31 protein-coding genes, 1 pseudogene and 1 riboswitch (1 of these 33 running past the window's edge) are annotated in these 43,177 nt (G+C 37.7%); of the genes and pseudogenes, 20 read left to right on the top strand and 12 right to left on the bottom strand.

The annotated features are described in order from the left end of the window. The 9 genes and pseudogenes from ACFFHK_RS06430 to fruA form a co-directional block, all read left to right on the top strand. Positions 1-555, top strand: the 3' portion of a protein-coding gene (locus ACFFHK_RS06430; RefSeq protein WP_382370706.1) for an OmpA family protein. It extends 300 nt beyond the left edge of the window; 555 of the gene's 855 nt are visible here — the last part of the coding sequence; its start codon lies off the left edge, out of view; the stop codon is at positions 553-555. An 88-nt stretch (positions 556-643) separates the two neighbouring features. Further along, the gene (locus ACFFHK_RS06435) at positions 644-9,496 is read left to right on the top strand and encodes an Ig-like domain-containing protein (protein ID WP_382370708.1); all 8,853 of its coding nucleotides are present in this window, start codon (positions 644-646) and stop codon (positions 9,494-9,496) included. A 238-nt stretch (positions 9,497-9,734) separates the two neighbouring features. Continuing rightward, a pseudogene (locus ACFFHK_RS06440) lies at positions 9,735-9,932 on the top strand (IS481 family transposase); the annotation flags it as partial. 281 nt (positions 9,933-10,213) lie between these two features. Further along, positions 10,214-11,467, top strand: coding sequence for a TolC family protein (locus ACFFHK_RS06445; RefSeq protein ID WP_382370710.1), 1,254 nt, complete (start codon positions 10,214-10,216; stop codon positions 11,465-11,467). 15 nt (positions 11,468-11,482) lie between these two features. Further along, positions 11,483-13,642, top strand: coding sequence for a type I secretion system permease/ATPase (locus ACFFHK_RS06450; protein ID WP_382370712.1), 2,160 nt, complete (start codon positions 11,483-11,485; stop codon positions 13,640-13,642). Positions 13,643-13,735: 93 nt separating this feature from the next. Then, positions 13,736-14,968 (top strand): beta-barrel domain-containing protein, encoded by a 1,233-nt coding sequence (locus ACFFHK_RS06455; RefSeq protein ID WP_382370769.1) that lies wholly within the window; start codon positions 13,736-13,738, stop codon positions 14,966-14,968. Positions 14,969-15,219: 251 nt separating this feature from the next. After that, the gene (gene fruB, locus ACFFHK_RS06460) at positions 15,220-16,383 is read left to right on the top strand and encodes a fused PTS fructose transporter subunit IIA/HPr protein (RefSeq protein WP_382370714.1); all 1,164 of its coding nucleotides are present in this window, start codon (positions 15,220-15,222) and stop codon (positions 16,381-16,383) included. Position 16,384: 1 nt separating this feature from the next. Further along, the gene (fruK, locus tag ACFFHK_RS06465; protein WP_382370716.1) at positions 16,385-17,323 is read left to right on the top strand and encodes a 1-phosphofructokinase; all 939 of its coding nucleotides are present in this window, start codon (positions 16,385-16,387) and stop codon (positions 17,321-17,323) included. Between the two features lie 3 nt (positions 17,324-17,326). Continuing rightward, the gene (gene fruA, locus ACFFHK_RS06470) at positions 17,327-19,015 is read left to right on the top strand and encodes a PTS fructose transporter subunit IIBC (RefSeq protein WP_382370718.1); all 1,689 of its coding nucleotides are present in this window, start codon (positions 17,327-17,329) and stop codon (positions 19,013-19,015) included. A 50-nt stretch (positions 19,016-19,065) separates the two neighbouring features. On the opposite strand, the gene ACFFHK_RS06475 is transcribed toward fruA, so the two are convergent. Next, positions 19,066-19,932: a LysR family transcriptional regulator gene (locus tag ACFFHK_RS06475; protein WP_382370720.1), complete on the bottom strand. Its 867-nt coding sequence runs from the start codon at positions 19,930-19,932 to the stop codon at positions 19,066-19,068. 130 nt (positions 19,933-20,062) lie between these two features. On the opposite strand from ACFFHK_RS06475, the gene ACFFHK_RS06480 reads away from it, so the two are divergent. After that, the gene (locus ACFFHK_RS06480) at positions 20,063-20,653 is read left to right on the top strand and encodes an FMN-dependent NADH-azoreductase (protein ID WP_382370722.1); all 591 of its coding nucleotides are present in this window, start codon (positions 20,063-20,065) and stop codon (positions 20,651-20,653) included. Positions 20,654-20,721: 68 nt separating this feature from the next. On the opposite strand, the gene ACFFHK_RS06485 is transcribed toward ACFFHK_RS06480, so the two are convergent. Further along, positions 20,722-21,003 carry a hypothetical protein gene (locus tag ACFFHK_RS06485; protein WP_382370724.1) on the bottom strand — a complete coding sequence of 94 codons (282 nt, stop codon included), beginning with the start codon at positions 21,001-21,003 and terminating at the stop codon, positions 20,722-20,724. A 203-nt stretch (positions 21,004-21,206) separates the two neighbouring features. Between ACFFHK_RS06485 and asnB the strand changes: the two genes are divergently transcribed. Then, complete coding sequence (asnB, locus tag ACFFHK_RS06490; protein ID WP_382370726.1) at positions 21,207-22,790, top strand: asparagine synthase B; 1,584 nt, start codon at positions 21,207-21,209, stop codon at positions 22,788-22,790. Between the two features lie 66 nt (positions 22,791-22,856). Here asnB and ACFFHK_RS06495 read toward each other — a convergent pair whose 3' ends face one another. Together ACFFHK_RS06495 and metL are read right to left on the bottom strand one after the other, a co-directional pair. Then, positions 22,857-24,233 (bottom strand): alanine/glycine:cation symporter family protein, encoded by a 1,377-nt coding sequence (locus ACFFHK_RS06495; RefSeq protein WP_382370728.1) that lies wholly within the window; start codon positions 24,231-24,233, stop codon positions 22,857-22,859. 95 nt (positions 24,234-24,328) lie between these two features. Next, positions 24,329-24,428, bottom strand: a riboswitch (glycine riboswitch). Positions 24,429-24,599: 171 nt separating this feature from the next. Continuing rightward, positions 24,600-27,026, bottom strand: a complete 2,427-nt coding sequence (gene metL / locus ACFFHK_RS06500; protein WP_382370730.1) for a bifunctional aspartate kinase/homoserine dehydrogenase II — start codon at positions 27,024-27,026, stop codon at positions 24,600-24,602. Between the two features lie 181 nt (positions 27,027-27,207). Between metL and metJ the strand changes: the two genes are divergently transcribed. Further along, entirely contained in the window at positions 27,208-27,525 is a 318-nt protein-coding gene (gene metJ, locus ACFFHK_RS06505) for a met regulon transcriptional regulator MetJ (protein ID WP_382370732.1), read from the top strand. Between the two features lie 131 nt (positions 27,526-27,656). Here metJ and fdhD read toward each other — a convergent pair whose 3' ends face one another. After that, positions 27,657-28,445 (bottom strand): formate dehydrogenase accessory sulfurtransferase FdhD, encoded by a 789-nt coding sequence (gene fdhD / locus ACFFHK_RS06510; RefSeq protein ID WP_382370734.1) that lies wholly within the window; start codon positions 28,443-28,445, stop codon positions 27,657-27,659. 215 nt (positions 28,446-28,660) lie between these two features. Between fdhD and fdnG the strand changes: the two genes are divergently transcribed. Genes fdnG through fdhE form a run of 4 tightly spaced genes read left to right on the top strand, consistent with a single transcriptional unit; the run spans position 28,661 to position 34,218 of the window. Next, positions 28,661-31,717, top strand: a complete 3,057-nt coding sequence (gene fdnG / locus ACFFHK_RS06515) for a formate dehydrogenase-N subunit alpha (RefSeq protein ID WP_382370736.1) — start codon at positions 28,661-28,663, stop codon at positions 31,715-31,717. After that, on the top strand, positions 31,718-32,632 hold the full coding sequence (gene fdxH, locus ACFFHK_RS06520; RefSeq protein ID WP_382370738.1) for a formate dehydrogenase subunit beta: 915 nt from the start codon (positions 31,718-31,720) through the stop codon (positions 32,630-32,632). Beyond that, positions 32,629-33,291, top strand: a complete 663-nt coding sequence (locus tag ACFFHK_RS06525; RefSeq protein ID WP_382370771.1) for a formate dehydrogenase subunit gamma — start codon at positions 32,629-32,631, stop codon at positions 33,289-33,291. Before fdxH ends, ACFFHK_RS06525 begins: the two co-directional genes overlap by 4 nt. 3 nt (positions 33,292-33,294) lie before the next feature. Next, entirely contained in the window at positions 33,295-34,218 is a 924-nt protein-coding gene (gene fdhE / locus ACFFHK_RS06530; RefSeq protein WP_382370740.1) for a formate dehydrogenase accessory protein FdhE, read from the top strand. A 36-nt stretch (positions 34,219-34,254) separates the two neighbouring features. Here fdhE and ACFFHK_RS06535 read toward each other — a convergent pair whose 3' ends face one another. From ACFFHK_RS06535 to ppdD, 7 genes are all read right to left on the bottom strand, one after another. Further along, positions 34,255-34,521: a GNAT family N-acetyltransferase gene (locus ACFFHK_RS06535; protein ID WP_382370742.1), complete on the bottom strand. Its 267-nt coding sequence runs from the start codon at positions 34,519-34,521 to the stop codon at positions 34,255-34,257. Beyond that, complete coding sequence (gene yacG / locus ACFFHK_RS06540; RefSeq protein WP_382370744.1) at positions 34,518-34,730, bottom strand: DNA gyrase inhibitor YacG; 213 nt, start codon at positions 34,728-34,730, stop codon at positions 34,518-34,520. The genes ACFFHK_RS06535 and yacG overlap by 4 nt, the downstream gene beginning before the upstream one ends. Positions 34,731-34,741: 11 nt before the next feature. Continuing rightward, a complete protein-coding gene (gene coaE, locus ACFFHK_RS06545; protein ID WP_382370746.1) occupies positions 34,742-35,350 on the bottom strand; it encodes a dephospho-CoA kinase in 609 nt (202 codons plus the stop codon). Positions 35,351-35,446: 96 nt separating this feature from the next. Continuing rightward, on the bottom strand, positions 35,447-36,064 hold the full coding sequence (locus ACFFHK_RS06550; RefSeq protein ID WP_382370748.1) for a prepilin peptidase: 618 nt from the start codon (positions 36,062-36,064) through the stop codon (positions 35,447-35,449). Beyond that, the gene (locus ACFFHK_RS06555; RefSeq protein ID WP_382370750.1) at positions 36,061-37,263 is read right to left on the bottom strand and encodes a type II secretion system F family protein; all 1,203 of its coding nucleotides are present in this window, start codon (positions 37,261-37,263) and stop codon (positions 36,061-36,063) included. The genes ACFFHK_RS06550 and ACFFHK_RS06555 overlap by 4 nt, the downstream gene beginning before the upstream one ends. Further along, the gene (locus ACFFHK_RS06560; RefSeq protein ID WP_382370752.1) at positions 37,250-38,665 is read right to left on the bottom strand and encodes a GspE/PulE family protein; all 1,416 of its coding nucleotides are present in this window, start codon (positions 38,663-38,665) and stop codon (positions 37,250-37,252) included. The genes ACFFHK_RS06555 and ACFFHK_RS06560 overlap by 14 nt, the downstream gene beginning before the upstream one ends. After that, positions 38,665-39,132 (bottom strand): prepilin peptidase-dependent pilin, encoded by a 468-nt coding sequence (ppdD, locus tag ACFFHK_RS06565; RefSeq protein WP_382370754.1) that lies wholly within the window; start codon positions 39,130-39,132, stop codon positions 38,665-38,667. Before ppdD ends, ACFFHK_RS06560 begins: the two co-directional genes overlap by 1 nt. 107 nt (positions 39,133-39,239) lie before the next feature. On the opposite strand from ppdD, the gene ampD reads away from it, so the two are divergent. The 4 genes from ampD to ACFFHK_RS06585 all read left to right on the top strand — a co-directional run. After that, on the top strand, positions 39,240-39,815 hold the full coding sequence (gene ampD / locus ACFFHK_RS06570) for a 1,6-anhydro-N-acetylmuramyl-L-alanine amidase AmpD (RefSeq protein ID WP_382370756.1): 576 nt from the start codon (positions 39,240-39,242) through the stop codon (positions 39,813-39,815). A 56-nt stretch (positions 39,816-39,871) separates the two neighbouring features. Further along, complete coding sequence (locus tag ACFFHK_RS06575) at positions 39,872-41,263, top strand: chloride channel protein (RefSeq protein WP_382370758.1); 1,392 nt, start codon at positions 39,872-39,874, stop codon at positions 41,261-41,263. Further along, positions 41,250-42,230, top strand: coding sequence for a tRNA dihydrouridine(20/20a) synthase DusA (gene dusA / locus ACFFHK_RS06580; RefSeq protein WP_382370760.1), 981 nt, complete (start codon positions 41,250-41,252; stop codon positions 42,228-42,230). Before ACFFHK_RS06575 ends, dusA begins: the two co-directional genes overlap by 14 nt. 166 nt (positions 42,231-42,396) lie before the next feature. Continuing rightward, the coding region (locus ACFFHK_RS06585; protein WP_382370761.1) for a thiamine pyrophosphate-binding protein at positions 42,397-43,177 on the top strand (781 nt) is incomplete at its 3' end.

The raw sequence follows: 43,177 nt of genomic DNA on the forward strand, positions 1-43,177 counted from the left end.
TATCGCAATAAAGCTAACTTAGGAGCTTACTATAGTTTACCTCAAGGGAAAATCAGCTTTTTCAAAGTAATAAATATAAATGGCAAACCGAGCCTAACTCCAGTAGAAGAGAGCTTAGCTAAACAAGAGTTAGAAAGCATGCCTCGCCAATCGCATACATTATCTCGAGTAGATTATACAAATTGTTCAGTAACTAAACATTATGATTTACAAGCATCAACGTTATTTCCATTTAATAAAGTGGATTATCAATCTATGCTAACGGTTGGAAAACAAGAATTAAGTAAAATTGCTATGGATATTCAACAATATGGATTAGATATCAAGAAAATAGAAATAATAGGGTATAGCGATCCTATGGGAAGTGAAAAATATAATAAGAAACTTTCCTTACAACGTGCCAATACAGTTAAACAAGTTTTTGTGGATAATGGTATTGCAGAAGCATTAATTAGTGTTGAAGGCAAAGGTTCTGAAAATTTACTTGTTTCTAATTGTCAAATTCAATCCAATAACAAAATACAACAACAATTATGTAATCAACCTAACCGCTGAGTAGAAGTTGTATTACACACTAATCGTAATAAGTAGCCTTAATAGTATTAAAATATTGAAAAAAAACATAAGTAGTTAGGATATAGAAATGTCAAAAACAATCATTTTAAATATTAATAACAGCAAAGAAACCATTCAGACCTTAAAATTAGAAAAAGGTCAATTAATTAAAATCAAAGCACAAGCTAAAGTACATTATCAATTCACTGATGAAGAAACACAATTTGCCCCAGAAAATATTATGACGAAGCGAGTTGGTGATGACTTAGTTATTGCATTTGAAGGGAGTGATATTGAGCAACCAGACTTGATAATTGAAGATTATTATAATCAAGAAAATAATGATTGCTTATTGGTTGGTCAATATGAAAATGGTCAAATTTATCCTTATGTTCCTGAAAGTACATTACAAACAGATGCCGTTACATTATTAGCCGATGGGAATAGTGCAGGACAAGCATTGGGAGGAGATCCAATTAGTAATCTATGGGCATTTTCACCTTGGTGGTTATTAGCTTTATTGCCTCTCGCCGCAGGGATACAAGTTAATCATAGCGATTCAGGGGTTGCGATTAATGTTACGGTTGTTGTTCCTAATCCAACTAAAAATAATACTCCTGAAATTACGGGAGAAACGAATGCACCTGAAGGTTCAACAGTTACTATTACCATAACGGATAGTGAAGGTAATACCCAAACAGTAACCACTACTGTTAATCCTGATGGCTCTTATAGTGTAGAAGTACCAAAAGAATTACCAGAGGGTAACTATAATGTTACCGTTGAGGTTACAGATCCAGCTGGTAACACTGGAAAAAATGATGGTAATGGTGAAATAGATCTCACGCCACCAACAGTTGATGCCACTGAAATCGCTAATGATAAACAAGTAGGGCAAGATACAGGGGACACTGATAACTATTCTTATGTGAACAAACAAGAGAAAGCAAACGGGTTTACAATCAGTGGTAACACGGCGGAAGATACTAAAACCGTTGTAGTTGAAATCTTAAAAGAAGATGGAACGACAACAGGTACAAGCTATACTGCCACTGTTGATAATGGAACTTGGACAGCCAATGTGCCAGCGAATGCGAGTTGGACAGATAATGACGGCACATATCAAGTTAAAGTAACTGCAACCGATAAAGCAGGTAATACCAATACCGATATTGATTTAACGGTTGTTGATACAACGCCTCCTACCGTTACTGTTGATGCACCCGATATCACAGGTAATAAAACCCCTACGATTAAAGGTAATGTAACGGACGTGCCAGAGGGAACAACGGTCACCGTGATTGTTACAGATAAAGATGGTCATATTCAAACTGTAACGACTAAAACAGATGAAAATGGCGACTATAGTATTAAAGTACCTAATCCACTACCTGAAGGCAACTATGATGTGGAGGTTGAAGTAGAAGATCCGGCAGGTAATAAAGGTGTGGATAAAGACGGCAATAAACCGCAAGATAAAGGTAATGAAGTTGTAAAAACGAATGTTACGCTTGATCCAATTACACCAGATGATGTTATCAATAAAGAAGAATCTCAACAAGATATTCCAATCTCAGGTAAAGTAACAGGTGAATTTACTGAGGGTGATAAAGTAACGGTAACGGTGAATAATAAACCATTTACAACTACAGTCGAGAAAGACGGTAGCTTTACTGTTAATGTGCCAGGTAAAGATTTAGCTGAGGCAGACCAACCTAAAGTTACTGCTACAGTAGAGGTAACAGATAAAACAGGTACGAAAATTCCAGTAGAAACCGATCGTGACTATTCTGTAGATACGACGCCACCAGACATAACGGTTAATGTACCTTCAACAACCAAGGATACAACGCCAGAAATTACTGGTACAACAGACGCACCAGCGGGATCAACTGTAACTGTAACGATCACAGATAAAGATAATAATACTCAAACAGTAACGACTACGGTTAACCCTGATGGCTCTTATAGTGTAGAAGTGCCAAATGAATTACCAGAGGGTAACTATAATGTTACCGTTGAGGTTACAGATCCAGCCGGTAACACTGGAACAAATAATGGTAATGGTGAAATAGATCTCACCCCACCAGACATAACGGTTAATGTACCTTCAACAACCAAGGATACAACGCCAGAAATTACTGGTAAAACAGATGCACCAGCGGGATCAACTATAACTGTAACGATTACAGATAAAGATAATAATCCTCAAACAGTAACAACCACAGTTAACCCTGATGGCTCTTATAGTGTAGAAGTGCCAAATGAATTACCAGAGGGCAACTATAATGTTACCGTTGAGGTTACAGATCCAGCCGGTAACACAGGAACAAATAAGGGTAATGGTGAAATAGATCTCACCCCACCAGACATAACGGTTAATGTACCTTCAACAACTAAGGATACAACGCCAGAAATTACTGGTAAAACAGATGCACCAGCGGGATCAACTATAACTGTAACGATTACAGATAAAGATAATAATCCTCAAACAGTAACGACCACAGTTAACCCTGATGGCTCTTATAGTGTAGAAGTGCCAAATGAATTACCAGAGGGCAACTATAATGTTACCGTTGAGGTTACAGATCCAGCCGGTAACACAGGAACAGATAATGGTAATGGTGAAATCGATCTCACGCCACCAACAGTTGATGCCACTGAAATTGCTAATGATAAACAAGAAGGGAAAGATACAGGGAACACCGATAACTATTCATATGTGAACCGTACTGAAAAAGCAACAGGGTTTGAAATTAAAGGCTCTACTGATGCTACAGATGTATCGAGTGTTATTGTTGAAATTCGCACACAGAATGGGGATAAAATCGGTGATGATGGCGTAACCTATACGGCAACAGTTGAAAATGGAACTTGGACTGCCAATGTGCCAGCTGATGAAGACTGGGTAAAAGATGGTACATACCAAGTTAAAGTAACCGCAACTGATAAGGCAGGTAATACCAATACCGATATTGACTTAACAGTGGTAGATCTCACCCCACCAAATAGTGATACTACTCAAGTAACCATTACCACAGTAGGCGGTGATGATGTCATCAACAAAGAAGAGGCAGATTCACCAGAAGTGCCAGTGGTTGGTAAAGTAACAGGTGAGTTTAAAGAGGGCGATACAGTAACAGTTACGGTTAATGGCAATCCATATACAGGTACAGTCGATAAAGACGGTAACTTTACTATTAATGTTCCAGGTAAAGAATTGGTAGAAGATAATGATAAGACCATTGAAATAAGCATTACGACGACCGATGATGCAGGAAATACGGCTACTGTAGAAGGCACACCGAAAACTTATACAGTTGATACCAGTGTAACGATTGATATCAATCATATTGCAGGTGAATACCAAGGTTCTGAAGATAAAGATGGTTATGCCACAATCAATATCAAAGATAAAACAGAGGGTTTCAAGGTATCAGGTACAACAGATGCTGAAGATGGTCAAAAAGTAACAGTTACTGTAAAAGATTCTGCTGGCTCAACTGTGGCAACTTACACAGAGGCAGCTACAGTGGCTGGAGGAAGTTGGTCAATGCAAGTTCCAGCTAATGAGGATTGGATTACAGACAAAACCGTTTACACCTTTACAGCGAAAATAACAGACAAAGCAGGGAATACAACGGAAGATCCAGATAAGACAGCAGAAACTGACTTAACGGCACCAAGTAATGATACGACCACCATTACTTTAAACCCTATTACACCAGATAATATTATTAATCAGGAAGAGTCAGGTAAAGAGATCCCAGTATCAGGAAAAGTAACAGGTGAGTTTAATAAGGGCGATACGGTAACTGTAACGGTTAATAACAACCCATATACAGGTAAAGTAGATGAAGAGGGTAACTTTAGTATCAAGGTTCCAGGTCAAGAGTTATCAGGCGCAGAGCCACCGAAAGTAACAGCGACAATTGAAGTTACAGACAAAGCAGGTAATCCGGGTAAAGCGACAACAGAAAAAGATTATGACGTGGATATTACACCTCCTACAGTTGATGTAACTCATATTGCTGGAGATGAGCAAGTAGGAGCGGATAGCGGTAATGAAGATAACTATTCATATGTGAACAGTACTGAAAAAGCAACTGGGTTTGAAATTAAAGGCTCTACTGATGCTACAGATGTATCGAGTGTTATTGTTGAAATTCGCACACAGAATGGCGATAAAATCGGTGATGGCGTAACCTATACGGCAACAGTTGAAAATGGAACTTGGACAGCCAATGTGCCAGCTGATGCAGATTGGGTAAAAGATGGTACATACCAAGTTATCGCAACAGCAACTGATAAGGTAGGTAATACCAATACCGATATTGATTTAACAGTGGTAGATCTCACTCCACCAAATAGTGATACTACTCAAGTAACCATTACCACAGTAGGCTATGATGATGTCATCAACAAAGAAGAGGCAGATTCACCAGAAGTGCCAGTGGTTGGTAAAGTAACAGGTGAATTTACTGAGGGTGATACAGTAACAGTAACGGTTAATAACAATCCATATACAGGTAAAGTCGATAAAGACGGTAACTTTACAATTAAAGTACCAGGTTCAGCGTTAGAGAATGACAGCGATAAACAAATTGAAGTGGAAGTTGAAGCTAGCGATAAAGCAGGTAATAAAGGTAAAGTACCAGGTTCGCCAAAAACCTATACGGTTGATAAAGACGTATCGATAGATATTAATCACATTGCCGGAGAAGACCAGAGCGGTGCAGATGCTGATGGTTATGCAACGATTAATAAGACTGATAAAGATAACGGCTTTAAAGTATCAGGAACAACGGATGCAGAACAAGGTCGAACTGTTACAGTAACCGTTTCAAACGGCACAAACGGGGTGGCAAGTTACACAGCGACAGTTGAAGAGGGTGGTAAATGGTCAGTGAATGTTCCAGCTAATGAAACTTGGATTACTGATAAAACAGTTTATACCTTTACAGCTAAAGTAACGGATAAAGCGGGTAATACAGCAGAAGATCCTGATAAAACAGCAGAAACTAATTTAACCCTACCAAATGTAACCGTAACAGTGAATAAAATTACGGATGATAATGTGGTAAATAAAACTGAAAGTGAAGATAACATTACGATTACAGGTAAAGTCACTAGTCCAGATGTGAAAGTTGGGGACAAAGTGGTGGTAACTGTTGACGGTAATAAACATGAAACCAGCGTTAAGAAGGTTACTGATGGTCAAGGAGAGTTTGAGGTTACGGTATCAGGTAGTGAGCTGAAAAATGCTTCTACACCAAAAGTTACAGCGACAGCAACGGTAACCAATACAGCGGGTAATGAAGGCACAGGTAGCGGAGAACAATCTTATACCGTGGATACAACGGCAACGATTGATATTACTCATATTGCAGGTGAAGACCAAGGTTCTGAGGATAAAGATGGTTATGCCACAATCAATATCAAAGATAAAGCAGATGGTTTTAAAGTATCGGGTACAACAGATGCTGAAGATGGTCAAAAAGTAACAGTTACTGTACAAGATTCTGGTGGCTTAACTGTGGCAACTTACACGGATATAGCTACAGTGTCAGGAGGAAGTTGGTCAATGCAAGTTCCAGCTGGCCAAGAATGGATCAAAGATCAAGCGGTCTATACCTTTACAGCGACTGTAACAGATACAGCAGGTAACACAGCAGAAGATTCAGATAGCACTGCGGCAACAGATTTAACGCCTCCAACAGTGAGCGTAATGGTTGATAATGTTACTGAAGATAATGTTGTGAATAAAACGGAAAGTAGCGGTAAAGTTACCATTACAGGTAAAGTAAATAGTCCTGATGTTAAAGTGGGCGATGATGTTACAGTAACCGTTAACGGTAAAGGATACCCAGCTAAGGTTACTAGCGTAAGCAATAACGAGGGTAACTTCAGTGTTGAAGTCGATGGTAGCGAATTGGCTAGTGCAAACCCTCAAACGGTAACAGCAACGGCAACCGTTACTGATCCATCAGGTAACCCTGCAACAGGTACAGGAACGAAAAATTATACTGTTGATACCACAGCTCCAGTGATTGATATTAATCAGATTGCAGGAGAACGCCAATCTGGTGATGATCAAGGCGATGATGATAGTTATGCTTATATTAACAGCTCAGATAAAGCTAGTGGCTTTACTATCTCAGGAACGACTGATGCTGAAAATGATCAGACAGTGAGTATCAAGGTGTATAACACAGATGATGCTAGCAACCCTGTTGCAACCTATGAAGCAAAAGTAGCTAATGGAGCTTGGACTGCCAATGTGCCAGCTAATGAGGCATGGATTGAAGATGGCAAAACCTACAACTTTACTGCGACAGTAAGTGATAAAGCTGGTAATGAAGGGCGTGATACGGATAAAGTAAACGCAGATCTCACTAAACCAGCGATTGATGTCAACCATATTGCTGGTGATGATCAGCCTAGTACAGGCGATACAGGAAATACTGATAAATATTCCTATGTGAATAAAGCAGAAAAAGAAGCTGGCTTTACCATTAAAGGCTCTACTGAAACTGGTGTTGAAAACGTTATCATTGAGATTTTGAAAGAAAATGGTGGGCAAATTGGTAATGGCGTAAGTTATACTGCCCCTGTGAACAACGGTACTTGGACTGTCGATGTTCCAGCCAATGCAACTTGGGCAACGGATGGTACATATCAAGTTAAAGCAACCGCGACAGATAAAGCAGGTAATACCAATACTGATATTGACTTAACCGTAGTAGATACCACGGCACCAACTATTAGTATTACTGTACCAGCAACGAGCAAAACACCAAAACCAACCATTACAGGAACAGTAACAGGTGTTGAGCCAGGAACAGAGGTTACCGTAACCATTACTTATAATGGTGGTTCTACACAGACTGTAACGGCGACAACAGATAGTGAAGGCAATTATAGCGTTGTGCCTGATAGCAACTTACCATCTGGAGATTACACAGCAACTGCTAAAGTAAAAGATCCGGCAGGTAATGAAGCAAATAGTAATAGTGGTACAGGTAATGTTGATTTAACGGCTAAAATTGATATTACTGAAATTGCTGGCGAAACCCAATCAGAAGCTGCATTTACTGATAATAGCGATACAAACCAATATGCTTCTATCAGTGATTCAGACAATGCAAATGGTTTTGCTGTAAAAGGTAAAACTGATGTTGGAGCAGGTCAAACAGTAACCTTAGAAGTTATTGAACAAGCGAAGAGTGGATTATCAGTTCAGGCTGATGGAACTTATGCCCCAACACGTGTTGTGAAAACTTACACTACAACAACAGATACTAATGGTGATTGGACAATCAATCTTGATAAAAACTTTGGTTTCTCTCAAGGTAGAACATATCAATTCAAAGCAACGGTTACTAGTGAATATGGAGCAACAGCTACGGATATAGATGTGGTAACAACAGCTATGACAGCTACGGTTGATATCACAACAATTAACGGTTATTCTCAAAATCCTATAGGCACTGATGCAAATGATTATGCAATTATTGATAATAATGCTAAATATGAAGGCTTGACAATATCAGGAACCTCAACCAATGCAGCGGGGCGTTATGTGTCTATTAGTATTGATGGTAAAACCTTTGGTACCTACGGAATCAGTAATGTTATTCAAAATGATGGAAATTGGACGATTACCATTCCAGGGATTAAAGATTTAACAGGGCGTAACTCCCTTGATGAATTGGATATCGGTATAGCCCATAATGTAACAGCAACAATTGTTGATTTGAAAAATAATGGAGTAGCAATTACAGATACAGATAAAACAAGGCCTGTTGAACCAATTATTCGTTTAATCCGTTTATCAACTAACCTTAATGAAAGCGGAGGCCCAAATAATAAAGGAGGGTATTCTCACGGGAATGATAATGCTTATCCTGGAGATAGTAATGTATATAATGGGCAACTGCAAACTTATCAAGCAGGTAGTGCTAATAAAGCCAGTAATAATGATGATGTGATTTATGTAGAAAAAACTACAGATAATGGTAAAAGCAATGATCCCAATTTTATTACAATAAGTTTAGGTAGTGGTAATGACTATTTCTCGACAGCAGCATTTGTGCCTGTTGACGTGAAATTCTTCGATGCAGGTAAATCCGATCTTACGGGTGAGGTAGGAGTTGTTATCAACGGAGGCAGTGGAAATGATGTTATTGATGTTTATAACAAAAATACGGCTAATATGAAAAATACTTATGTAGGTATGGGGCCTGGCAATGACATTATTACTGCTTATAACCAAGGTTTAACCACTGAGAATTATATTGATATGGCTGATGGCAACGATGCTATTTATACCACTCGTATAGGTAATTCTAATAGAATTCATATGGGGGCAGGAGATGATTTACTCGTTATTTATGGTGACCTTAAAGCAAACCCGAGTTCTACCCAACTAGATACTAGCTTATCCTCTGCTTCAAATACAATTATTGACTTTGGATCTGGTACGGATGTATTACGTATTGCTTCAAACTCAACCTTTTCAGATGGAGGTTCAGCAGTAATTGCTATGCAAAATCTTAAAAATTTAGAATTTTTAAATTTAAATGGTACAGCTAATCAGGTATCTTTTTATAACTATCTTAACCAAAATAAAGGATCGCAGGATTTAGTGATTTATGGTACAGATGGTGCAAAATACCTAAATTCAGATGGGGCATTGGTTCAATCAAGTAATCAGATTTTGGGCTTAGATAAATCAACTAAGAGTAGCACGACCACAACCTTTACTTTGCCAGAGAACGGAAAAGTATTGATGAAAGATTTGATATTCGATACAGACAATAACAATGAGTTATTGGGAGTAAAAGAGACGACTATAACTCAAGTAGATGCTTATCGATATCAAACTATTGATGGTGTAACTGTGTATGTAGATAAAAACTTAATTGGTATTATTGCATAAGTTTAAACCCTCCGTTAGGAGGGTTTTTTATTTGAATGTAATTTATATTGTAGTAAATAATTTTGATCTGATTAAAAGCTCTGAATATTTACTGAGTAACGTTAGGATAGTTGATAACATAAAGGAGTTATAATTGATGATAATTTATCATTGCCTAATTTAATCTTATGACAGGAGATTGTTCACAATGCCAAGAGGAGTTAAATTAGGCAATAATAAAAAATAAGTTGAGATGGTTTGTGACGAAATCGACACAGCACATCTTGGTTATTTGGGGTCACAAGATACATTTTATGTTGGGAATATCAAAGGCGTGGGGAGAATTTACCAACAAATCTTTATTGACACTTATAGTAAAGTGGCGTTTGCCAAATTATATACAATAAAAACCGCTATGAAGAACACCAATAGCACATTACTTGATGGAAAGTGTATTTAGGCGGAAAAGAATTTAAACTCAAATTAATCTGACAGGCACGGTAATTTAAAACGGAGGACTGTCAGCTGTCAGATTAGTCTTGATCTTCTACAATTAAAACCCATCCTTTTCCAATATAGCTTCTTCCACAATGTTAAAATTTTGCAAAAAATAGAAATTACCTATTTTATCAATAGCTATTATCATAAGAATTTCTGTAATTTTTACTATATAGTTAAGAATTTATTTTTATTAAGATGCTATAAAAATTAATATAAATACCTAAGTGGAGCATATATATGAAAAAACGGTTCTTAATTCATTCATTGATTAGCTGTATATTTTCTTTAGCTAGTACAAATAATATTTATGCAAATGATCAATTTACATTAAAACAAATTTTAAATAATGCTTTTGCTACCGATCCAGAATTACTTGAAGCAAAAACAAATACAATGGTAGCTCATAATCAGACTGAACAAGCTATTTCAGGTCATTATCCAACACTCTCAGTATTTGGACGACAATCATTAGAAGAGTACTCTCGAAATAATAATACTGATCAGCCAAAGTTTACACCTGGCGTTTCAGCTTCAATGAATATCTATTCATTTGGGGCTGTTGAGAAGAAAATTTCAGCCTCAGTCGCAAATGAAGAATCTTTGCACTATAAATATGACGAAACAAGAGAAAATCTAGCTTATCGTATTACAGAACTCTATTTATTAGCATTAAGATATAACGATACTTTAGCAGCTCAGTCTCAAGGATTAGCTCGTTTACAAACTATTATTCAAGAAATTGGTGCTATTGCTGATAATGATGATGGCAGACGTTCTGAATTTGTTCAAGCACAAGCACGTTTATTTGCTGTTAAGCAGCAGATGAATACCACTGAGCGAGATCTTCAAGATACCTTAAGTCAATTACAGCGCTATTCTGGTATTAAGCTCAGTCGAACCAGTTTACAAGATCCTTTTCATTCAATGACAACAACTATACTAAAAAAGCATTTTTCACAATCTCAACGTTTACATCCTTCTTATAAAACAGCAGATGCTAACATAAAAACAGCTTATGCGACTTTAGAAGCCGAAAAAGCAAGTCGTTATCCAAAATTAGACTTAGTTGGACAAGTGACAAAAGATGATCGCCAAGTTTATTTAACTATTTCTTGGGATATGTTTAATCGGGCCAACACTTACAGTGTGCAGGAAAAAGCACAATTATTAAATGCAGAAAAAAATCGTTTAAACAAGACTATTTTAGATCTACAAGAGAAAACAAGAAATGCGTTAATTAATTTAGATGAATATAGTAAACAAATTAAAACACTTTCTAATCAAGTTAATTCTCTTTATGAAGTCACTCAATTTTATAAATTACAATTTTCTATTGCGAAACGTTCTTTACTTGATCTGTTAAATGCAGAAAATGAATTATTAAATGCTGAACTCAGTAAAGTCATTACTGAATATCAATTCCGTCATTCTTATTTAGATTATCTCTATTCACAAGGAATGACTTTCCATTGGGCAGCAAATTTAAACTAATTTTTAGATCATATTATGAAACTTATTATTGAAAACCTTGCTTTAATGACTCAATTACTTGGCTCTCCATTATCTGTGCCAACTCTAGCAACGCATTCTATCCGCCGTACAGGTAATAGTATTGATTTTTCTGTACTTTGCGAATATTTACGTAGTGAAGGATTCGATAATCATTTATCACAACGTGCATTACACGAAATTCCTTCTCTTGCTTTGCCTGTATTGGCATTACTACATAATGAAGAAGCAGTAGTTATTACAAATATTACACAAGATGAAAAAGGGAAAAGAGTTTATTCAATTACACAACTAGATAATCTCACTTCACAACTTAGCGAAGCGGAGTTAATAGAAAAATATCTTGGGTATTGTTGGTTTATGAAACCGCGTTTAGCTAAAGATATTCGTTCTGAATTACCTGAATATGCCTTACCTAAAACTTGGTTTTTTAAAATTATTTGGCGTTTTAAGAAATATTATTACCAAGTTATCTTGGCAACTTTCATTATTAATTCATTAGCACTAATTAGTTCACTTTATGTAATGAATGTTTATGATCGCGTAATTCCGAACCAAGCTTATGAGACACTTTGGGTATTAAGTATTGGAGTAGTGATTGCAATCTTCTTTGAGTTTATGGCAAAAATGATCCGTGGACATTTAACTGATATTGCGGGGAAAAAAGCCGACTTAATTATTAGTTCTATGTTATTTCGACGTGTGATGGCATTACGTTTACAAGATCGTCCTGCTTCATCTGGCTCATATGCAAATAATTTGCGTGATTTTGAATCAGTGCGTGAGTTTTTAACGAGTGCAAGTTTACTAACTATTGTTGATTTACCATTTCTGATTTTATTTATTGGTGTAATCGCACTTATTGGCGGAAAGCTTGCTTTAGTACCAGCAATTATTATTCCTACTGTGATCATTATTGGCATTTTTGCACAATTTCCTTTAGCAAAAGCAATTAATGAGTCCATGCGTGAATCTTCTCAACGCCAAGGTTTGGTCGTCGAGGCGATTGAAGGGATAGAAACAATTAAAAATAATAATGCGATGTCATGGGCACAAAAGCGTTGGGATTACTATACAGCCAAAAGTTCTTATTCTTCGATCAAGGTAAAAGATACTAGTAACTTTGTAATCAATATAATGATCGCATTACAACAACTTAATACAGTTATTCTTGTAATTGTCGGAACTTATTTAATTCATAGTGATGATACGACTTCTCGAATCACAATGGGGGCATTAATTGCTTCTGTCATTTTATCGGGACGTGCTTTAGCACCATTAGGTCAAATCGCAGGATTAGCTACCCGTTTTCAACAAGCTTGGACAGCTTTAAAAGGAGTAGATAGTATTGTTTCGAAACCTATCGATAAATCTACCGATCGGGATTACATTAGTTTGAAACAAGTCTCAGGACACTTACAGTTTAAAAATGTAAGTTTTAAATATCAACAAGACAGTCAATTAGCATTAGATGATTTTAATTTAACAATTCGTCCAGGAGAAAAAGTCGCCATTCTGGGGAAAATTGGAAGTGGTAAATCTACTGCATTAAAACTCGGTGTAGGGTTATATGTACCAACGACAGGAAATATCACGTTAGACGGCATCAATCTACAACAGCTCGATCCCTATTTTTTACGCAATCAGGTTTTATTATTAGAACAAAATCCTCGTCTATTTTTAGGAACTTTAAGAGAAAATCTGGATATTGGCAGAATGGATTCTTTTCCATCTGATCAAATATTATTACAGTCTTTAAAACGCTTTGGCTTATTGGAGCTTATCCAATCTCATCCTCGTGGTTTAGATATGCAATTGGGAGAAAACGGTATGGGGTTATCTGGTGGGCAAAAACAAGCCGTTGCTTTAGCTAGAATGACCTTAAAAGATCCTAAGGTTGTTTTACTTGATGAACCAACTACTGGATTAGACCAATTCCACGAACAACAAGCATTAATTGGATTGGCACAATGGTTACAGAATAGAACCTTAGTTGTAATTACTCATCGACCACAAGTCTTACAGTTAGTTGATAGGATTGTTGTGGTAGATAACGGAAAAGTAATTATGGATGGACCAAAAGAGGCAGTCCTGAAAAAACTTTCTGCCTCACCAGCACAAAATACATCTACAACACAACAAGAAAATCAAGCATAGTGTGAGATTAAAGTGATGACACAAGAACAACAAAATAAAGAGCACAGCACTTCAACAACTGAAGTGGTAAATCCTACACAAGCCTCTACCACAATGTCAGTAAAAAACTCAGGTGAACAAGTGTCTAATAAAGATCTTCACCTTTTAAATGATTTACACGCAGCATTGCAAGAGGAAAAACATACAGGTTTATTTGCAATGATTTGGTTATTAGCCGCATTTTTAGTTGTTTTTTTGACTTGGTCTTATTTTAGTAAGATTGAAGAAGTCACTCGTGGACAAGGGACAATTATTCCAAATAGCCGTGAGCAAATTATTCAAAGTTTAGATCCTGGTATATTGAACCAAATGTTGGTAAAAGAAGGCGATTTAGTCGAAAAAGGGCAAGTTTTGCTAAAATTAGACGATACTCGTACTTCTGCTATTTTACGTGAAACACAAGCCAAAGTAGATAACTTAGAAGCAATTGCAATTCGGTTAAAAGCAGAAATTTCTGGTAAACCATTAGTTTTTCCCGATACTATTCCTGCTGAAATGCATGAACGTGAAAAAGGGGTTTATCAAGCAAAAAAAGATGCTCTAAATGAAGCATTAAGAACTCTTCGTGAAAGTAAAGCATTACTTGATTCAGAAATAGCATTAACTGAACCTATGGTAGTTAAAGGAGCAGTGTCACAAGTTGAATTGCTTCGTATGAAACGATCTGCAAACGATATGGCATTACAAATTTCAGAGCGTGAACATAAATATATTACTGATGCGAGTAATGAATTAGTTCGTATTCAGGGAGATCTTGATCAAGCAAAAGAAAATCTCGCTGCACGAGCGGATCCTGTAGAACGTTCTTTATTACGTGCACCGATGAAAGGAATTGTGAAAAATATCCGTGTAAATACGATTGGTGGCGTGATTTCTGCTGGTCAGGATATTATGGAAATTGTTCCTGTAGAGGATAATTTATTGGTTGAGGCCTATATTAATCCTAAAGATGTTGCTTATATTCGCCCTGGTATGAAAGCTGTCGTAAAATTAAGTGCTTATGACTATGCTATCTATGGCGGGTTAGATGGGGTAGTAACGTTACTAAGTCCAAGTACACTACAAGACAAACGTCAAGCAAGCGACTTAAATTTAAATCCAAATAACTCGTTTTATCGCGTATTGATTCGTACTTCAGGTAGTCATTTAACTGATAAAAATGGGAATGAATTACCTGTATTGCCAGGTATGATTGCAACTGTAGATATTAAAACAGGAGAAAAAACTGTCTTCCAATATCTTATCAAACCAATTACACGGATGAAGCAAGCTTTACAAGAAAGATAAATTATTATTTATCTCGTCTAATAAACCCACCTACAATGAAATATAATAGGTTTGCTAATAGTCAGAGGGAGCATTTGCTCCCTTTATACTACTTATTTAGAATAAATAATGGTATATCTAAAACGATTTAGCTAAAACCTCCTCTTTAATCAAAAAACTGATTTTTTCCTCAAGATTCCTATTACTCCCCCAATAAATTGGGTTAAAATTAGTCGATTTTTTTATGACTGACAACAATCTAAGGAGTCCTCGTGTTTAATTTAATCGAAAACGACATCCATCTAGGTGAAAAAGCTGATGACAAGCAACAAGCCATCACAGCAGTAGCTCAAGCATTTATTAACAAGGGTTTAGTTGAAGAAGGCTACCTACAAGGTATGCTTGCTCGTGAACAACAAACATCAACTTTTTTGGGTAATGGTATCGCTATTCCTCATGGAACGTTGGATACTCGTCACCTAGTCAAACAAACTGGAGTACAAATTTTCCAATTTCCAAATGGCGTTAGATGGAGTGACGACAACATTGCATATTTAGTCATTGGAATCGCGGCAAAATCAGATGAACATCTTGCTATTTTACGTCAATTAACTCATTTACTTGGTGATGAAGATATTGCTGAAAAATTAGCAAAAACGACTGATCCACAATTATTTATTAATTTATTTAATGCCAGTATCGTTGATTCCACTTTAATTTCATTAAATGTTGATACTAATAGTCTATTAACATTGACTGCAATTAACGCCGCAAAATTACAAGAAGCTGCTGCAGTTGATAGTCAATTTGTAAGTGAAGTCATTATTTCTGCTGCATTACCAATCGGTAATGGCATTTGGGTAAATGATAGTGCTTCAGGTAATAAGAAAAATGCAATTGCTGTTGCTCGTCCACAAAAAGCCTTTCAACATAACAATAAACAAATTGCTGCATTAGTCACTGTCGCAAGTGTTGATCAAAAAGTTGATGAGTTATTAGTTAATTTACTCGATCCTCAATGTCAACAAGCATTGTTAAATGGCAATGTTGAACAAGTAAAAGCGGCATTGCAAGGACAAGTCGTTGAAGTTACAACTAGCAGTGAAAACAAAACTGATGTGTCTGCTGAAAATACTAAAACAGCTACTCACGCAGCAGCAGGTCAATTAGAGGCAACTTTTATCGTCAAGAATGAACATGGTTTACACGCTCGCCCATCTGCGGTCTTAATTAATGAAGTGAAAAAATATAAATCTACTATTCAAGTGAAAAACCTTGATCGTGATACCTCATTTGTCAGTGCAAAAAGTTTGATGAAAGTTGTTGGCTTAGGTACCACTAAAGGTCAACGCCTCTGTTTCGTTGCTGAAGGTGAAGATGCTGAACAAGCATTAAAAGGTATTGGTGAAGCCATTAATGCGGGCTTAGGAGAATAATATGCCAGGTATTGCGACTATTACACTCAATACAGCATTTGACCTTGTTGGACGATTACCAAGAATCCAACTCGGTGAGGTAAATACTGTTGAAACCTTAGGTATTTACCCTGCGGGTAAAGGGATTAACGTTGCCAAAGTGCTGCATGATTTAGATCTACCTGTTACCGTAAGTGGTTTTTTAGGGCAAGATAATCAAGGCGATTTTATTCAGTTATTCCAACAACTTGGCTTAGAAGATCGCTTTCAACGTGTTGCTGGTAAAACTCGAATTAATGTCAAAATTACCGAAACTGAAGCGGATGTTACCGATTTAAATTTCTTAGGTTATCAAGTTTCTACTGAAGCATGGCAGCAATTTGTTCAAGACTCTCTCGCTTGGGCAAAGGATTACGATCTGGTTGCAGTTTGTGGCAGTTTACCCAAAGGTGTGGACGTTGAAGCCTTTAAAGAATGGTTACTTGTATTAGGACAAAAAACTAAAGTGGTATTAGACAGCAGTAATGCAGCACTTACCGCTGGTTTAAAAGCCTCTCCTTGGTTAGTCAAACCAAACCATCGAGAATTAGAAGCCTGGATCGGTAAGCCATTGAATTCGCTTGCAGATATTATTACTGCTGCGAAACAGCTACATGCACAAGGCATTGCGAATGTCATTATCTCTATGGGAGCAGAAGGTTCTCTTTGGATTAGCGATAAAGGCGTATTACAAGCACAACCACCTAAATGTACCAATGTTGTCAGTACAGTAGGTGCAGGCGACTCTATGGTGGCAGGACTTATCTATGGTACGCAACAACAATTATCCCAAGAAGAAACTTTGTGCTTCGCCTCTGCTGTATCAGCGATGGCAGTATCCCAAAGTAATGTTGGTGTTGCCGATAAACAAGCATTAAACCAATTACTTGACCAAGTTAAGATTAGCAAAATTGAGGAATAATTTATGAATATCGCTCTACTTTCTCAAGAAAAACGTGGCAATGCGACGTTATTCTTATTAAAACAAATGTTGGCAAAAATTGCTGCCCAACAAAATCATCAAGTTGTAACCCAATTACAAGATGCTGAACTTGTGATTGTCTTAGGGCAACAAATCAATAACACCCCAGTATTATCAGGTAAAAAAGTTTATCTCACTACATTTGAACAAGCATTCAATGCACCTGAAACTACTTTCCAACAAGCATTTGCTACTGCTACTACTTATCAAGCAACTGATGAAATCGTATCAGAAGCACCTGTTGCACAAGATCGTCCATTAAATATTGTTGCAATTACTGCTTGCCCAACAGGTGTAGCACATACTTTTATGGCAGCAGAAGCGATTTCTACTTACTGCCAACAAAAAGGTTGGAATGTGAAAGTGGAAACCCGTGGTCAAGTTGGTGCAAGTAACCTTATTTCGGCTGAAGATGTTGCTGCTGCAGATCTTGCTTTTATTGCTACAGATATTGATGTTGATCTCAGTAAATTCGATGGCAAATTGATGTATCATACTTCAACTGGTTTAGCATTAAAGAAAACCGCACAAGAATTTGATAAAGCATTCAAAGAAGCGAAAACCTATCATTACAAAAAAGAAGCGGTTGCCGAAAAAGCAGATAATAAAGAGAAAGGTGAGAAAAAAGGCATTTATAGTCATTTAATGACGGGCGTTTCTCATATGTTGCCAATGGTGGTTGCTGGTGGTTTGATCATTGCATTATCTTTCGTATTCGGAATTGAAGCCTTTAAACAAGAAGGAACTTTAGCGTCAGCATTAATGAAAATTGGTGGTGGTAGTGCCTTTGCTTTAATGATTCCAATTCTATCTGGATATATCGCTTACTCTATTGCAGACCGCCCTGGATTAACTCCAGGCCTTGTGGGTGGTATGTTAGCGAGTTCTTTAGGTGCTGGTTTTATCGGTGGTATTATTTCTGGTTTCTTAGCTGGTTATATTGCAAAAGCAATTAATGAGCATGTGAAATTACCGCAAACTATGAATGCCCTAAAACCAATCTTAATTATTCCATTCCTTTCAACACTCGCTGTCGGTTTAATTATGATCTATATCGTTGGTGGTCCTGTTGCTTGGGTAATGAACGGTATGACTGAATTCTTAAAAGGAATGCAATCAGGCAGTGCTATCTTACTTGGTATTCTCCTCGGTGCAATGATGTGCTTTGATATGGGTGGTCCAGTGAATAAAGCTGCTTATACATTCGGTGTAGGTTTATTAGCTTCCTCTTCTTATTTACCAATGGCAGCAGTTATGGCGGCGGGTATGGTGCCTGCTTTAGGTATGGGTATCGCAACCTTTATTGCACGTAAAAAATTCACTGCCAATGAGTTAGAAGGTGGTAAAGCCTCTTTTGTACTTGGTCTATGTTTTATCTCTGAGGGAGCAATTCCGTTCGCGGCACGCGATCCAATGCGTGTTATTCCAAGTTGTATGTTAGGTGGTGCAATTACTGGTGCATTATCAATGTTGTTTGGCGTGCAGCTTATGGCACCGCACGGTGGCATTTTCGTATTAGCAATTCCAGGTGCTATTCAACCAGTCTTACTCTATCTTGTTGCTATCGCAGCTGGTAGTTTAGTTACTGGCGTCTTGTATGCTGCAATTAAACCAAAAGCATTAACAGCGTAACCTATATTAGGTGCTCATGAAAAAGGCACTGATAGTGCCTTTTTTTCGAATTAAAATTGGTATTCTGGCTCATTTTTGCATTGCGGAAAATTCTCTGCCATAAAATCGATAAAACTACGCACTTTCGCACTCATAAATTCTCGATTCATATAAACTGCATATAAGGTATGTTTACGGTTTGCTGGATGAGGAATAATCTGTAATGTTCCTTGTTGTAATGCCTCTTCGCATAAATAACCAGGTAAATACGCTACCCCTTGTCCAGCCAAGGCAAGCTGATAAAGCATTAACGTATTATCACTGGCAATCGTATCCGTAAATGGGTGATGAAGAGGGGTATAGGTTGGCACTAATCCTTTATGCTGTTCCCATAGCTGATCTGACTGTTTAGCAAATTGAGTTAAATATTGTGGACTGGCTACCCAATGAAAGGCGATGGTCGCAATAGGTTTGGCAATCAAATTTTCTGATAAATGGGTGGTTACGCGTAATGCTAAATCAAAACCTTGTCCAACTAAATCTACACGATGATTGTCTAAGGAGAGCTGTAAGTTTACTTTCGGATAACGTCGTCGATACTCGACTAATAATTCTGCAAAGGAGCGTGTTGCAAACCATACAGGCATGGTTACTTTGAGTGTACCTTGTGGGTGAATGGTACCTTGACTCACAATCTGCTTAGCTTCCTCTAAGTCGTCCAACGCAATCACACAACGTTGATAATACTGTTCTCCCATCTCTGTCAAACTGAGCTTTCGGCTGGTGCGATGTAAAAGTTTTGCTTGTAAATAGTGCTCAAGATGTGATAAGTGTTTACTCACCATGGAGGTCGATAGATCCATTTTCTCAGCGGCTTTACTAAAACTACCACTTTCCACGATTTGGCGAAAAATGCGCATACTCTGTAAGGTATCCATAATTATTTCCTATTAAGAAAAAATACTTTTCTATAAACGATATAGTTTTCCAATCTTGAAATAAATATACTTGGTTACCTTTTAATTAACAAAATAAAAAATTAACTTATTATCAAGTTTAAGGAATTTTATGAGTAATGTTTTCGTTTTACGTACTTCTGTAAATGGACAAAATAGCTTTTCTAATCAACTTATTGATCAGTTCATTGCCAAAACCAAAGCAAAATGGTCTGAAGTTCAAATTGTTGAGCGTGATTTAGAGGTTAATCCAGTACCGCTGCTAAATAGCGAAACTGTGGCAGCTTTGCGTGCTGGTGTTACTGATACTGAAGCGCAACGTAATGCTATTGCACTATCAGAACAATTAATCGCTGAATTAAGAAATGCAGATTATATTGTCTTAGGTTTACCACGTTATAACTTTACTACGCCTGCAACATTCAGAACTTATATTGATTATATTGCTCGCCCTCGCGTTACTTTCCAATATGACGAAAATGGTCCAAAAGGATTATTACCAAATGTTCCAGTATTTGCTTTCGTTACGAGTGGTGGTGAGTATGTAGGGACCGAATTTGATACGTTAAGCCCTTGGGTAAAACAAACTCTTGGTTTTGTTGGCTTATCAAATGTTGAGTTTATTTATGCGGAGGGTTTAGCTTATAAAGCTGAAGACGCCATCTCAGCAGCTTCTGCACGAATTGATGAAATTTTAAAATAACGTTTAAATACCTCAAAAAATTTTAATGTATTTTTGATATTCCATACACAAATGGAATATCAAAATGCCTAATTCTTCCACCAAAGTAGTGCGCCAATCACAATAGCAAAAATAATAAACCATATAATCTGTACTTTTGCATTTTGTTTGTTCATAGCTTTTCGATGAGCAATGTCTTGTGTTAAACGTTGTTGATAAACTTGTTTAGCTGCTTCGTCATGTAACGCTGTTTGACAAAAAGGGCAATGGGTTAATTCTTCATTGACTTTTTTCTCACAATTTGGACAAGAAAGCATATTTTTTCCTTTGTTGAATGAGATGACGTGGACGTAACTATAACGAAAACTCATGTAATCACCAATGAAAAATGATCTATTTTATGGGAATAAACTTAATAAAATTCAAGAAATGGCTGTTAATTTTAAATAAAATCTATATAAATAATTTTTATTATAAAAAATTTCTTATTTTTTATTAAAAATGGTAGATAAAAAATATTTTTTATCTATACTAGCGAGAAATAATTCAATTTATAACAAAAGAGGTTTTTTGTATGTGTGGATTTGTATTTTCAGCTTCAGCACAGCCATCAGAAGCGTTTAAACGTAGTTTCGATCATATTTTTCATCGTGGACCAGATCATCAAGCTGTCATTTATGCAGCGGGAGCAACTTGGGGCTTCCATCGTTTATCAATTATGGATTTGAGCTCACAAGGTAACCAACCGTTCCAATATGAGGGAATTTCGCTTATTTGTAATGGTGAAGTGTACAATTACGCAGAATTAAAACAACTTTTATCCTCAAGCTATCCTTTCCATTCAGGTAGTGATTGCGAAGTATTAATTCCGTTATATCAACGAGTTGGAGTTGATGTAATGATGAAAATGTTAGATGCCGAATTTGCATTAGTTTTAAAGGATAGTAATACTGGAACATTAATTGCAGGTCGCGATCCGATAGGAATCCGCCCAATGTTTTATGGTTATGATAAAGAAACGGGAGAGATTGCTTTTGCTTCAGAAGCGAAAGGATTGATTGATTGGTGTCGTGATATTCACCCATTCCCACCAGGGCATTACTATCTCAATGGTGAGTTTATTTGTTATAACGATATTGCTGATCCTAAAGTTGTGCTTGATCAAGATTTAGATACCATTACCAGCACATTGCGTAGCAAATTAGAAAAGGCAGTGATTAAACGTTTACACTCTGATGCGCCATTAGGTTTCTTGCTAAGTGGTGGTTTAGATTCTTCATTAGTTTGTGCGATTGCGCAAAAACATTTAAATAAGCCGATTAAAACCTTTGCTGTAGGAATGGATACTGATCCAATCGATCTCAAATATGCGAAAGAGGTGGCGGATTACCTTGGTTCAGAGCATACGGAAGTGATTATGACCAAAGAACAAGTTCTCGCAGCACTAGAAGATGTGATTTGGCATTTAGAAACATGGGATATTACTACTATTCGAGCCAGTATTGGTATGTACTTAATTTGTAAATATATTCACGAGCAGACAGATCTAAAAGTCCTGTTGACGGGTGAAGTGAGCGATGAAATTTTTGGTTATAAATATACGGATTTTGCACCAAATGCGGCGGCATTCCAAAAAGAGGCACAAAAACGTATCCGTGAACTCTATATGTATGATGTATTACGTGCTGACCGTTGTTTAGCAGCTAACTCATTAGAAGCCCGCGTACCATTTGGGGATATTGATTTTGTTGATTATGCAATGAGCATCAATCCTGAAAAGAAAATGAATGTTTATAACAAAGGTAAGTATTTATTACGCCGTGCTTTTGAGGGAACAGAGTATTTACCAGATAGCATTCTTTATCGTGAAAAAGCTGCATTTAGTGATGCTGTTGGGCATTCAATGGTTGATCATTTAAAAGCCTATGCAGAAAGTAAATATAGTGATGAAGATTTAGCAAAAGCCGCAGAAAAATACCCTTTTGCTACGCCATTTACTAAAGAATCTTTACTTTATCGTGATATTTTTGAGAAGTTTTACCCAGGACAAAGTCATTGGATTAAAGATTTCTGGATGCCAAACAAGGAATGGGAAGGCTGTAATGTCAACGATCCTAGTGCACGTGTTCTAGGTAACTATGGGGATAGTGGTAAATAAAAATTTTTAGGATAAAAAAATGCGTGGTTTCTCCCACGCATTTTTAAATTTAATGTTAATTTTCCCTTAAATTTTGCTCAGCACACTTTCATCACGATCTTTTTTGGATATACGTAAACGTGCGAAATAATCTTTTGTTTCAGCAACGACCACTTTACGCAAACAAATTAACGCAATCAAATTAGGTATTGCCATTAGACCATTAACAATATCAGCTAAGCTCCAAATAATATCTAATTTAATAAAGGCGCCACCAGCAATTAATAAAATAAAGCAGGTACGGAATACTTTAATGCCTTTAATGCCTGCTAAATAGACAAAACAGCGCTCTCCGTAATAACACCACCCAAGAATAGTCGTAAAGGCAAAGAAGAGTAACCCAATCGTTACAATCGTTGCCCCAATGCTATGACCTAGACCATGTGCAAAGGCTAAATTTGTTACTGCAGCCCCTTCATTTGGTGATTGCCATACCCCAGTTACAACAATCACTAATCCAGTCATTGTGCAAACAATAATCGTATCAAAGAAGGTGCCTGTCATAGAGATTAACCCTTGGCGAACAGGTTCTTCGGTTTGTGCTGCTGCAGCTGCAATCGGAGCGCTACCTAAACCTGATTCATTAGAAAAAATACCGCGCGCCATGCCTGATTGAATCGCTTTTAGTACCGTAAACCCCATTACACCGCCTAACGCAGCTTCAGGATTAAATGCACTGTGCAGAATTAATGCCAATGCATCAGGAATTATTTGCCAATTTAAGATTAAAATAATGATAGAAGTACCAACATATAGTACAGCCATAAATGGCACAATTAATGACGAAACAACAGCAATGCGGTTTACACCACCAAGAATAATCATGGCAACCAATACTGTCATAATGACAGCAGTAATTACAGTTGATATGCCAAAAGTATCGTTCATTGCGTGGGTAATTGCATTAATTTGTGGAAAAGTCCCAATACCAAACAAAGCTACTAATACACCAAAAATCGCGAATAATTTTGCTAACCATCTGATCCCTAAGCCGCGTTCAATGTAGTACATTGGACCACCAGCCATAAATCCATTTTTGTCTTTTGTACGATATTTCACCGCCAATAAACATTCTGCATACTTGGTTGACATGCCAAAAAACGCCACAATCCACATCCAGAAAATAGCACCTGGTCCACCAGCTTGGATAGCTGTTGCTACACCAACAATATTCCCTGTTCCAATCGTTGCGGATAATGCAGTACATAATGCTGCAAATGCGGATACATCACCTTCACCTGAATTCCCTTTTTGAAAAAGATATTTTAATGCTCGAGGTAATGCCAAAATTTGTAAAAAACCTAAGCGAAAACTGAAATAGATGCCTATACCACCCAACAAAATAAGTAACGGCGGTCCCCAAATAAAACCGTCTATTACAGCTAATATCTGATTAAAACTCATGACTTCCTCGTAAATAACAATACTAAATACAAGGCGTAGAAAAGAATAGAAGAAAAATATCGTAAAAATACGATAAATATGAAATGAAAAATTTCTTTCCTGCCCCTGTCCTTTTGCCTGAGCGTTTCAAAAGTCAGTTGACTTTTTTGCGCCTTCGGCGTCCGTGTTAAAACGGATCTCTCCAAGGGTTCGTCCAGTAACAGTCCATGCTGTAAACAGCGCCTGAAAGAGTTTACCTCGTCGGCGTAGAGTCAATTCTCTACTCTCCAGCTACCTTCGTCCGAACTCGTTTCCAAACTTGAGTTGAAAACGAGCGGAATTTTAACAAGTTCTCTATACCAGCTCAAGCTGATCTAGCTTATCTTCTTATAATAATTTCACTAATCGATTTAAATCCGCTTGGATTGCACCCGCTGTCATTTTTACCCCAGCACTTGGTCCGTGAATTACCAATGGATTATCGCGATACCATAGACTTTTAATTAGGAAAAGATTTTCGCCTGGCAACACTCGACTAATAGGATCATCTTGTCCACAAATTTCTAAACCAATTTTGGATTGCCCATTTGCCAAGAAACGTACTACATAACGCAATGTGCCATTTTCCTCTTTTGCATCATGGTAATATTCCTGAATTAAAGGATCAATTTCATGTAATTGTTCAAAAAATTCTGTTAACGGTAGCGTTAACATTGATTGGGGGAGAAAAGAATCAACTTTGATTGCACTACGATCTAAATCATATCCAGCTGTTCTGGCAACAATCAGTAATTTGCGCAATGCATCTAAACCACACAGATCTTCTCGTGGATCTCGTTCAGTCATTCCTTGTTGCCACGCTTGTTCAAGTAACATTGAGAAAGGCGTTGTGCCATCATATTGATAAAACAACCAAGCTAGCGTACTCGAAAATGTCCCCTCGATTGATAAAATCGTATCACCACTTTCGACTAAATCATGCACAATATTATTAATAGGTAAGCCACCACCAACCGTGGCGTTATATAACCAATGACTTCCTGATTGTAGAAATGCTGCTTCAATTTGGTGATAAGTATCAAGATCAAATGCAGCGGCACGTTTATTTGCGCTAATTACATGGAAGCCATACTTAGCATAATCTGCATAATGTGCTGCTACTTCATCACTATTAGTAAAATCTAAGATGATTAGCTCATCAAAAGGGTGTAAGCTCAGCCATTGTAACAGTTCTTCGGACACAAGCTCTCGACCATGTTGTGCAAACTGATTATCCCAATGATTTTCCTTGATATGTGGTAATAATCCTTGATAATCGAGCCATGCTTTTTGACTAGAAATAATACCAATGAGTGAAAAATCAAAATGACTACGGGCTGCAATTTTTTCTTGTTCTTGACGGAAAAGGTTCACCCACGTTTTTGCAACTTCACCTTTGCCCAATACAACTAATCCAACTGTTTTATGTGCTCTGAAAAGATCATCATGTACATTACGCAATAATTCTCTTGAAACGGCTTGGCGTAAAATAGCTACAACGCTGATATTACTGTCAGATTGACATATAAATTCTACTGGCTGTGTTTTCAACATTTGTGAAAAACGCAACATTTGTAATGAATTTTGGCAAACACCAGCCCCAACAATACCCAATAAAGCTAAATCATAGCGAATTGAAATTGAATCAGTTATCAAGGGTAATTGTTTAAATTGCATAAATACGGTATCAATATATTCATTGGTATAAACCAAACGTAATGTGCGCGTGCTTTCAACAAATTGTTCAACTAATGCTTCTAATTGATGTTCCTGTAGCCATGAATGGAAACGTTGCAGCCAACTATGTAATAGTTGATTTTGTGGAATGATAAGTTCAATCCAGCCAATTTGATTATGAAAAGTAACTATCTTCCCTTGTGCAGAAGAAGAATAAATATGTTCAACACGAGTTGTCCCATCATTTGGTTTTAAACTGCTATGTAATTGTAATTTCAACTGAAATTCTTTCACAGGCTCTAAAGTACGGCTATGTAATACAGGCGCCCCTAATCTTGCCAACTCATTAGCTTCATCTAAACGTACTAACGGTAGCAAAGTCGCATTTTTTACATAACGTGGATCTGCAGAATAAATGCCTGCTACATCACTCCAGATGGTTACATGATGAATGTCTGCGAGCCCAGCAATTTGCGTAGCTGAATAATCTGAACCATTGCGTCCTAATAAGACTGTTTCGCCCTCTGAGTTTCGGCTAATAAAACCAGTAATAATCAAGCGTTTATCAGGGTATGCTGACAAAATAGGCTGTAAACGTCGTTTACTTGGTGCGACACGTACTTTAGGTAACACTGTACGTTCAGCTATCATAAAATCTCGTGCGTCAACAAAGACAGCAGAGATCCCTTGCTGATTTAAATACGCGGCGATTAAACGCGTAGCCCAAATTTCTCCATGCCCAACAACTTCGGCATAAATTGCCTCACTAAATGGTTTATCCAACAATGCAGATAAATAAAAAACATCATCGGTAAAAGATTGCACAACATCTTCTGGATCATTTAATAAGGCATTCACTAATGAGAGATATTGATGGCGTAGGTTTTGTAAAATTCGGTTAGCACTTACTGTATCAGTATGAGATGCCTCAACCCATTCAATCAATAAATTTGTTGTTTTACCTATCGCCGAGATCACAATTATATCGGTTTCTTTACTAAAGTTTCGGATAATCGAAGCAACACCTCTAATACAATCTGCATTCGCTAAACTGCTTCCACCAAACTTATGAACTTGATAACGTGAAACCATCTGCATCTCAGACCTCCTTTCAATGGCGATATATAAAACGCTGCATATTTTAACATAATCCAAGCATAACTCAGCACAACAAATTTATAGCAATCAAGCAATCTAGATGTCTTTAAGGCTAGATTGTCATCATGTCTAATTTTGATTAAAATACTACAACTTGTGTGGAATTTAGAGGATATTTATCATGGCAGATTGGGACGGCAAATATATTAGTCCGTATGCAGAACACGGCAAAAAAAGCGAACAAGTCAAAAAAATTACAGTATCTATTCCAATTAAAGTATTGGAAATCTTAACGAATGAACGTACTCGCCGCCAAATTCGTAACCTTCGCCATGCCACTAATAGTGAATTACTTTGTGAGGCCTTTTTACACGCTTTTACAGGTCAACCTCTACCAACAGATAAAGATCTCTTAAAAGAACGGCATGATGAAATTCCAGAAGATGCCAAAATTCTCATGCGAGAAAAAGGAATTGATCCTGATACTTGGGAATATTAATTTTCGTTATAATCTGTTGGAATAGTGATTCAGAACACTTTAATATTATTTATCATTTTTTCTTAAAACTCATTTTATTCATCGTCAGAAAAGGGAAGCTCTTACTTTGTAAAGATAATTTAATCTTCCTCTCAGGTATAACGAGTAATTCTTCCTTTACGGGCAAAGCCAAACAGCGTGAAATGATGTTGTTCCGCCATTTCAACTGCGAGAGCTGTTGGTGCGGAAATTGCAATAAGCATCTCAATACCACAAGCTAAACATTTTTGTACCATTTCATAACTAGCACGACTACTGACAAAAACAAATCCTTGTGGGCGTTGGTGTGTGGCGTGCCAGCCTAATACCTTATCTAATGCAACATGGCGTCCCACATCTTCACGTAATGCTAGCATTTCACCTGTTGGTGTAAAAAATGCGGCGGCGTGAGTCGCTCCAGTTTCTTTTGCTAATAACTGATTTTGTTCTATTTGTGTTAAACAAGGATCGATTAATGCAGGATTGAGAGTGAAAGTAGGTATTATTTTAGAATATTGACGTTGAATTTGTTGTAACTGTTCTACGCCACAAATTCCGCAACCTGTTCTACCAATAAGATTACGGCGATGTTCTTTTAATGCGACAAATTGGCGAGTAGATAATTCAATTTGTACTTCTATTCCATTACAATTTTCTTCAAGATCAATACCATAAATTTGTTTGGTGTCTGTGATTATCCCTTCCGTTAGCGAAAAGCCGATCGCAAACTCTTCTAAATCTTGTGGCGTACACATCATCACACTATGTGAAATCCCGTTGTAAACCAATGCAACAGGCATTTCAACGGCTAAATGATCTATTTTTTCGTTAGCAATAAAATCAGACGAAAGTGAAGTGTTACTTTTTTGATATAAAACACATTTCTTTTTTATGAATTGCATCAAATTTTCCTCAAAATACCTATAATAAGTAGGTGTTTATTTTGACTTGCAGGAATATGCTTGCGATGGTAATCCTGAGTGATCAGTCGAAGTGAAGATTGATTATAGTATAAATAAGGAGTAACCTACACCTCGAAAATGTAAGGATTACATTTTAGTTACATAAAGAACACAAATCTATTAACTCTCTACTTATTATCCAACAAGGAGTATCTATGCAGGTCACAAGAAGAAAATTCTTTAAGATCTGTGCAGGTGGAATGGCAGGAACATCTGCTGCTATGCTCGGATTTGCGCCTGAAACGGCGTTAGCATCTCCTCGTGAGTATAAATTATTACACACGACAGAAACGAGAAATACCTGTACTTACTGTGCTGTTGGCTGTGGAATGTTACTCTATTCCATCGGCGATAAAGCGAAAAACGCTAAAGGTAAATTATTTCATATTGAAGGCGATCCTGATCACCCAGTAAGTCGAGGCGCACTTTGCCCAAAAGGCGCTGGTGCATTGGATTATGTTAATAGTCCAAACCGTTTACACTACCCAGAATATCGTGCACCTGGTTCAAAAGAGTGGCAGCGAATTTCTTGGCACGAAGCGATAACACGTATTGCACGGTTAATTAAAAACGATCGTGATGCTAATTTTGTGGAAACCAATGCTGAGGGAACACCAGTTAACCGTTGGTTAACAACAGGAATGTTAGCTGCATCGGCAGCAAGTAATGAAACTGGCATTTTGACTCAAAAATGGGCAAGAATGTTAGGTATGCTTTCAGTTGACAACCAAGCGAGTATCTGACACGGACCAACGGTAGCAAGTCTTGCTCCATCATTTGGTCGCGGTGCGATGACCAACCACTGGGTTGATATTAAAAATGCTGATCTCGTTATCGTTATGGGCGGTAATGCCGCAGAGGCACACCCTGTTGGTTTTCGTTGGGCGATTGAAGCGAAGAAAAATAATGGTGCGAAAATTATGGTGGTAGATCCACGTTTCCATCGTACCGCTGCTGTCGCTGATATTTATATGCCGATTCGTTCAGGTACAGATATTGCGTTCCTTTCAGGGGTAATTAATTACCTATTAACGAACGATAAGATTCAACACGAATATGTAAAACATTACACAAATGCAAGTTTCTTGGTAAATGAAGGCTTCAATTTTGAAGAGGGATTATTTACAGGATATGACCCAGAAAAACGTCAATATGATAAGTCTACTTGGTCTTATCAATTAGACGAAGAGGGTTTTGCAAAACGTGATTTAACTATGCAAGACCCACGTTGTGTAATTAACTTATTGAAAAAGCACGTTTCACGTTATACACCAGAAATGGTTGAGCGTATTTGTGGAACAAAACAAAAAGATTTCTTAATCTTCTGTGAAGAAATTGCGAAAACCTCAGATCCTGCCAAAGCAGCGACATTTTTGTACGCATTAGGTTGGACACAGCATACTGTGGGTTCACAAAATATCCGTACAATGGCAATAATCCAATTATTATTAGGGAATATTGGTGTTGCTGGTGGGGGCGTTAATGCGTTACGTGGACATTCCAATGTACAAGGTATTACAGACCTTGGGTTATTTCCGCATATGCTCCCAGGTTATATGGGATTACCAACGGATAAAGATGTGTCTTTAGAAGCTTATCTCAATCGCATAACACCAAAACAAACGCAAAAAGGACAAGTAAACTATTGGGGGAATACACCAAAATTCTTTATTAGTATGCTAAAAACGTTCTTTGGTGATAATGCTACAGCAGAAAACCAATTTGGTTATCATTTCTTACCGAAGATGGATCAAAAATACGATCACTTCCGTTTCATCGATATGATGTATTCAGGCAAAGTGAACGGTTATCTCTGCCAAGGCTTTAACCCAGTTGCATCATATCCAGATAAAAACAAAGTCATTAGTGCATTAAGTAAGTTAAAATTCTTAGTTATTATGGATCCATTAGCCACAGACACCTCAAACTTCTGGCAAAATTATGGTGAATATAATGATGTGAAAACAGAAGATATTCAAACGGAGGTTTTCCGCTTACCGACGACCTGTTTTGTGGAAGAAGATGGTTCGATCGCTAACTCAGGGCGCTGGTTACAATGGCACTGGAAAGGTGCAGACGCACCAGCAGAAGCCAAGCCAGATATTGCTATTCTTTCTGAAATTCGTGAGGAATTATTAGCACTTTACGAAAAAGAAGGCGGGCGTGGAATTGAACAACTTAAAGCAATGAGTTGGAATTATCTCAACCCAGCAGAACCAACTGCAGAAGAATTAGCGAAAGAAAATAATGGTTACGCTTTAGAAGATCTGAAAGATGCAAATGGCACGGTGTTAGTGAAGAAAGGGGAATTATTACCGAGTTTTGCTTTTCTTCGTGATGATGGTACAACTTCATCTGCTAACTGGATTTATGCAGGTCAGTGGACTGAAAAAGGTAATATAATGGCTCGCCGTGATAGCTCAGATCCATCAGGGTTAGGTAATACGTTAAACTGGGCATACGCATGGCCACTTAACCGTCGTATTATCTATAACCGCGCTTCTGCTGATGTTCAAGGTAACCCTTGGAATAAGAAACGTCAGTTAGTGAAATGGAATGGTAAAAACTGGAACTACATTGATGTGGCGGACTTCGGGACTGCACCTCCAGGAAGCGATGTTTCGCCATTTATTATGCAGCCTGAAGGGGTTTCTCGTCTCTTTGCGATTGATAAAATGGCAGAAGGTCCGTTCCCAGAACATTATGAGCCGATTGAATCACCAATTGGTACAAACCCATTACACCCGAACGTGATTTCTAACCCTGTGGCACGTATTTTGCCAGCGGATAAAGCATTGTTTGGATCACATGAACAATTCCCATATGTGGGAACGACTTATCGTTTAACGGAACATTTCCATTTCTGGACTAAACATTCAATGTTGAACGTGATTGCACAACCAGAACAATTTGTCGAACTGAGCGAACAACTTGCTGCTGAAAAAGGCATTAAGCATGGCGATAAAGTAAAAGTAAGTTCTGTACGTGGTTATGTGAAAGCGGTTGCGGTGGTAACCAAACGTATTCGTCCGTTAGAAGTTGATGGCAAGGTTGTTCATACCATTGGTATTCCAATTCACTGGGGATTTTCTGGTGTAGGTAAGAAAGGATTTTTTGCGAATAACTTAACACCTCGTGTTGGTGATGCCAATACACAAACACCAGAGTTTAAAGCATTCCTTGTGAATATTGAAAAGGTTGTGGAGGCGTAAATGGCAGTACAAACTCAAGATATTATCAAAGCCTCAGCAACATCGGGGCTTACACCGCCACCACAAGTGCGTAATCACAAAGTAGAAGTGGCGAAACTGATAGATGTAACAACCTGTATTGGTTGTAAAGCGTGTCAAGTAGCCTGTTCTGAATGGAATGATTTACGTGCAGAACCTGGTGATTGTGTAGGGGTTTATGACAACCCAGTTGATCTGGAACCTAAAGCATGGACAGTGATGAAATTCAACGAAGTTGAAGAAAATGACCGTCTGGAATGGTTAATTCGTAAAGATGGTTGTATGCACTGTGCCGAACCAGGTTGTTTAAAAGCCTGCCCATCACCAGGCGCGATTATTCAATACGCGAATGGGATTGTTGATTACCAATCAGATAAATGTATTGGTTGTGGTTACTGTATTGCAGGTTGTCCGTTTAATGTACCGCGTATCAACCCAGAAGATAACCGCGCCTATAAATGTACACTTTGTTCTGATCGAGTAAATGTAGGGCAAGAGCCAGCTTGTGCAAAAACTTGTCCAACAGGTGCGATTCATTTTGGCAGTAAAGAAGAAATGTTGCATTATGCAGAAAAACGTGTGGCAGATTTGAAAACTCGTGGTTACAAAAATGCAGGTATCTACGATCCGCAAGGTGTAGGTGGTACACACGTGATGTATGTGTTGCATCATGCTGATCGCCCAGAGCTTTATTCTGGATTACCGAAAGATCCGAAAATTAGTGAAGTTGTTTCACTGTGGAAAGGCGTCCTCAAGCCACTTGCTGGTGTAGCAATGGGTGCACTAGCAGTTGGTGCAGCAGCACACTATATTGCAATGGGACCGAACACAGAAGATCTTGAGGAAGAAGAGATCATTGATCCTCATGCGCATGATGATGAAAAAGGAGGGAAATAAGTATGGTCGATTTAAACAAAAAAGTATTACGCCATAGCGTGAAAGAACGTTTAAGTCATTGGCTTGTCGTTTTCTGCTTTTTCACTACTGGGTTATCTGGATTATCATTCTTTTTCCAAGATTTTGCGTGGATTGCTGAGATTCTCGGTACACCACAATTAGCTCGTGTCGTTCACCCATTTACTGGTTTAGTAATGATCGCTGCTTTTATGGTGCTATTTAAAACCTATTGGCGAGATAACTTAATTGAAAAAGGGGACTGGCGCTGGTTACTGAACGTAGTGGAAGTATTAAAAGGTAATGAGCATCATGTTGCTGATGTAGGGCATTATAATATGGGGCAAAAATTATTGTTCTGGACCCTAATTGGTGCATTGTCATTACTATTAGTAACTGGGGTGATTATGTGGCGTCCTTATTTTGCACCATCATTCTCTATCCCTGTTATTAGAATTGCGATTTTATTGCATGCTTGTAGTGCGATAGCCCTGATTCTAGGAATCATGGTGCATATCTATATGGCAATTTGGGTGAAAGGTTCCATTACAGGAATGGTAACTGGCAAAGTAAGCGCGCGCTGGGCGAAAAAACACCACCCACGTTGGTATCGTGAGGAAATCGAGCCGATTTTAAAACGAGAAGAACAACAAGGAAAATAATGAATGAGTATTCGTATCTTACCAGAGAGCGAAATTCAACAAGCAGCGGAGGGGCTAATTAGCCCCCCGTTACTTTTCGCCAATCCAAAAAATCTCTATCAACGTCGCGCTAAACGTTTACGTCAATTAGCAGAGAAGAGTCCATTTAAAGATTATCTTGATTTCACAGCAAAATTAGTAGATGTACAATTAAGATTATTGCAGGAACAACCTATTCCCCAAGACGAACGTCTGAATAAAACTGTGTTGACGGAAGACGTTTTGGCTGAACAACCATTACATTATCAACATTGGCAACGTTCACCAATCTGGCAAACCTTGCTAACTAACTTATTAGAAGAGTGTAAAAGTTTTGCTGATGGTGTGATTGCAGATACGATAGAGTCTTTAGAAAAGGCTTCTGTACAGGCACGAGAAGATTTAGCTGATCACTTATTAAAAAATGAGTTTGAGGCAGTGAATAGTGCGCAAGCCGTATTTATTTGGGCAGCATTAAATCTTTATTGGATACAATTAGTACAACAAATTCCACATCATGCCACTACAGAACTTGGCGAACACCGCCATTTTTGCCCTGTATGTGGTTCTGCGCCAATCACCAGTGTTGTCCATTTTGGTAGTACGCAAGGTTTACGTTATGTTCATTGTGCATTATGCGAAAGTGAATGGAATGTAGTGCGAAGTAAATGTACTAACTGTGAAGAAACTGCACATATTGATTATTGGTCATTAGATAGCGAACGCGCACCAGTCAAAGCCGAGAGCTGCGATGATTGTAAAAGTTATCTTAAAGTGCTTTATCAGGAGAAAGATCCCGATGTCGAACCCGCAGCAGATGATTTAGCCACATTACTTCTAGATAATGAAATGGAGGAAAAAGGCTTTTCTCGCAGTGGTATCAATCCATTACTTTTTCCTGATGGCTAATTACTTATTATAGCGAGGCTTGGTTTAACCCAAGCCTTATTTATCTCGTAGTTTCGCTGCAATATAACTACAACTTGCGGTTAATTTTAGTTGTCGTTGTGTGGTGAAGTCTAATAAAGCTTGGAGTAATTTTTGGGCAATACCTTGATTACGTAAACTGGGATCAACGAAAGTATGGTTAGCATCTATTGTTTGGGGACTAGTATATTCGTAGCTTAATTCTGCTAATCGTTTATTTTCGATTTGAATGAAAAACGTGCCACATTGACCATCATCGGTATGTTTGATAGGGTAGTTCATCATTGTAATTTCCCCGTAAATTCATCTATTTCTGTTGTGAAAGGGCTTTCTTCACTTGCAATTCTTTTTTCTTCCGCAGCCCATTCACCAAGATCAATGAGTTGGCAACGTTTACTGCAAAATGGGCGATAAGGGCTTTCTGCTGACCAGATCACACTTTTTTTGCAAATCGGGCATGGTACAAAGATTATCTCGTTATCTGTATTTGACATATGTTTTCCTGTTATTGGCTTAATTGTAAATAATATTGATGTAATTTCATTACTTCATCTTTTAGACAATCTAAATTTTTTTCCAAAGGTTGTTCATTATTAATAATATCATCTGCTTTTGCTAAACGTTGTTGTCGGGAAATCTGCGATTGCATAATTTTTCGAATTAATGCAGTGCTGTTTTGATCTCGCTGACTAGCGCGTTGTAGTTGTGTTTCTTCGCTGACATCAATCACTAAAATACGGTTACAGAACGGTTCTAAATGATTTTCAAATAATAAAGGTACGACCCATAACACATAAGGCGCATTAATGCGATGTAATTGTGCGAGCATTTCTGTGCGTATAGCAGGGTGTAGCAGATTATTTAGCCAAGTTGTTTGTTCAGGATCTTGAAATACTTTTTGGCGTAATGCTGCACGATTTAATTCACCGTTAGGGAGTAAAATTGTTTGACCAAAATGATCTGTTATTTGCTGCAATAGTGGCGAGCCTTTCGCTACAACTTCTCGTGCTACGATGTCTGCATCAACAATGGGAACACCTAATTCAGCAAAAAGTGCTGTAATTGTGCTTTTCCCACACCCTATACCACCAGTTAGTCCAACAATGTAAGTCATATACTCATTAGTAAAAATAAAAGTGCGCTTTATTATACGCCCTTTCTTTTGAGAGAGGAAAATTTGTTTGATAGATAGAATGATAATAGATATAAGTTATTGAAGTAAATATAAAATAAGTGTTGCTAATATTAAGCCTGGTGCAAAGGGAAGCGCTGGGTTCTTCTTTTTTATGAGTAGGGCATAACTGAGTGTGATTGACGAAGCAATAAGCAGTAGCCAAGGTAACCATGTAGGAAGAATAAATAATGCCAATGCAGAAAATAATAAAATATCACCTAACCCTAATTTTTCTTCGCCAAATAAGAAAAAACAAATAAAGTACCCTGTAATGCTGCTGATAAAAGCAAAGATAAAGCTTATCAGCGCTTGTTCTATAGTTAGGGTTGTAATTTGTAATAGTAAAAAGAAGAAAGCGAGTGTAATGAGTATATAGCAGTGTAGAACAGAAATCAGGCGATAGCGATAATCAAGGTAAGCAATCGCATAACAGAAGCCGAGTAGAAAATAATAAAGATAGGTGTGCCACCATAATGTGGTTGTAAACTGACAACCAGCACTGATGAAGAGATAAATTAGGATATGGAGATAACGATCCGACTTTGGTATTGTAACTGGCGGTAACTCGTTACCTAATTTTTGCAGCCAACGAGGAAATTGATCTAAATAGTAAATAAAGCCCAGACTGAACAGAATAAGTGAGAGTAAAATCATAAAATAATATTTCCTAAATTAAAGATAGGTAGATACATTCCCACGATAATGACGCCAATAATGCTTCCAATCACTAGCATTAACAAGGGTTCCAGTAATTTTGCAAACAGATCGATTTGTGTTGATAGCTGTTGTTGAGCTTGAGTAGCAAGATAATTTAATGTATGACTTAACTTACCGCTATTTTCACCAATAATTAGCATTTGCCGTGTTTGTAACGCAATAAAATGATGGCTTAATCCATCAGAAAAACGTAAACCTTGTTGTAATGCAGTTAAGCATTGTCGAGCTTCTTTTTCTAGTAGGCTGTTTTTTTTCGTAGTCAGTAAGGATTGTTGCGGTAGAAATGTCATCAGACTTTGTTGTAGTGTGATACCTGCTTGTAGCATTGTAGCAAGGATTGAGAAAAAATGAATTGCTTGAATATTAAGATAAAGTTTTTGGATAGCTGGAATGACGCAAATGAGTTTTAGTAAGATTGTTTTAAATGCAGGAAAACGTGCGTAACTTATGTAGCACAGCATGATGATGAAACATAATAAGCCAAAAATAAACCATAAATAGTGCTGTAAAAAAGCGGAAATATCCATTAAAAATTGGGTGAGAAATGGTAAAGCTTGTTGCTGTTGAGCATAGAGATCAGCAAAAGTCGGCACAATAAAAAGCAGTAAAAAGAGGGTTAAGGTGAGCGAAATCACTAGCATCATCAGCGGGTAGAATAAGATTTTTTTGATTTGTTGGCGTAGCTGCTGTTGATGTTTTTTCTGATCGGCTAATTGTTGAATAACACTTGCAAGCTGTCCACTTTGTTCGCCACTGTATAATAATTGCCATTCATGTGGTGAGAGTAGTTTCTTTTCCGCTTGTAAGGCGTGAGAGAGAGGTAATCCGATATTTAAGGTATGTAGGCACTGTTTTAAGAGCTGGTAAATAGCTTGGTGAGTGCAATGTTCTTGTAATAATTGCAACGCTTGTTTTAATGGGACCTCTGCTTGCAGTAATAAGGCAAGTTGTAATAAAAATTCACTTTGTTGTGTTAGGGTAAGTCGAGATGAAAACTGCCAGTTTTTTGCGAGAGATGTAACCATAATACCTTGTTGAAATAAGCGTTGTCTCGCTTGCGGTGGATTATCAGCAATAATGCTACCTTTGATACGATTCTGAAAACGATCTTGCCCTCGCCAATTATATTTCGCCATTTAATAATTCCTCTTTGCCAAGTACCCGTTCTAACTCAGCATGAGTAGTAATGTGTTGTTGTAACTTTTCTTGAGCTGCTGCAAAAAGTGTTGGGTAATCGGTAATATATTGATCTTGTTGGTAATGCAGAAGTTGAAAAATGCCAGTACGCCCATGATACCCATCAACACAGTGGCAATCAGCGGTTTGCGTGTGGCAAGTTTGGCAGCGTTTTCTTACTAAACGCTGAGCGATCACTAATTGCAAGGCATTAGCCAGTTCATGTTGCGCTATACCAAGTTGTTGTAAGCGAGAAACTGCACCTAAAGCGGTATTGGTATGTAAAGTGGATAAAACGAGATGTCCTGTTTGTGCTGCACGCAAAGCGATTTCGGCTGTTTCTTGATCGCGAATTTCACCAACCATAATGACATCAGGATCTTGTCGTAAAAAGCTACGTAATAGTGTGGCGAAATCTAAGCCAATTAAAGGATTGACTTGCGTTTGGATAATGCCATCTAACTGTAATTCAATCGGATCTTCAGCGGTTAAAATATGGCGACTCTCTTGATTAAGGCGATGTAAACCACTGTATAACGTTAAACTTTTTCCACTGCCAGTTGGACCTGTAACCAGAATTAACCCTTGTGGTTGAGAGAGAGCTTGTGCAAAGAGAAAAGCTTGCTTAGTGGTCATGCCTAATTCAGTAAAATCAGCAAAAACAGGGGTGTTAGGCTGCAAGCGTAAGACAATTTTTTCTCCATATTGTGTCGGTAAGGAAGATAAACGAATATCTAAGGTTTCACCAAAGGTTGTTTGAAAGCGAAAACGTCCATCTTGTGGTAAACGTAATTCATTAATGTCTAAACGTGCTAATAGTTTTAAGCGAGCATTCAAACGTTGTCCAATGTGCAGTGAGAGATTATCTTGTTTGTGTAATACGCCATCAATCCGAAAACGAATTTGAAAATATTTTTGTAAAGGTTCAAGATGAATATCAGATGCAGATAGTTGTAACCCTTGTTCTAATAAGTGGTTAAATAATTGAATCAGTGGCTCATTTGCTGTGCTTGTTGTGGTTTCTTCCGTGAAACTTGTTGTGGTGGTGGCATATTGTTGTAACGTGGTTTCCTGAAGATTAGGGGTATCGACTGCGTTACGCATAGATTGTAATAATTGTTTGAGAGCATATTGTCCAATCACTACAGGCTCAACAGGTTTACCACATAAGAAAGAAAATGCCTCACAGGCAGCGATATTGTCTAACGACTCTACCGCTAACCATAATTGTTGTTGATCTTCTTGAATCGGTACCGCTAAGTAACGCAGCAATAACTCATATTTTGCTTGATTTTTCTGCCATTGTTGATCTGAAATTTCAAAAACTGTTTGTTGATCTAACGATGTTATTTGATAAGGCATTAGTTACTTCCTGCTGTTGTTTGGCAAAATCCTGCAGGGAAAAGTCCACTGTCGCCAGTACATCTAATTGTCCATTCAATTAGCCCATTTTGAGCATTATCATTAGGCGTCATGGTGTAAGAGATATTTTCTAATGAACCTTTTCCTGATACAGAAATCACACCAGCATTAACAGAAATATCATTTAAATATTTAAATTTGCTCATATCATTCGGTTTATTTTGAATACCATTTTGCCCAGCGGAACATTGTGATTTGGCGGACGCGTTATAGATACAGAGTTCAACTTCGGCTTTATAAGGGGCTGAGGCTTGAATCAATTCGGAAATTGCTGCTTTTTTGGTATAACTTTGATAAGAGGGAATCGCAATCGTAGCAAGAACGGCAATAATAGCAATGACCATCATTAGTTCAATAAGGGTAAAGCCAGCATAAAAAGATTTTAATAATTTAGAACGTGTTAGCATAAATAACTCCTCATAGAAAAAAGATAGTCAGAAAAATGACAGAAATTGCTTTAATTACCGAAAGAATTGTTACACTATTGTGAGTTAGATCGAAAAAAGAGAATTTTATGTATCAAATTAAACAAGGAGTCATACAAAATGTGGCACAAATCCCATCGCCACATTTTGATCAACGACCTGATCCGCAAGAAATTTCATTATTAGTGATTCATTATATTAGTCTGCCACCAGAGCAATTTTGTGGTAACTATATTGATGATTTTTTTCAAGGAAAATTAGATCCAACGATTCACCCCTATTTTGCAGAAATTTATCAGCAGCGTGTTTCTGCACACTGTTTAATTCGGCGAAATGGTGAGATAAAGCAATATGTTAATTTGAATGATCGAGCTTGGCACGCTGGTTTATCACAGTTTCAAGGTCGTGAGAAATGCAATGATTTCTCGATTGGTATTGAGTTGGAGGGAAGTAATGAGCAACCATTTACCCCTTTACAATATCAAGTACTTATTGAGTTGACAAAATCAATTATGCAGAGCTATCCATTAATTACTTTGGAACGGATTGTTGGACATTGTGATATTTCACCAGGGCGTAAGATCGACCCAGGGCAATATTTTGATTGGGATTATTATTATCAACGACTTGCCTTTAGGAAAATGAAAGGTAAAAAGATTTTCTGATCACAAAGGATCTTGTTTATAATGATTTCCACTCAGGTAGTTGATTTTTTTACTTTATGTTTTTTCATCTAAAAGCACAATTACAGCATTTACAGCGTTATCTTAAACACAAAGGGCATCAAACATCTCGTCTTTCAAGGAAAAGTATTGAGTTTATTTGTTTACTATCAGGTGCTTTACTCGTTGCTCTTGTTTCTTGGGGCTTTGCTACCTTAGTTGAGCTGGGGTTAGAAATTAATATCTTTTTAGTTCATCTTCACCCTTTGGTGGCATGGATATTATTACCATTTGGTATGGCGATTTTAGCTTGGTTTACACAACGATTTACCCCCTATGTTGCGGGTAGTGGCATTCCACAAGTGATTGCAGCGATTGCATTGCCACATGGTAAACCAAAAGAAATGTTAGTAAATCTTGCCCAAACAGTGTGGAAGATCCCTTTAACTTTTTTAGCAATGTGTTGTGGTGCGTCCGTAGGGCGTGAGGGACCATCAGTACAAGTCGGGGCTGCCGTCATGTTGTTCTGGGGTAAATTTTGTCGTAAATATAATCTCGCTTTTAAAGGACTTAGCTATAACGAACTCATCGCTACAGGGGCTGCTGGAGGTTTAGCTGCGGCGTTTAACGCACCATTGGCAGGCGTCATTTTTGCTATTGAAGAGATTGGTCGTGGTGCACCTTTACGTTGGGAGCGTCGGGTTTTACTTGGGGTATTATCTGCAGGGTTCATGTTAGTGTTGATTCAAGGCAATAACCCTTATTTTCCCCGTTATATGGGAGCAGATATTGTTGAAAATGTTGTGTTATGGCTAGTGGTGTGTGCCGTTATTTGTGGTTTTTTAGGGGGATTATTTGCTCGCATGTTAGCAAAAGGATTAGCAGCATATTTACCCACATTTATGCGCGGTTTTGTACGGCGACACCCAATTATTATGGCGTTTGGATTAGGCGTTTTATTAGCAGCATTAGGTACATTAACTCATCATCAAACCTATGGTACGGGGTATACAGTTGTTACCCAAGCCATTAATGATCAAGCCTTAGATCTTTCATTAGGAATCAGTAAATTATTGGCAACAGTATTTACCTATTGGACAGGCATTGCAGGTGGAATTTTTACGCCAGCACTCACTACTGGTGCTGCAATAGGTAGTAATATTTGGCAGCTCACGGGCGGTATCGTTGATCAACGTTTTCTAGTGTTATTATCAATGGCGGCATTTTTGGCTGGTACAACACAATCGCCAGTAACTTCTAGTGTTATTGTTATGGAAATGACAGGAAGTCAACCAGAATTAGTATGGTTATTAGCTATAAGTTTGATAGCATCTGTTGTTTCACGACAAATTTGCCCTAAACCGTTTTATCATTTTGCAGCAGGGCGTTTTCGTCAGCGGATACAAGAACAAATTAATCAAGAACAACAAAAATTATATGACAATAAATAATCAATTCTATCGAGGACGTTTTTCGGTAGCGCCAATGTTAGATTGGACTACTCGACATTGTCGTTTTTTTCATCGTCAGTTTAGTCGTCATAGTTTACTTTATACTGAAATGATTACTGCGCCAGCAATTATCTATGCAAAATATGACCATTTAGTTTTTCAACCAGAAGAGTTACCTGTGGCGTTACAATTAGGGGGGAGCGACCCTCAGCAATTAGCTCATTGTGCTAAGTTAGCAGAACAACGAGGTTATAGTGAAATTAATCTCAATGTGGGCTGTCCTTCCGATCGGGTGCAAAATGGTTTTTTTGGTGCATGTTTGATGGCAAAAGCGGATTTAGTCGCAGAATGTGTTGATGCAATGCAGAAAGTCGTGCAGATTCCCGTAACCGTTAAAACACGTATTGGTATTGATGATTTCGATAGCTATGAATTTTTATATCAGTTTATTGAGAAAGTTGCTAATACGGGGTGTCAAGATTTTATTATTCATGCACGTAAAGCGTGGCTATCAGGATTAAGTCCAAAGGAAAATCGAGAAATTCCACCATTAGATTATGCGCGAGTTTATCAACTAAAACGTGATTTCCCACAGCTTAAGATAAGTATTAATGGTGGCATTAAAACGATTGCAGAGATGAAAAAACATCTGCAATTTGTTGATGGCGTGATGGTGGGAAGAGAAGTCTATCAGAATCCTGCTCTATTAGGTTTGATCGATCAAGCCTTATTTGATGAAGTGGCTGCGATTGTTAGCCCGATTGAGGCGGTTGAGAAGATGTTCCCTTATATTGAGCAAGAACTTTCGCAAGGTACCCCTTTAGGACAAATTACCCGTCATATGTTAGGGGCTTTTCAAAATGTACGAGGCGCAAGACAGTGGCGACGACATCTAAGTGAAAATGCACATAAAGCAAATGCTGGTATTGAAGTATTGCAGCAAGCGTTAAACTTTGTGAAGGGATAATCTTTCCTCAAGGTGGGATCAAGGATTTAAAGCATTTTTCACTATGAAGATTTTTACTAGAGAAATAGTTAGTTTTTATCAAAGTAATTCACTTTTTCTTAAGTAAAATAGAGTAGAATATCAGAGTTTATTTAACTTAAATTCTCATAAAAAGAAGGAGAAAATTATGGCTACTCGCCGAGAATTAGCAAATGCAATCCGCTTTTTAAGTATAGATGCAGTACAAAAAGCAAAATCAGGGCACCCAGGAGCGCCAATGGGCATGGCGGATATCGCAGAAGTGTTATGGCGTGATTTTTTATCACATAATCCAACGAATCCACAATGGGCAAACCGCGACCGTTTTATCTTATCGAATGGACACGGTTCAATGTTAATTTATAGCTTATTACATTTAACGGGCTATGAGTTATCGATAGAAGATTTAAAGCAATTCCGCCAATTACATTCAAAAACGCCAGGGCACCCAGAATATGGTTATGCCCCAGGCGTTGAAACTACCACAGGTCCATTGGGACAAGGGATAACGAATGCAGTGGGTATGGCGATAGCCGAAAAGACCTTAGCAGGACAATTTAACCGTTCAGGTCATGAGATAATAGACCACCACACCTATGTCTTTTTAGGCGATGGTTGTTTAATGGAGGGAATCTCTCATGAAGCATGCTCATTAGCAGGTACATTAGGGCTAGGTAAATTAATAGCGTTTTACGATGATAATAACATCTCGATTGACGGACACGTTGATGGCTGGTTTACTGATGATACACAAAAACGCTTTGAGTCCTATGGTTGGCACGTGATTCCATCGGTTGATGGACATAATGCCGCTGAAATCAAAGCGGCGATTGAAGCAGCAAAAGCAGAAAGCAGTAAACCAAGTTTAATTATTTGTAAAACGATAATTGGTTATGGCTCACCAAACAAAGCCAATTCACACGATTGTC

Origin of the sequence: Gallibacterium trehalosifermentans (assembly GCF_042433055.1) — a bacterium.
Classification (GTDB): domain Bacteria; phylum Pseudomonadota; class Gammaproteobacteria; order Enterobacterales; family Pasteurellaceae; genus Gallibacterium; species Gallibacterium trehalosifermentans.

Coding starts and splice junctions, on each gene's coding strand:
- ACFFHK_RS06435 (WP_382370708.1), top strand. CDS start 644: ATGTCAAAAACAATCATTTTAAATATTAATAACAGCAAAGAAACCATT.
- ACFFHK_RS06445 (WP_382370710.1), top strand. CDS start 10,214: ATGAAAAAACGGTTCTTAATTCATTCATTGATTAGCTGTATATTTTCT.
- ACFFHK_RS06450 (WP_382370712.1), top strand. CDS start 11,483: ATGAAACTTATTATTGAAAACCTTGCTTTAATGACTCAATTACTTGGC.
- ACFFHK_RS06455 (WP_382370769.1), top strand. CDS start 13,736: ATGTCAGTAAAAAACTCAGGTGAACAAGTGTCTAATAAAGATCTTCAC.
- fruK (WP_382370716.1), top strand. CDS start 16,385: ATGCCAGGTATTGCGACTATTACACTCAATACAGCATTTGACCTTGTT.
- fruA (WP_382370718.1), top strand. CDS start 17,327: ATGAATATCGCTCTACTTTCTCAAGAAAAACGTGGCAATGCGACGTTA.
- ACFFHK_RS06475 (WP_382370720.1), bottom strand. CDS start 19,932: ATGGATACCTTACAGAGTATGCGCATTTTTCGCCAAATCGTGGAAAGT.
- ACFFHK_RS06480 (WP_382370722.1), top strand. CDS start 20,063: ATGAGTAATGTTTTCGTTTTACGTACTTCTGTAAATGGACAAAATAGC.
- ACFFHK_RS06485 (WP_382370724.1), bottom strand. CDS start 21,003: ATGAGTTTTCGTTATAGTTACGTCCACGTCATCTCATTCAACAAAGGA.
- asnB (WP_382370726.1), top strand. CDS start 21,207: ATGTGTGGATTTGTATTTTCAGCTTCAGCACAGCCATCAGAAGCGTTT.
- ACFFHK_RS06495 (WP_382370728.1), bottom strand. CDS start 24,233: ATGAGTTTTAATCAGATATTAGCTGTAATAGACGGTTTTATTTGGGGA.
- metL (WP_382370730.1), bottom strand. CDS start 27,026: ATGCAGATGGTTTCACGTTATCAAGTTCATAAGTTTGGTGGAAGCAGT.
- metJ (WP_382370732.1), top strand. CDS start 27,208: ATGGCAGATTGGGACGGCAAATATATTAGTCCGTATGCAGAACACGGC.
- fdhD (WP_382370734.1), bottom strand. CDS start 28,445: ATGCAATTCATAAAAAAGAAATGTGTTTTATATCAAAAAAGTAACACT.
- fdxH (WP_382370738.1), top strand. CDS start 31,718: ATGGCAGTACAAACTCAAGATATTATCAAAGCCTCAGCAACATCGGGG.
- fdhE (WP_382370740.1), top strand. CDS start 33,295: ATGAGTATTCGTATCTTACCAGAGAGCGAAATTCAACAAGCAGCGGAG.
- ACFFHK_RS06535 (WP_382370742.1), bottom strand. CDS start 34,521: ATGATGAACTACCCTATCAAACATACCGATGATGGTCAATGTGGCACG.
- yacG (WP_382370744.1), bottom strand. CDS start 34,730: ATGTCAAATACAGATAACGAGATAATCTTTGTACCATGCCCGATTTGC.
- coaE (WP_382370746.1), bottom strand. CDS start 35,350: ATGACTTACATTGTTGGACTAACTGGTGGTATAGGGTGTGGGAAAAGC.
- ACFFHK_RS06550 (WP_382370748.1), bottom strand. CDS start 36,064: ATGATTTTACTCTCACTTATTCTGTTCAGTCTGGGCTTTATTTACTAT.
- ACFFHK_RS06555 (WP_382370750.1), bottom strand. CDS start 37,263: ATGGCGAAATATAATTGGCGAGGGCAAGATCGTTTTCAGAATCGTATC.
- ACFFHK_RS06560 (WP_382370752.1), bottom strand. CDS start 38,665: ATGCCTTATCAAATAACATCGTTAGATCAACAAACAGTTTTTGAAATT.
- ppdD (WP_382370754.1), bottom strand. CDS start 39,132: ATGCTAACACGTTCTAAATTATTAAAATCTTTTTATGCTGGCTTTACC.
- ampD (WP_382370756.1), top strand. CDS start 39,240: ATGTATCAAATTAAACAAGGAGTCATACAAAATGTGGCACAAATCCCA.
- ACFFHK_RS06575 (WP_382370758.1), top strand. CDS start 39,872: ATGTTTTTTCATCTAAAAGCACAATTACAGCATTTACAGCGTTATCTT.
- dusA (WP_382370760.1), top strand. CDS start 41,250: ATGACAATAAATAATCAATTCTATCGAGGACGTTTTTCGGTAGCGCCA.